At 44.2% G+C, this 57671-nt stretch carries 49 protein-coding genes and 2 pseudogenes (1 of these 51 running past the window's edge); 39 read left to right on the top strand and 12 right to left on the bottom strand.

What is annotated here, in order from left to right; translation table 11 throughout:
- The 9 genes and pseudogenes from GC096_RS16110 to GC096_RS16070 form a co-directional block, all read left to right on the top strand.
- A protein-coding gene (locus GC096_RS16110; RefSeq protein WP_171631568.1) for an S-layer homology domain-containing protein crosses the window boundary here: on the top strand, positions 1–3485 show its 3' portion. 1024 nt of this gene lie to the left of the window's left edge; only the last 3485 of its 4509 coding nucleotides appear in the window; its start codon lies off the left edge, out of view; the stop codon is at positions 3483–3485.
- Positions 3486–4125: 640 nt separating this feature from the next.
- A complete protein-coding gene (locus tag GC096_RS39340) occupies positions 4126–6159 on the top strand; it encodes a sensor histidine kinase (RefSeq protein ID WP_171631567.1) in 2034 nt (677 codons plus the stop codon).
- A 145-nt stretch (positions 6160–6304) separates the two neighbouring features.
- Entirely contained in the window at positions 6305–7006 is a 702-nt protein-coding gene (locus GC096_RS16100; protein WP_171631566.1) for a response regulator transcription factor, read from the top strand.
- 4 nt (positions 7007–7010) lie between these two features.
- A pseudogene (locus GC096_RS16095) lies at positions 7011–7211 on the top strand (HAMP domain-containing protein); the annotation flags it as partial.
- Positions 7212–7415: 204 nt separating this feature from the next.
- Positions 7416–8852, top strand: a complete 1437-nt coding sequence (locus GC096_RS16090; protein ID WP_171631565.1) for an AcpB/EbpR/MafR family transcriptional regulator — start codon at positions 7416–7418, stop codon at positions 8850–8852.
- 208 nt (positions 8853–9060) lie between these two features.
- Positions 9061–9774 carry a purine-nucleoside phosphorylase gene (gene deoD / locus GC096_RS16085; RefSeq protein ID WP_171631564.1) on the top strand — a complete coding sequence of 238 codons (714 nt, stop codon included), beginning with the start codon at positions 9061–9063 and terminating at the stop codon, positions 9772–9774.
- Between the two features lie 122 nt (positions 9775–9896).
- Entirely contained in the window at positions 9897–11078 is a 1182-nt protein-coding gene (locus GC096_RS16080; RefSeq protein ID WP_171631563.1) for a NupC/NupG family nucleoside CNT transporter, read from the top strand.
- A gap of 32 nt (positions 11079–11110) precedes the next feature.
- Complete coding sequence (deoB, locus tag GC096_RS16075; RefSeq protein WP_171631562.1) at positions 11111–12301, top strand: phosphopentomutase; 1191 nt, start codon at positions 11111–11113, stop codon at positions 12299–12301.
- Between the two features lie 634 nt (positions 12302–12935).
- Positions 12936–13259: a hypothetical protein gene (locus GC096_RS16070; protein ID WP_171631561.1), complete on the top strand. Its 324-nt coding sequence runs from the start codon at positions 12936–12938 to the stop codon at positions 13257–13259.
- 87 nt (positions 13260–13346) lie between these two features.
- On the opposite strand, the gene GC096_RS16065 is transcribed toward GC096_RS16070, so the two are convergent.
- Positions 13347–14069, bottom strand: a complete 723-nt coding sequence (locus tag GC096_RS16065) for a YheC/YheD family protein (protein WP_171631560.1) — start codon at positions 14067–14069, stop codon at positions 13347–13349.
- Positions 14070–14291: 222 nt separating this feature from the next.
- On the opposite strand from GC096_RS16065, the gene GC096_RS16060 reads away from it, so the two are divergent.
- Positions 14292–16031 (top strand): ABC-F family ATP-binding cassette domain-containing protein, encoded by a 1740-nt coding sequence (locus GC096_RS16060; RefSeq protein ID WP_171631559.1) that lies wholly within the window; start codon positions 14292–14294, stop codon positions 16029–16031.
- A 66-nt stretch (positions 16032–16097) separates the two neighbouring features.
- On the opposite strand, the gene GC096_RS16055 is transcribed toward GC096_RS16060, so the two are convergent.
- Complete coding sequence (locus tag GC096_RS16055; protein WP_171631558.1) at positions 16098–16673, bottom strand: TetR/AcrR family transcriptional regulator; 576 nt, start codon at positions 16671–16673, stop codon at positions 16098–16100.
- 260 nt (positions 16674–16933) lie between these two features.
- Between GC096_RS16055 and GC096_RS16050 the strand changes: the two genes are divergently transcribed.
- Together GC096_RS16050 and GC096_RS16045 are read left to right on the top strand one after the other, a co-directional pair.
- Positions 16934–18127 (top strand): MFS transporter, encoded by a 1194-nt coding sequence (locus GC096_RS16050; protein ID WP_171631557.1) that lies wholly within the window; start codon positions 16934–16936, stop codon positions 18125–18127.
- Between the two features lie 120 nt (positions 18128–18247).
- Positions 18248–19348 carry an FAD-dependent monooxygenase gene (locus tag GC096_RS16045; RefSeq protein WP_216626146.1) on the top strand — a complete coding sequence of 367 codons (1101 nt, stop codon included), beginning with the start codon at positions 18248–18250 and terminating at the stop codon, positions 19346–19348.
- A 69-nt stretch (positions 19349–19417) separates the two neighbouring features.
- Here the strand turns inward: GC096_RS16045 and GC096_RS16040 are convergent, their stop codons facing one another.
- Entirely contained in the window at positions 19418–20056 is a 639-nt protein-coding gene (locus tag GC096_RS16040; protein ID WP_171631555.1) for a nitroreductase family protein, read from the bottom strand.
- 133 nt (positions 20057–20189) lie between these two features.
- Here GC096_RS16040 and GC096_RS16035 point away from each other — a divergent pair, with 133 nt between their 5' ends.
- From GC096_RS16035 to GC096_RS16015, 5 genes are all read left to right on the top strand, one after another.
- Entirely contained in the window at positions 20190–20552 is a 363-nt protein-coding gene (locus GC096_RS16035) for a helix-turn-helix domain-containing protein (RefSeq protein ID WP_171631554.1), read from the top strand.
- 60 nt (positions 20553–20612) lie between these two features.
- Complete coding sequence (locus tag GC096_RS16030; RefSeq protein WP_171631553.1) at positions 20613–21554, top strand: hypothetical protein; 942 nt, start codon at positions 20613–20615, stop codon at positions 21552–21554.
- A 76-nt stretch (positions 21555–21630) separates the two neighbouring features.
- Positions 21631–21882, top strand: a complete 252-nt coding sequence (locus GC096_RS16025) for an NHLP leader peptide family RiPP precursor (RefSeq protein WP_171631551.1) — start codon at positions 21631–21633, stop codon at positions 21880–21882.
- 113 nt (positions 21883–21995) lie between these two features.
- Complete coding sequence (locus GC096_RS16020; protein ID WP_171631550.1) at positions 21996–22247, top strand: NHLP leader peptide family RiPP precursor; 252 nt, start codon at positions 21996–21998, stop codon at positions 22245–22247.
- Between the two features lie 278 nt (positions 22248–22525).
- A complete protein-coding gene (locus GC096_RS16015) occupies positions 22526–22774 on the top strand; it encodes an NHLP leader peptide family RiPP precursor (RefSeq protein WP_171631549.1) in 249 nt (82 codons plus the stop codon).
- On the opposite strand, the gene GC096_RS16010 is transcribed toward GC096_RS16015, so the two are convergent.
- The 4 genes from GC096_RS16010 to GC096_RS15995 form a co-directional block, all read right to left on the bottom strand.
- On the bottom strand, positions 22761–24659 hold the full coding sequence (locus GC096_RS16010; RefSeq protein WP_171631548.1) for an ATP-binding protein: 1899 nt from the start codon (positions 24657–24659) through the stop codon (positions 22761–22763). The two genes, GC096_RS16015 and GC096_RS16010, sit on opposite strands and share 14 nt — an antisense overlap.
- Before the next feature lie 183 nt (positions 24660–24842).
- The gene (locus GC096_RS16005) at positions 24843–25829 is read right to left on the bottom strand and encodes an ABC transporter substrate-binding protein (protein ID WP_171631547.1); all 987 of its coding nucleotides are present in this window, start codon (positions 25827–25829) and stop codon (positions 24843–24845) included.
- Between the two features lie 76 nt (positions 25830–25905).
- Entirely contained in the window at positions 25906–27552 is a 1647-nt protein-coding gene (locus GC096_RS16000) for a helix-turn-helix domain-containing protein (protein WP_171631546.1), read from the bottom strand.
- A gap of 95 nt (positions 27553–27647) precedes the next feature.
- A complete protein-coding gene (locus GC096_RS15995; RefSeq protein ID WP_171631545.1) occupies positions 27648–28610 on the bottom strand; it encodes a helix-turn-helix transcriptional regulator in 963 nt (320 codons plus the stop codon).
- Between the two features lie 114 nt (positions 28611–28724).
- On the opposite strand from GC096_RS15995, the pseudogene GC096_RS15990 reads away from it, so the two are divergent.
- From GC096_RS15990 to GC096_RS15970, 5 genes and pseudogenes are all read left to right on the top strand, one after another.
- Positions 28725–29042, top strand: a pseudogene (locus tag GC096_RS15990) (effector binding domain-containing protein); the annotation flags it as partial.
- Positions 29043–29064: 22 nt separating this feature from the next.
- Complete coding sequence (locus GC096_RS15985; protein WP_171631543.1) at positions 29065–29487, top strand: DoxX family protein; 423 nt, start codon at positions 29065–29067, stop codon at positions 29485–29487.
- Positions 29488–29547: 60 nt separating this feature from the next.
- Positions 29548–30027 (top strand): GyrI-like domain-containing protein, encoded by a 480-nt coding sequence (locus GC096_RS15980; RefSeq protein ID WP_171631542.1) that lies wholly within the window; start codon positions 29548–29550, stop codon positions 30025–30027.
- 23 nt (positions 30028–30050) lie between these two features.
- A complete protein-coding gene (locus tag GC096_RS15975) occupies positions 30051–30518 on the top strand; it encodes a DUF8821 family protein (protein ID WP_171631541.1) in 468 nt (155 codons plus the stop codon).
- A 484-nt stretch (positions 30519–31002) separates the two neighbouring features.
- Complete coding sequence (locus GC096_RS15970) at positions 31003–32223, top strand: Fic family protein (protein WP_171631540.1); 1221 nt, start codon at positions 31003–31005, stop codon at positions 32221–32223.
- 101 nt (positions 32224–32324) lie between these two features.
- On the opposite strand, the gene GC096_RS15965 is transcribed toward GC096_RS15970, so the two are convergent.
- Positions 32325–33746, bottom strand: a complete 1422-nt coding sequence (locus GC096_RS15965) for an MDR family MFS transporter (protein WP_171631539.1) — start codon at positions 33744–33746, stop codon at positions 32325–32327.
- A gap of 145 nt (positions 33747–33891) precedes the next feature.
- On the opposite strand from GC096_RS15965, the gene GC096_RS15960 reads away from it, so the two are divergent.
- On the top strand, positions 33892–34515 hold the full coding sequence (locus tag GC096_RS15960; protein ID WP_171631538.1) for a TetR/AcrR family transcriptional regulator: 624 nt from the start codon (positions 33892–33894) through the stop codon (positions 34513–34515).
- A gap of 264 nt (positions 34516–34779) precedes the next feature.
- Positions 34780–35613, top strand: coding sequence for a LamG-like jellyroll fold domain-containing protein (locus tag GC096_RS15955; protein WP_171631537.1), 834 nt, complete (start codon positions 34780–34782; stop codon positions 35611–35613).
- A gap of 77 nt (positions 35614–35690) precedes the next feature.
- On the opposite strand, the gene GC096_RS15950 is transcribed toward GC096_RS15955, so the two are convergent.
- The gene (locus GC096_RS15950; protein ID WP_171631536.1) at positions 35691–37958 is read right to left on the bottom strand and encodes a helix-turn-helix domain-containing protein; all 2268 of its coding nucleotides are present in this window, start codon (positions 37956–37958) and stop codon (positions 35691–35693) included.
- Positions 37959–38292: 334 nt separating this feature from the next.
- Between GC096_RS15950 and GC096_RS15945 the strand changes: the two genes are divergently transcribed.
- From GC096_RS15945 to GC096_RS15935, 3 genes are read left to right on the top strand one after another with little or no spacing between them, the layout of a single operon-like run.
- Positions 38293–39186: an ABC transporter permease gene (locus tag GC096_RS15945; RefSeq protein WP_246302780.1), complete on the top strand. Its 894-nt coding sequence runs from the start codon at positions 38293–38295 to the stop codon at positions 39184–39186.
- A gap of 16 nt (positions 39187–39202) precedes the next feature.
- The gene (locus tag GC096_RS15940) at positions 39203–40069 is read left to right on the top strand and encodes a carbohydrate ABC transporter permease (RefSeq protein WP_171631534.1); all 867 of its coding nucleotides are present in this window, start codon (positions 39203–39205) and stop codon (positions 40067–40069) included.
- A 59-nt stretch (positions 40070–40128) separates the two neighbouring features.
- Positions 40129–41673: an extracellular solute-binding protein gene (locus GC096_RS15935; RefSeq protein ID WP_171631533.1), complete on the top strand. Its 1545-nt coding sequence runs from the start codon at positions 40129–40131 to the stop codon at positions 41671–41673.
- An 86-nt stretch (positions 41674–41759) separates the two neighbouring features.
- Here the strand turns inward: GC096_RS15935 and GC096_RS15930 are convergent, their stop codons facing one another.
- Positions 41760–42710 carry a ketopantoate reductase family protein gene (locus tag GC096_RS15930; RefSeq protein ID WP_171631532.1) on the bottom strand — a complete coding sequence of 317 codons (951 nt, stop codon included), beginning with the start codon at positions 42708–42710 and terminating at the stop codon, positions 41760–41762.
- 166 nt (positions 42711–42876) lie between these two features.
- Between GC096_RS15930 and GC096_RS15925 the strand changes: the two genes are divergently transcribed.
- The 6 genes from GC096_RS15925 (at position 42877) to GC096_RS15900 (ending at position 50329) form a co-directional block, all read left to right on the top strand.
- The gene (locus GC096_RS15925) at positions 42877–43455 is read left to right on the top strand and encodes a TetR/AcrR family transcriptional regulator (RefSeq protein ID WP_171631531.1); all 579 of its coding nucleotides are present in this window, start codon (positions 42877–42879) and stop codon (positions 43453–43455) included.
- A 97-nt stretch (positions 43456–43552) separates the two neighbouring features.
- A complete protein-coding gene (locus tag GC096_RS15920) occupies positions 43553–44215 on the top strand; it encodes a serine/threonine protein kinase (RefSeq protein ID WP_312886282.1) in 663 nt (220 codons plus the stop codon).
- 74 nt (positions 44216–44289) lie between these two features.
- Positions 44290–44892, top strand: a complete 603-nt coding sequence (locus GC096_RS15915) for a class I SAM-dependent methyltransferase (RefSeq protein WP_171631530.1) — start codon at positions 44290–44292, stop codon at positions 44890–44892.
- A 200-nt stretch (positions 44893–45092) separates the two neighbouring features.
- Positions 45093–46172, top strand: a complete 1080-nt coding sequence (locus GC096_RS15910) for a bifunctional glycosyltransferase family 2/GtrA family protein (protein WP_171631529.1) — start codon at positions 45093–45095, stop codon at positions 46170–46172.
- A 7-nt stretch (positions 46173–46179) separates the two neighbouring features.
- The gene (locus tag GC096_RS15905) at positions 46180–48438 is read left to right on the top strand and encodes a glycosyltransferase family 2 protein (RefSeq protein WP_171631528.1); all 2259 of its coding nucleotides are present in this window, start codon (positions 46180–46182) and stop codon (positions 48436–48438) included.
- 25 nt (positions 48439–48463) lie between these two features.
- A complete protein-coding gene (locus tag GC096_RS15900) occupies positions 48464–50329 on the top strand; it encodes a hypothetical protein (protein WP_171631527.1) in 1866 nt (621 codons plus the stop codon).
- A 45-nt stretch (positions 50330–50374) separates the two neighbouring features.
- On the opposite strand, the gene GC096_RS15895 is transcribed toward GC096_RS15900, so the two are convergent.
- On the bottom strand, positions 50375–50818 hold the full coding sequence (locus GC096_RS15895) for a MarR family winged helix-turn-helix transcriptional regulator (RefSeq protein ID WP_312886281.1): 444 nt from the start codon (positions 50816–50818) through the stop codon (positions 50375–50377).
- A gap of 165 nt (positions 50819–50983) precedes the next feature.
- Here GC096_RS15895 and GC096_RS15890 point away from each other — a divergent pair, with 165 nt between their 5' ends.
- From GC096_RS15890 to GC096_RS15875, 4 genes are all read left to right on the top strand, one after another.
- Complete coding sequence (locus tag GC096_RS15890; protein WP_171631526.1) at positions 50984–51604, top strand: NADPH-dependent FMN reductase; 621 nt, start codon at positions 50984–50986, stop codon at positions 51602–51604.
- 136 nt (positions 51605–51740) lie between these two features.
- Entirely contained in the window at positions 51741–52202 is a 462-nt protein-coding gene (locus GC096_RS15885; protein WP_171631525.1) for a DUF8821 family protein, read from the top strand.
- Between the two features lie 144 nt (positions 52203–52346).
- A complete protein-coding gene (locus GC096_RS15880; protein ID WP_171631524.1) occupies positions 52347–53996 on the top strand; it encodes a stalk domain-containing protein in 1650 nt (549 codons plus the stop codon).
- A gap of 450 nt (positions 53997–54446) precedes the next feature.
- Entirely contained in the window at positions 54447–55697 is a 1251-nt protein-coding gene (locus tag GC096_RS15875) for a lytic polysaccharide monooxygenase (RefSeq protein ID WP_171631523.1), read from the top strand.
- Positions 55698–55760: 63 nt separating this feature from the next.
- Here the strand turns inward: GC096_RS15875 and GC096_RS15870 are convergent, their stop codons facing one another.
- Positions 55761–56114 carry a DoxX family protein gene (locus GC096_RS15870; RefSeq protein ID WP_171631522.1) on the bottom strand — a complete coding sequence of 118 codons (354 nt, stop codon included), beginning with the start codon at positions 56112–56114 and terminating at the stop codon, positions 55761–55763.
- Between the two features lie 135 nt (positions 56115–56249).
- Here GC096_RS15870 and GC096_RS15865 point away from each other — a divergent pair, with 135 nt between their 5' ends.
- Entirely contained in the window at positions 56250–56591 is a 342-nt protein-coding gene (locus tag GC096_RS15865) for a winged helix-turn-helix transcriptional regulator (RefSeq protein WP_171631521.1), read from the top strand.
- A 111-nt stretch (positions 56592–56702) separates the two neighbouring features.
- A partial coding sequence (locus GC096_RS15860; protein ID WP_171631520.1) for a discoidin domain-containing protein occupies positions 56703–57671 on the top strand: 969 nt, incomplete at its 3' end.

Raw genomic sequence — 57671 nt, 5'->3', positions numbered from 1 at the left:
TGAGCAGCTATGGCCAAGGATGGTTACCGATTGGGGGTTCTAGCGGCCGATTTCAGGGGCATATGGACGGCAATGGACACAAGATCACAGGCTTGACGATTAATAGACCTAATGATAATTTTTCAGGGTTGTTTGGTTATATAGACTATGATGCAAGTGTTTCCAATATGATTCTGGAAAATGTAAATGTTACAGGCAAACAATATGTAGGCGGCTTGGTAGGCCGTATCGATGGCGGTGAGATAAGCAACAGCTATGTATCAGGAAGTGTAACAGGAACAAGCGCCAGTGTAGGCGGTTTGATTGGCTACAATTACTATGGAACGGTTAGTAACAGCTTCTCAAAAGCAATTGTAACAGGAAGCAGTACCAATGTAGGCGGTTTGGTTGGAGCCAATTTCGGAGAGATCAGCTACGGCTATGCAGCAGGAAACGTAAAAGGAACCGGCACCAATGTAGGTGGCTTGATTGGTACCAACAGCGGAACGATCAGCTACAGCTATGCAGCAGGAAGTGTAACGGGAAGCGGCACCAAAGTAGGCGGTTTGATTGGCAACAATAGTAGTGGAACGATCAGCTACAGCTTCTACGACTCGGGTACAACAGGTCAATCAGATACAGGCAAAGGCGTTGGCCGATCGACCACGGAGATGAAGACGCAAAGCACTTATGCAGATTCAAACTGGGACTTCACAAGCATTTGGGGGATAAGTCCATCGCGCAATAACGGTTATCCCTACTTGCAGGCGATACAAAAATATGTGACTTACGATGGGAACGGAAACACAGGCGGGAGTGCGCCGACTGACAACAATTCGTACTCGCAAGGCGTAACAGTCAACGTTTATAGCAATGCAGTAAATGTAGTCAAGGCGCACTACACGTTTGCAAGTTGGAATACACAAGCGGATGGAACCGGTACAGATTATGCGCCAGGCGCTGCGTTCAACATGGGTTCTACCGATGTCACATTGTATGTGAAGTGGATTTTGAACCCGAAATTCACGGTAACGTATAGCGGTAACGGCAGTACGGGAGGAAGTGTACCGACCGACAGTGGCTCGTATGAGCAAGGCGTTGCGGTGTCCGTATCCGGCAACAATGGGAATCTGGTGAAGACGCACTATACGTTTGCAGGTTGGAATACGCAAGCGGATGGAAGTGGGACAGATTATGCGGCAGACGCCGTATTCAATATGGGTTCGTCGGCTGTGACGCTGTATGCGAAGTGGATATTGAATCCGACATACACGGTGACGTATAACGGCAACAGCAGTACGGGAGGAAGCGTGCCAACCAATAGCGGCTCTTATGAGCAGGGAGTTACGGTGGCGGTATCAGGCAACAACGGAAATCTGGTGAAGACAGACTATACATTTGCAGGTTGGAATACAGCGGCAGACGGTAGCGGCATAAGCTACACCGATGGTGTAAATCTCCTTATAGGCACGCAGAATGTCACTTTGTATGCACAATGGCTGTCAGCGAACACCTTATTATCCGGCTTGTCATTGGATCAAGAGACGCTCGATTTTTCACCAACACAAACGAAATATGTGGTAAATGTGGTGAATTCAGTTTCGAACCTCAACCTTTTCGTGAGCAAAGGGGATCCTACTCAATCCCTAACAGTAACAGGAGCAAATTATAATTCGGTAACGGGTAATGTGTATACGTACAATGCTTCAAGCTTAGTTGTAGGACCTAACCCTATTCAGATTACAGTGACATCGCAAGACGGCTCACACACGACATACGTGGTCACAATTACCCGACTCGGTATCATGGGAGAGCCAATGCAATTAAACCCTTCGGTCCGTACGCTTACGTACCCGGGTGGGCTCGTAATTAAGCTGCCGGACGGACTGGTGATTCCCGAAGGAGCGACATTGACAGTACTAGATTCGAACGCCGCGCCATCCGAGGAGGTTAAACTCACTAGATCCGGACAAGTGATTGATTTCCAATTTGAAGGCATGACGATCACTCAACCTGTACAGATTACACTCGGGTATGACCAAAGTTCAGATCGGAGTAAAATTGCTGTTTATTATTACAACGTGTCTACTGGCAAGTGGGAATATAATCCTTCCCAAGTAACGGACAACGGCATCGAGACGACAGTCAGCCATTTCTCCACATACGGAGTGCTGGCGGACACGACCGCACCGGACCAGGTAACAATCACATCGGGCGCAAAAACGACAAACTCGATTACACTTCATCTTGCTGCGAACGATGATTCGGGTGTGGCCAAATATATGATTTACCGTGACGGGACGCTCATTGTGGAAACGGCTGAAAGTACGTATGTCGATACCGGACTTTCTGCTTCGAAGCAGTATATTTATACGGCTAAGGCTGTTGATATGTTGGGAAACATTTCGAATGCCAGCGAAAGCATGTCAGTTGCAACGAACGGTAATGGCGGCTCAAACACACCTACTGGTGGCTCAAACACACCTACTGGTGGCTCATACACGCCAACTCCGCCAACGAGTGACCCCAAGGTCACCTCTACAGATGGTCATTTAACGCTTCCCGCAGGCAAAGCGGGAGAGGTTAGCCAAGGCGATGAGATCAAGATCGTCATTCCTGCTAACGCTACAGGCAAAGAGTTAAAATTAACGATCGATAAAGTCTCGGATGTACAGACGTTGATTACAAATAAGGATATTCTGCTTAGCTCGATATTCGAAATTCTAAAAAGCTTCGTGGAGAACTTCGACAAATCTGTCACGCTCTCTTTCAAATTTGATCTAAATAGCTTGAAGGGCAATGAGAAGGCGGTCGTCTTCTATTATGACGAAGTGAAGAAGGAATGGGTGAAGGTCGGCGGCACTGTGAGCGGCAATAACATTACCGTAGAGGTTAATCACTTCACCAAATACGCTGTATTTGCGGTAGCCAATGCTGCCCCTCCGACAACGGACGGATTAACGAAAGTGAGCTTCAGCGATATTGCCGCACATTGGGCGGAAGCCAGTATTAAGCAAGCGGTAAGCGCGGGCATCGTTATGGGCTATCTGGATAATACGTTCAAGCCGGGTCGCACCGTGACGCGCGCGGAATTTGCGGTCATGCTGATGAATGCGCTCAAACCGCAAGGAGATGGAGCGGCGCTGACGTTCACCGACAAGGAGAAGATTGGCTCCTGGGCGCAGAAATCCATCGCGCAGGCAGTGTACGCGGGTATTATTAGTGGTTATGAGGACGGCTCCTTCCGCCCGAATGCGGAAATCACTCGTGCAGAAATGGCTGCGATGATTGCAAAGGCCTTGGGCCTGACTGGCGGAACAACTGAGACACCTGGCTTTGCAGATGATAAAGACATTCCGGACTGGGCGAAAGGCGCTGTGGCCACTATAAAAAATCTGGGTATTATTGAAGGCAAAGGCGCGACACAATTCGCTCCTGGAGATAAAATGACAAGAGCAGAGGCGGTAACGGTGCTCTTAAAAATGCTGGAACAAAAAAGCAAGTAAAGAATCTAGACCAAGGCTGTTTTGAAGTCAAATTCAAAGCAGCCTTGTTTTGTAGAACCGATAACCCGGATTCCCCGCAGCCGAGAGGGATAACCCGGACTGCCTTGGCAATCGACAGCGATGTTGCCTGCTCGGGAGCCTCCTCCAAGGTAAAATCATGAGGTCGGAATCGGTAGAAAGACGCTGTAGTGGACTATTTATTTTGGAAAATAATGTAAAACAAATGTACAGGCAAAACGCTATGCCGACCACAACATGGTTACTGTACAGATTGTTTGGGAGCTAGCGGCAAGTTTTTTTGGAAAATCTCGCAGCAGGCTTGGAAAGTCGCTTTGCCGGGCATAGGTTCAGGATGGGCCACGCTTGAAGGAAAAGTTGGCGCAAACAGGCTTCTGCGGCTTTTTTGAGGTTACAAACCGATGCGGTATCCGGAGGGGGATTTCTGCCTGCGGAAAGTAAAAGCTCCCTCCTCCGTTTTGACTGTAGGAGCCAGTCTAAAAAATGCCAATTGCAAAATCCATTCTTCAACTGTATCAATATGATCATAATGAACCTCCCAGCTATGTGGATTTGAATGCAGAGACAGGTTAAACTGAGGACAACAAGCCTAGGATGTGCCAAAGGAGACAAGATCAATATTGTGAGCCAATCGAATAGATTACACATCATAAGGCTTATCCTTGTGCTGCTTACCGCTGGCCTCATTCTTCAAGCTAACCCGGTGCAGGCAAGCTCGCATGAGGATCAAAATCAGGCATCGAGGATCGCTTGGGAAGCCTACTATTTCGGAAATATGACTAAGGGACAGTTGCCTTCCGAATGGCAACCATTCTCCCAGATGGATTCGGATCGGAATGGCGCTCATCCAGGCAACGAGCTTTGGCTAAAAGCTAATCTTTCAAAAAAAGGGATTTCACCGGGGCAGCTTCTGGTTTATTCCTATCTAGTTAAGGATTTTGAGATTACCTTATTTCTGGACGGCCAGCCTGTCTTCAAGTCAGAGAAGCTCCTACCATCGGGATTTATTTCTTGGAGAATCATTTCGTATGAGAATATAACGGGTCATGAAGATCAAGTACTGGTGGCTCGCATTTCCCCTCATCAAAATTTGGAAGGTTTCGAGGTATGGTCGGGAACCTCATCGTCTTTAGCGCTTAAGCTGCTGCGAACGGAAGCGCCGATGTGGGCTGGGGCAATTGTGCTATCGCTGTTAAGCGCGGTATCTTTACTATTGTATTTTTTTAATCGCAGCCAAACGCTTTTTATTTATTTTGCCGTTTTTTTCGCGAGTTTTGCTATAGATTTAACCGTCATGTGGGGAGGCTGGCAGTTTGCTTTTCGATCAGAAGCTCTATGGGTCTGGGGATCGCTCATTCACTTTAATTGGTATATCGGATATGCCAGCGGGATTTTGATCACGTATGCGATTGTTGGTGGTAAAGGCAGCAAGTGGATTCGTAATCTTGGTTACGCGGTGTTAGTCTATGCCTTTGTTGCGGTTGCGGGTTGGCTGTTGTTCGGTGAACAAGCGCAGCTGCTATTTTATCGGCTTTTTTACGATTATGTTTCGACATGTCTGTTACTTGTATTAATAGTTGTCCTTTTTCTTGCTCTTAAACGGCGAAGAAATTCGGAAATCATGGTGTTTGCAATCGGAAATGCCTTTTTTGTTGGAGGGCTTGTACTTGGTCGGGCGGTGAGCGGGCAATTCGGACTCTTTCCTACGACGCGGACCTTGTTGACGTCGCATCACGCGCTTGCCCAGATCAGCTGGACCTTTCTTGGCTTCGGCGGGGTAGTCATCTGTTTTGGGATAATCATGGGCATGCGGCTTATGCGTATGGCACAGTTACGTTCAACGAACAAGGAGCTGGCGAAGGTAAATGGCGAGCTCATAATAGCCAATGAAAAACTATCCCACATCGATCAGATTCGCAGCAATATGTATTCCGAAGTGAGTCATGAGCTCAACACGCCGATTACAGCAATTAAAGGGTATGTCCAGTTAATGCTGAATGGTACGATTCCGGCGGGAGAAACCCGCTATCTTCAGGTCATTCGTGATAAATCGCTGGTGATGGAGCGGATGATCGACGATATGCTGGAAATCGTCCGGCTTGAAAATAAACATATTCAGTTCGAATACGAGCTTGTTCCGTTTGGGGCTTTATTCGCAAGGCTGTGTTCGAAGGTGCAGATGGACATGCTGGAGCAGGGCTTTACCTTCTCCTGGGTTCCGATGCCGGAGCCTTATTGGCCTGATCGATTTACGGCCATTTACGCCGATCCGATGCGCGTGGAGCAAGTGTTTGCTAACTTGCTGTCGAATGCGCGGAAGTTTACAGCTCCGGGAGGTACGATTCGCGTCGAGGCGACAATGGAGGAACTCGGGGCTCAGCCTTCAGCCATTACCATTCGGATAATCGACAGTGGGAGCGGGATAGAAGAGGGGGAGCGGGAGTCTATTTTCGAGCGCTATTACCGGGGGAAAGGCGCTAAGACAGGAGCGATTACGGGAACGGGGCTGGGACTGCCGATATGTCGAGAAATTATGAACGCTCATGGCGGCGCGGTCGGACTTGAACGTTCATCTACTCAAGGAAGCACGTTTTATATCCGTTTTCCGTTGCGTTATGCACATGTAAGGGAGATGGAGCCGGAGGAGACCACGTAAGGGCAGGAGCCTCCTTTTTTCATTTTCTTTATCTACTCTTAAACTGGTGTAGCTAGGATGTAAATTGTGCTGCGTCATTTTCAGAGGGAATACCACAATAAAAGTCGGATGAAGTCGATATCGGAATGAAAGGTAGGTGCTTAAAATGTCTGACGGGCACATCATGATCGTTGAGGATGAACGGGATATTCGGGAGCTGCTGCGGTTGTGCGTGGAGAGCAGCGGATTTCGCGTGACGACAGCTGGAAGCGTGAGAGAAGCACAAGCTTTACTGGGCAATGAATTGCCAAATCTGGCTCTGCTGGATATTAACCTTCCGGACGGAGACGGGATGAGCCTGTGCGCTGAAATTCGCAACCGTTCGGATATTCCCGTCATTCTAATTACTTGCAGGAAGGAAGGCGGCGATATTGTAGCCGGCTTGGAGGGTGGGGCGAACGATTATATCGTGAAGCCATTTGATATCGATGTCGTAATCGCACGTATTCGGACACAGTTGCGCAGCTACGCTTATTGGAAGCAGTCAAATTATAAAAATAGATTGCGTAATCAGGAATTGAGCATCGATCTGGATAGCTGCGAAGTGATGGTTGGCGGAAAGACGGTAGGACTATCGGCTAAGGAACGGCAGCTTCTCTTATTTTTGGCCGATCACCCAAATCAAGTGTTCAGCGCAAGCTTGCTATACGACAGAATTTGGGGGCTGGAAGGAACAAGCGAGGAGAACACGGTAAGCGTTCATATTCGCTATTTACGTAAAAAAATCGAGGTCAATCCTTCGGAACCGAAATATATTCAAACGGTTCGCGGCTTTGGCTACAAGTTTTGTTGGGTGGAAGATTACTAATCTGAGGCGCATCGCAGCTGGGGATTTTGACGTCAAACTGAATATTAAGCAAAAGGTTGAGATAGGTACCTTGGCTCGGAGCTTCGAAGAAATGATGCACGATCTGTAGCGCCTTGAGCAGTTGCGCAGGGATTTCGTAACGAACGTGCCGGACGAAGTCCAGTCCCCGCTTACCTAGATATCCGGTTATGCTATCGCGCTCAAGTAGGTAGGCATCACAGATAACGAGCGCAGCCGTTATCTCGATATTTTCATGATGTTATTGAATAAAAGAAGGTTTGCAGTTTATGTAACAGGCTGCAAGCCTTTTTCCTGCAGGGACTAAAAGCAGTTTGCGTTCGAAAGGGTAAAAAAGAACTATCTTTGAACATACTATAACATCAAAATTAAGTTGAAACAGGGTGGGAACATGGATAAAGGATATACATTAGCTAGTCAACTATTGACACTGCTGGATACGGAACAAAGATGGTTTACCTTAGCCGAAGTTGAGGAAAGTCTAGGAATCTCAGATAAAACAATACGTAAGATGGTTGAAGAGATAAGCAAGCAACTGCCACTTGATATCACCATTGAGGTGTCTAGAGGAAAGGGAGTATTTCTTCGACGTGATGGACGAGGTAAGACGATTAGTGAAGTGGTTTCTTCTATATTCAGTCAAACGACATTTTATCGGCTGATGCATCTATTGTTTACTACGGATGGGCGGTTCTCCGTGGAGGAGCTTGCTGGAGAAATGTATATGAGCACCTCGTCTTTGAAGAAGCTGATTGTACACTTAAATAATAATGATCTGAAATCTTATAAGCTACACATTACTTATTCCACCCCTAAGATCAAAGGGAATGAAATGAATATTCGATATTTTTATTGGAAGCTATATTGTGATGCCTATGACTTTACAGGATGGCCTTTTACGAACATTGACTTTGCTAATATGAATCAGTTAATCACACATATAGAGAATGAGAAAAACATCGTTTATTTTATCAATTCCAAAAGGAAATTATCCTTTTTACTAGCAATTGTCGTAGATAGGGTTACGAAAGGGAAATATGTAAAAGTCGACGAGAGTACATATCCCTGGGAAAAAGGGATGTTTTATTTGCCGGTGAAAACTCTTGCAAAGAGTCTAGAAGAACAGTTCACTATAGAATTTCCCGAAAGTGAAATATTTTTTATGCAATCGCGGGTGAGTCTCAGCCAATATCATTATTACGAAGGATCGGAAATGACACCGATGAAAGAAGTCGAATTATACAAGGATAAAGAAGAATATCCAATGGGTAATTTGCTTTTTACATTACTGGCAAAGGTATATCCGAATATGGATATGGAAGAACGATTTATATTGGAGATATATAACTTCATAGACAAGCTTTTAATGGATAATGCAATTCCGGAATGGATGATGATTTCAAAAAGCAATTTATCGACATATGTTCAAAAGGAGTGCCAGCAAATCTATCAAGAATTGCAAGACTGCATGAAAACGTGGAATGAAGCTTACCCTTCTGTCCTGTATAATGATTACCATTTAACAAAACTAACCTTAATTGTGCGTTCAAGCTTACGTTATAAAAGGAAAAAGGCTTTTTTAGTGATCGGTGAAGAATTTTCGATTCGTCATTACATAGCGGATTTGATTAAAAAGGAAATCGGGGATCAGTTGATCGTTAATACGTCCATTATGAAAGGGCTAACCGATGAAATGGTGCAGCAGCATCAAATCGATTTCGTCATTAGTAATTTCCCGGTTGCATTAAAGACGGTGCCTGTTGTTACGATTTCTACGATTCCATCCAAAAGAGATCTGGACAATATTCGTAAAGAATTACTTTTATAATTTGATCAAATATTTTCCGCATCCTGCGTAAGATTTTGGTCTAGTTTGTGATGATAAAAAACCTTATGCTCAAAGCAGGTTCTAAACGATTAAAGCTGATCTTCCTTCCTTAAGGAAAGTCGTTTGGAAATGCTAAAGCATCTATTTTCCAGTCGGTAAATGGAAGCGATTTCGAAAAATCTGAATTCAGTTTATTGGAGGAAATCATATGAGCAGGCATTTAGGCGCAAAAAAAGGAGAAATAGCGGACCGTGTATTACTACCAGGAGATCCTTTGCGGGCAAAATTTGTAGCGGAGAATTTTTTAGAGGAAGCTTATTGTTATAACGAAGTAAGAGGCATGTATGGATACACGGGGTTATACAAGGGCGTGCCGGTATCGGTTCAGGGGACAGGGATGGGTAATCCATCGATGAGTATTTATGCAACGGAACTGATCGTCGATTATGAAGTGAAGAAATTGATTCGGATTGGTACATGTGGTGCGATGCAAAAAGAAGTGAGTATCCGCGATATTGTATTAGCACAAGCGGTGTCTTCAGACAGCAATATGACAGAGAAGATTTTCCATGGTTGCAATTATGCGCCTACGGCGGATTTTTCATTGCTAATGAAAGCATATCAACAAGCACAAAGTAAAAAAGTGAAAGTCTTTGTTGGCAATATTTATAACTCTGATGAGTTTTACCGAGAAACGTTGGATCGACTTCACAAATTTATGGACTTTGGTGTACTAGCGGTAGAAATGGAAAGCACATCGCTCTATACGTTGGCTGCTAAATATGGTGTAAAAGCACTGTCCATTTTGACGGCGGGTAGCCAATTATTAACCCAGGAGCACTTAACTCATCAAGAAAGTGAACAGTCCTTTTATGAAATGGTAGAAATTGCTCTTCATACAGTCATTGATGATTCCATATAACTTAACACTTATTGAGACTGCGGGACGGTTCACAAACAAAAACCAAGTTAACTTATTGGGAAATAGTGGATTAATGCACGGAAGTCTGTTGGCACAATAAATAAAAATTTGGAGGGGTCAAGATGCATTATTTCATCTCTGTTGCTGGTCTGATTATTGTTCTAATACTGGCATGGCTTGCAAGTAGCGATAAGAAAAAGATTAAATACCGACCAGTCCTTATCATGATTGTGGTCCAGATTGTTTTAGGATTACTTCTATTAAAGACAAGTATAGGGGAATTCTTAATCAAGGGCTTTGCCAATAGTTTTGCGAAATTACTGGGATATGCAAATGAAGGTACTAACTTTATTTTTGGTGGCATGGCCAATGAAGGGGCACATACATTCTTCCTCTTTGTATTGATGCCTATCGTATTTATGTCAGCGATCATCGGGATTCTGCAATATTATAAAATACTTCCTTTTATTATCAAGTATATTGGACTGGTCCTAAGTAAAGTAAATGGTATGGGGAAATTAGAATCCTATAATGCGGTCGCCGCGGCTATTGTCGGACAAAATGAAGTGTTTATTTCGGTGAAAAACCAACTCGGATTATTGTCTAAACAACGTCTGTACACACTGTGCGCATCAGCCATGTCTACGGTATCCATGTCGATCGTTGGTTCCTATATGACGATGCTAGAGCCTAGATATGTTGTGGCTGCATTAATACTAAACCTTTTTGGCGGCTTTATAATTGCATCCATCATCAACCCCTATGAGGTTAAACCTGAAGAGGATATTGTTGAAGTTCAGGAACAAGAAAAACTGACGTTTTTCGAAATGTTGGGCGAGTATATCATGGATGGCTTTAAGGTAGCCGTCGTGGTTGGGGTCATGTTGATTGGTTTCGTTGGTTTAATTGCTTTAATTAACGGCGTCTTCGCGGGCATATTCGGTATCTCGTTCCAACAAACATTGGGTTATGGTTTTGCACCGATCGCCTTTGTTATGGGTGTGCCATGGAATGAAGCTGTTCGTGCAGGCAGTATCATGGCAACCAAATTAGTGGCGAATGAATTCGTGGCTATGCTTGACTTTGTAAAGATTAAGGACGGTTTTAGTGATCGTACGACAGCTATCGTTTCTGTATTTCTAATCTCATTTGCTAACTTTGGGTCTATTGGGACAATCGTGGGTGCCGTAAAAGGCTTGAATGAAAAACAAGGGAATGTGGTTGCTCGTTTTGGATTAAAATTGCTATATGGAGCTACGCTTGTAAGCGTTTTATCAGCCATCGTTATCGGGATCGTATTTTAGTAGCGTACAACTAACATAGAAGGGGCTTCGACATGAAACAAACACCTCGGTTTAAGCGGATCTTCGTCATCGTTATGGATTCTGTAGGCATCGGTGAAGCTCCGGATGCTGAAAAGTACGGTGATACAGGATCACATACATTACGGCATATCGCAGAAAGAATGAATGGGCTGCATGTTCCTGTTTTATCTAAGTTAGGGTTAAGCCATATTGACCAAATACCCGGAGTACCCAAGGTAGAGCAGCCTTTAGCTTATTTCACCAAAATGCAAGAGGCTTCGAATGGGAAGGATACAATGACAGGACACTGGGAGATTATGGGCCTGCGAGTCAATGTTCCTTTCAAAGTGTTCCCTGATGGATTTCCAAATGAATTAATGAATGAATTAGAACGAAGAACGGAACGAAAGATTATTGGGAATAAGCCAGCAAGTGGTACAGCTATTCTGGATGAACTTGGCCAAGAGCATATAGACACTGGTGCACTCATCGTCTATACCTCAGCAGATTCCGTGATTCAGATTGCGGCTCATGAAGCGGTTGTTCCGTTGGAAGAACTATATCAAATCTGCGAGATAGCCAGAGAGATTACGCTGCGTGAGGAATACATGTTAGGCAGAGTGATCGCGAGGCCATTCCTGGGAGAGTCTGTTGGGAATTTCAAGAGAACGTCGAACCGACATGATTATGCCTTGAAACCTTATGGAAGAACCGTGATGAATGAGCTTAAGGATGCAGGGTTCGATGTAGTAGCGATTGGCAAGATCTCAGATATATATGATGGTGAAGGTGTTACCAAATCTTTGCGCACAGTGTCAAACATGGATGGCATGGATAAACTCATGGAGATCATTCATACTGATTTTACAGGACTTAGCTTCTTGAATCTTGTTGATTTTGATGCACTTTATGGACATCGAAGAGATCCGATTGGGTATGGGAAAGCACTAGAAGAATTTGATGATCGCTTAAATGAAGTTCTTGCCAAGCTGAGTGAAAATGATCTTCTCATCATTACAGCAGACCATGGTAATGATCCTATTCATATGGGCACAGATCATACCCGTGAATATGTTCCTTTACTCATCTACAGTAAGGGATTCACTGGGCAAAGTAAGCTGCCCGTAAGTAAGACATTTTCGGATATTGGGGCAACGGTTGCAGATAACTTTGATGTAAAAGGGCCACAATTTGGACAGAGTCTCTTACAGCAACTTAAATAAACTTGTACTGACTATTGCTAATACTTTACTCGACGCTTTCAGAAGAGCTCGCACAAGTTGCTAAGCGCCGAGCTTCGGTCTATGGCATGGGTTTTCTAAGAGTTCTCTATGCCGTGTTTGATTGCAATTTGCTCGCTTTGGTTGGGTTGGCCCTTACCCTTGGTGATCAAGTCGCGAAGGCTACCGCTTATGTAGATGCCCCAGGAGTCCGTACAGACGGCGTAGCACTCATACGCAGGTCGTGTTTGCCATTATGCACTGGGGCCTGAAATACAACCCCAATACCGATATGACGATTCCGATCATGCAAGAACTAACAACAAACGAACAAGGGCTGGAGCTGCGCCTTTTGCAAAATTTCGACGATATTACATCATAAAAAATCTCGTCACAATTCCTACTTTCGTAACAGTGGGTTTTAGCCAGGGGCACTCTAGAGAGTGCCCTTTGTTTTATTTCAAAAACTTGTGCATAACCTCTCGAGGAAATACTCTCTATTGCGCACGTCATAAGCTGCCGTATCCTCGCGACCACCGGACAAACGTACTTTTTTTCCTTGTCCACATTTATACCTTACCAAAACGATATCAATTGCATCTACTGAACTATATCAATAAAAAAGGAGGTTTTGAGGATGGGAAATAGAGGACCTGGGGGTTATGACCCCGTTCAGATATTTAACTCCACTTCGTTTAATGCGTCTGGGACAGTTGAATATGCATCCATCTTTTGTAGTGACGACAATTATAGTGTTCAGCGTGACGAGACTTGGAGAGCATCTAGCCGTGGAGTCTGTTTGGTAACTAAAATCTCCGCAACGGTTAAAACGCCGAGTGGAAATATTGAAGCGGAACCTTATACTTCTTCCGGCACTTCTTTCAGCCAGTTTGCCATTATACAGGTAGGGGTAAATAGGTTCCAAGTGACGCGCGTTGTAAGTGCTCCAAGACGCAAGTGAATTCCCAAGTGGGTATTTATCAAGAATAAGTACCAAACATGAAAAGACGACAGGCCAAAGATAAAAGGCTGGTCGTCTTTTTTTGCTTTAATGTTTCTTATACCATAATATTCTGCGATACATCGAGGAATCTTTCAAGAGCCGGAAAGGGCGCACGTCCGGTTTGTAATTGCCTTCGATGATCCAAATCCGATGTTTCCTGTCGATGCCGATATCGAACCCGACTTGTCTAAGCTTGGGGTAACGCTCACCCAGTCGTTTGGCAGCCAATAGAGCGATGCGTTCCGCTTTGATAAGCAAGCTCCGATCTCCGATTCGGGCTAATTTTAGCGCCTCAAGCACTGGGATGGTGCGGCTGGTCACATTCGTGACTAGATAACCTTGCGCCGCAACTTTCGCGTATGAGCCTGTCACGTTCCAAGTGAATGAAGAGCCTTTTTTTCGCTGAGCCATTATCCGAATGTCGAACGGCCTGTTCCCAATTTGAGCAAGCTGTAGACGCCTTTGGACAATATATCCTCGACCTCTGTTTTTTTTGCGGAGCCATTTGAGTAGCTTATCAGTGTCTCTCATGGTGACAGCATTATTCTCGTTTTGAACACGATAGGCGTTTGCACCGTTTCGTTTAATGAACACGATATCCCTTCCGTAACTCCCGTTGCGAGGTTTCAGTACGACGCTCTGATAGTGATGCAGCATCTTGGATAACACGTTCTTTTTAAGCAACTGTGTTTTTGGCAACCGTCCGGCGAGAGAGGACCCATTGCGAAGGATGCGATATTGCAACCATTTGTCTCTTTTGATTAACATGGCAATCCCAGCCTTTTTCAATCTTCTACGTTAATTCTAAGTCAAATTAGTGATCAGCATAAGTGACTATTCGTCTATATTTATGAACCGAACCGCGTGACTCCGATCGTTTCTGTTTTCTCCACTATGTGTGGTAGAATGGTGGGCATATGGAATTCTAAATCTATATTTTGCAATACTTCTAAAATAGTCACAAATTTAGTTATAAAGAAAGGTAACACTATGATAAAAGTTGAAAACTTATCCTTCTCATTTCCGCAAAAAGAACTATATAACAACATTTCATTTACGCTTGAAGAGGCACAACATTGCGCTTTTATAGGAACAAGCGGCAGCGGGAAAAGTACATTGATCGATATACTGATGGATCCAGAAAGATATTTGTTCGAGGGCAAGTTAGAAATAGACCCGACTTGTAATATTCGGCATGTAAGTCAATTCCCACAATTCGACAAAACGAAAGAAACAACCGTTTTTGAATATATAGGGGAAGAATTTATTAAGATACAAAATGAAATAACAGCGATTTGTACGGAAATGGAAACATCATCGGATATGGATGCGTTATTAGAAAAGTATCAATTAGCTTTAGACACATTTGATACAATCGGTGGGGCTGATTTCGAAAGCAACATTCATAAAAAACTAAATCTAGCAAACCTCATGAAGCTAAAAGATCTTAAGGTATCTGACCTGAGTGGCGGGGAATTCAAACTTATTCAAGTGATGAAGGAAATGCTTAGTCGTCCAGACTTAATGATTATGGACGAACCAGATGTATTTTTAGACTTTGAAAATCTAAATGCGCTTAAAAATCTGATTAATTCTCACAAAGGAATGCTGCTAGTTGTTACGCACAACCGATATCTATTGAATCATTGTTTCAACAAAATTCTACACCTTGAAAACATGGAGATCCAAGAGTTTGATGGGCGGTACATTGAGTATAATTTCTCATTACTTCAGACAAAAATTGAGTTGCAAGAAATCGCAGTCGCTGAACAAGAAGAAATTGAGAGATACGATAACATTATTGATAATCTTAGAGCTATTGCAACGTATAATTCAGAAGCCTCTAGAGGGAGAGCATTAAAAGCTAGAGTTAGGTTTCAAGAAAGATTGGAAGCGCGTAGAATTAAAGCGCCCTTTGTTGATATTAAGCAACCGAAGATCAGTTTCGGTATTGAGAATGAAATTGAAGACAGCATTGTTGTAAATGTCACTAATTATAGTGTTACGTTTGATGAATTGCTTTTAGACAATGTGAATTTTGAGATAAAATCTACGGATAAAGTAGCCATTATTGGTTCAAACGGTACCGGGAAAACGACTTTACTCCGAGATATCTTTACAAATAATCATGCGTCAATTGAAATACATGCTGATGTTAAAGTGGCTTATTTATCTCAGAATCAAGGCGAAGTGCTAAAGGATTCTAATACAATACTAGAGGAATTCATCGATGCTGGGTTTAAAACGTATGATGAGGTTAGATCGTTTCTTTCAAACTATGGCTTTGAAGGAGAAATCGTTAATCAAAAGATAGCATCTTTATCTGGTGGAGAAAAAAATATTCTTCAATTGGCTAAGGTTTCTGCCAGTAAAGCAAACGTATTGCTTCTTGATGAACCGACAAGCCATTTAGACACCTATACGCAAATAGCACTGGACAAAGCCATTGAAGACTATAAAGGTGCGATTCTCATGATTTCTCATGATTTCTACTCTGTTGTAAATGGTATGGATTATGTTCTGATCATTGAAGATAAGACGATTAGAAAAATGAGTATGCGTAAATTTAGACAGATGATTTATGCGAGTCATTTTAATAGAGACTACCTAGAAAATGAACAGAATAAAAAATCAGTTGAAATGAAAATAGAATTGGCTTTAAAAGAAACTAATTTTGAACTTGCAAAAGTATTGGTTGAAGAGCTAGAAGAGCTGATTAAGTTGCTTTAAATGACAACACCGTGTTAGGTGGTAAGAAAAGCCCTTTGCTCGATGAGCAAGGGCTTTTTGGTTCGATTAATAACGGATTCCTTCAAATGCGTTTTTTACTAAACTCTCCACATAAGGTTTGTCCAAGGTTTCGCCTGTCACAAGCAAACGATAGAATATCGGCCCGTAAATGAGATCGATACATATGCCAATGTCGAGATTGTTTTTCAATTCCCCGCGTTGAACCCCTTTTTCCAAAAGACCCCTGGCTTCCAGTCGACGGGGATGGAAAAACCGAGAACGATAGGCCTCAGCCAATCCTAAATCAAACTGCCCTTCGCCTAATAACTCTGTAATGATGGTCCCCTCTCGGCTTGTCAAAAATCCGGTTAAATTCGTGGCGTGTATTAGAATGTCATTAAATGTTGTACCTGTATCAGGGATAGGTAATCTGTCCGTGGCAGCATGCATGAAACCATCCATGACCACGGCGGCCTTGTTAGGCCACCATTTATATATCGTGGCTTTGCTAACTTGGGCACGATCAGCGATTTTATCCACTGTGACGGCTTGGAAGCCATTTTCCAGCAATAACTCGTAAGATGCGGAAAGGATAGACTTGTGAGATTCAATATTCCGCGGCCTGCCTCTTTTTCCATTCATCGTCATCATCCTCTTTCATCCATACATATCTGATCCGATACAAATAAACTATACGTTCAGTATACCAATTATTAATAAGAAATAAAGTTGCAATTACCCATTTACAAAACTATACGTTCAGTATATTATTTGTTATATATTTAATAAACTATACGTTCAGTATTTAAAAATAAATGAGGAAGGATAGAATTGGAGTTGACATGAAAACATGAATGTATTGTCTGTAGAACATTATATTTCTATATAAGGAGCTGTCTAAAATGACTACTTTTAAAAAACAAACTAAAGAGAAAAATGTCCCCTCATGGCTGATCCTGCTTCTGGCTGCCGCATGCGGCGTCATTGTAGCTAATCTTTACTATGCGCAGCCCTTGGTAGGGGTCATCAGCTCTGCCATCGGGTTGTCCGCAAATAGCTCCGGCTTGATCGTGACGTTAACACAGATAGGCTATGTAGTCGGCTTGTTATTTATAGTACCTATGGGAGATATCGTTGAAAATCGAAGGTTGGTTGTCGCATCTTTAGTTCTTACAAGTGTTGCTCTTGCAGTTACGGCAGTATCGAAGCAAGCTGTGCCATTCTTGGCGGCATCGTTTGTCATCGGAGTAGGGTCAGTCGCGGCGCAGGTACTCGTGCCTTTTGCGTCATACCTTGCATCGGATTCTTCACGCGGTCGCGTTGTCGGCAACGTTATGAGCGGTTTGTTGCTTGGCATTATGCTCTCGCGCCCGTTGTCGAGTCTAGTGGCCGAATTCCTGGGCTGGCATGCCGTATTCGCATTGTCATCCGCAGCGATAATTATTTTGGCGATCGTACTGTTAAAGGTGTTACCCCAAAGAAAGCCCACGGCAGACACACGCTATGCCGCTCTACTCGGTTCGATGTGGCACTTGCTGCGCACAACCCCGATCTTACGCCGTCGGGCAGCTTATCATGCATTTGTGTTTGCATCTTTTAGCTTATTTTGGACAACAGTTCCGTTACTGTTATCCGGCCCGATGTTTCATTTTTCACAGATAGATATTGCGTTGTTCGCGCTTGTAGGAGTTGCGGGGGCTATAGCTGCGCCTGTAGCCGGAAGGTTGGCGGACCGTGGCTGGACTAAACCCGCAACAGGGATTGCACTCGGCACTGTCATCATTTCGATGTTGATACCGCTTATGATCCGAACGGGTTCAATTACCGGAATCGTTGTTCTCGTCGTTGCAGCTATTTTATTGGACGCCGGTGTATCCGCAAATCTTGTGCTTGGACAACGTGCGCTCTTCTCGCTGAGTCCAGAAATTCGCAGTCGGCTGAATGGCCTTTTTATGGCAATCTTCTTTTTTGGCGGTGCTATCGGATCCGCAATTGGTGGATGGGCATATGCGACAGGAGGTTGGAGTGCCGTGTTATGGATTGGCATTGCCTTTCCGGTCGCAGCCGTCCTTTATTTTGCGACAGAGAAGAAGTAATGCTATTCCACTGATTAATGCAGGTGGACCATTGGTGTAATTGTTTATATTCAGTTTATAAGGCTATTTTATTCTGTAATCACACCATTAAACATGGAATGGATTACAGGGGGAACGCATATGAAGAAAAATGTTCTAGTGAGTGGAGCGAGTTTCGCCGGTATCTCAACTGCCTATTGGATGAATCAGTTGGGCTATAATGTGACAGTTGTTGAGATCGCCGAAGGTCTCAAAAAAGGCGGAACACCTGTAAATATCCGCGAAAATACCGTCGATATTGTGAAACGTATGGGGCTGCTCGACCAAATTAAGTCTAACAAAATAAATATGGAATCTACGGAATTCAAGAATTCAGATGATGTCACCGAAAAAGTGGAATTACGCGTGGATCTCGCAGAAGATGAATATGAAATCGAGCGAGATGTATTGCTCAATCTCATGTTCGATGCGGTTAAGGATGATGTCCAGTTTATTTTCGGCGAGAGCATCATTTCATTGAAGGAAGAAAGTAACGGCGTCGACGTAGCACTCAAAGGGGGCCAAAAGGGCTCGTATGACCTGGTGTTCGGTTGTGATGGTATTCATTCGGTCGTCAGGAAATTATGTTTCGGGGAGGAAGCTGAATACTCGCATTTTCTTGAAACTTATTTCTCTATCACGATCGTGGATAAGTTGTTGATCCGGGAGAATACGACACAGATGTACAATGAGCCAGGCAAAGCGGTCATGTTGAACACCTACAACAATAAAACTGATATTGTCCTCTGCTTCTCATCGGTGAAGGAAATTCCTTACGACTACCGAAACGAAGAAGGGCAGCGGACTATCATTAGGAATCAGTTTGCCGGACTAGGCTGGCGGACACCGGAATTGCTGGAAGAAGTGATGAACTCGAAGACTTTTTACTTTGACAAGCTGTGCCAAATGAAAATGCCATCATGGACAAAAGGCAGGGTAGCACTTGTCGGTGATGCTGGATACTGCGCCTCTCCGGCTGCTGGCATGGGTGGATCACTCGCCATAGATGGTGCGGCCGCGTTGGCGGATGCTTTCCAAAAATGCGATGGTGATTATGAACTTGCATTCCAAGCATACAACAAGAGTTTCCGTCCTTTCATCGAGGAAGTGCAAGCAAACGCGGCACTATTTGTAGATTTTCTTGTTCCACGAACAGAAGAAGCCATTCGCGCAAGAAATTCGCAATCAGGGTACGAGTTGTAAAGCTTTTGAGGAAAGTCGGGCCGGTTAGCGGTCCGACTTTCTCTGTTCAATGGGGAATGTGAATTGTTATTACCGCCAAAAGGTAATTCGCTCACTAGGCAAACGCACAGATTGATGACCCTCTTCTTTTGCTTTCCCGATGGAGAGGATCATGACTGGTACATAGCGTTCGTCGTCCAGATCAAATGTACGAATAACCTGATCACGTTCAAAGCCTGCCATAGGATTGGTGTCATACCCATGCGCACGGGCTACTAGCATCAGTTGCATGGCAAATAAACTTGCATCAATTTTGGCAATTTCGATCTTTAAATCCCTAGGTATGTGAGGAAACATGCTCATAATTTGTGTGACCTGCTTGTCGCGTACATCTTTAGGCATTTTTCCTTGTTCCACAGCAGTATTATAGATCTCTTCTACATATAATTCACTCTGAGTATCGCCCACAATAACGAGCATCGCTGCTGATGTATCATTTTGTTGTGTATTGAATTGCACAAGAGGCCGAAGTTTGCTTTTCCCTTCAGGGGAGTGAACGACGATGACACGCCAAGGCTGTATATTCGCAGATGAAGGTGCTAAACTTGCTTCTTGAATGATAGCTTGCAATTCTTCTTTGGGAATGGGGATGTTCTCATCATATAGTCGTACGGAACGACGACCTGTAATAATGTTGATGAAATCGTTATTTTGGATATGTTCCAGCATGTTCTCTCCTTTGGATGTCACCAATTATTTTGACAGTTGTGATGTCATTGGTTATCATGTTGTTTAGTATGAACTATGAACCTTAGTTCATAGCAAGTATAAATTATTTGTAAGTATATGAAGGGGAACGGTTATGAAAGCGAATGAGGTTTCTAAGCTGACAGGGCTGCCCATATCCACCTTGCGATTCTATGAACGCAAAAAATTGATTCCGGAGCAATTGTTGACGAGGGATGAAAATAATTATCGCGTATATGATGAAGACGTAGTTGAATATTTGCAGGATGTGAGAATGCTGCTTACGTTAGGTTTTACCATTCAGGAATTAATTTTACTCATTAATGAGAGTTCCGATATCGAGAAGAAAGTATTGGTTACAGAGAAAATTACCTATATCCAGGAGCTAGAAGCAAAATTGGAAGCATCCAAAACATTCTTAACGGATGTGTTAGAGGGTAAGGCTAATTTTCAGACCCGATGCAACTATGAGCATTAACTGTGGCATGAAATGCTTTGTTATTGATTTTCACAATAAGAGAGGAACTGATTCCTAGCCATGAACCAATTAATAGATCAATATAGCGATGAGATTGTCCAGATCTTCGGGGAAGCCTCGGCTCAATTGCAGACGCTTCCGGAGGAACTGAAGGAGCAAGCTTTGGCGCTTCTGGGCAAGTGCTATCCTTTGAATAGGAAGGACAACGAGGGACCTAATATGATCAGCTACCTTCTCCCGTATTGGGTTGGAGAGACCTTGGGGAGTCCAATCGAGCTGTGTCGCGAATTAGCGGTGGGGAATTTGTACGGGATGGTATCCTTCTTTCTCTTGGACGATGTCATGGATGAGAAGAGGGAGGTTCGGCGTTCACTGGCTTTAAGCACGCTTTTGAATCAACGGTTCTTGGAAGCTTATCAGCGGTGTTTCTCAGTAGACTCTCAACTGTGGGCTTGTTATAATCGCTATTTAGCGGAATGGGCAGATGCTATGTACCGTGAGGTGGACGAGCCTATGGACCCGCGGGATCCTGGCCGGTTGGCACGTAAGGCTGCCCCGGTAAAACTGTGCGCCGCAGCATTGTTGCTTCAAGCCGGACGGGCCCCAGAGATTCGGGTTATGGAGACAGCCATCGATTTGGCTCTTGCGGTACTCCAACTCTCCGATGACTGGACAGATTGGCTGGAGGATTTGCCGACGGCCTCCTGTAACGCATTCCTAGTGTTGTTGGGGGAGAACCTTCAGTTAGAGGCAGGCGAAATTTTGGATGAGAGTATGGTGAAACGCAGCATTTATCGTGAGCAGGCCCTAGGAGGGCTTGCGATCCTTGCAAGCGATTATGCGGATCAGTTGAGCGCTATGAAGAATGCTCCCGCATCCCTCCAGATTTTCTCATCCTCGATCGCTCAAAGCTTGCAGAGCAAGGCAAACGAGATCAGAGATCGTTACGATAGTTTGTTAAATGATGGGGGATTTTCTGTTTATCTGACGATAAATGGTTAATAATGGTACAACGAGTCTAGTTCTATGGTATTATGAAGATGCAAATTATCCTAATATTTGGGAAGGTTGTGTTATCATGTCCATGGATACGTTGAAAGTGAATATCATCAAGAAAGCTTGGGAGGACGCGGATTTCAAAGCACGTTTGCTGGCAGATCCACGTAGTGCGTTGGAGCAGGACTTCGGACACAGTATTCCTGAAGGTATTGAGCTGCATGTGATGGCGGTAACACCCACTAAGTATGCGCTGATCATTCCCCCGAAACCGGAGGAATTAGATGAATTGACAGGTACTGGGGTACAACCACAGATGCTTTCTTGGAACTAGAGTTGGAAACGAGAGGGAACCGGACAATAGATTCGGTTCCTTGGTACAAAGTGTCTAGTCCTAAGGTATTATGAAGATGCATTATATTCTAATATTTGGAAGGTTGTGTTGTCATGTCCATGGATACGTTGAAAGTGAATATCATCAAGAAAGCTTGGGAGGATGAGGATTTCAAGGCACGTTTGCTGGCAGATCCCCGTAGTGCGTTGGAGCAGGACTTTGGACACAGCATTCCTGAAGGTATTGAGCTGCAAGTGATGGCGGTAACACCCACTAAGTATGCTCTGATCATTCCCCCGAAACCAGAGGAATTAGATGAATTGACAGGTACTGGGGTACAACCACAGATGGCTTCTTGGAATTAGGGTAGGAAAACGAGAGGGAACCGGACGATGGCTTCGGTTCCTTTTCCTTTTTCACTATGGAATTGCAGAGTGGCATCCAACTCGCCTGGTTCGCATCCGCGATCGCTCAAAGCCTGCAGCGCAAGTCTAACAAGATCAGAGAGCATTACAATGATTTGTTGAATGGTGGCGGATTTAAAATTTATTTGTCGAAAAATGGTTAATGATGGTACAAACGATCTAGTTCCATGGTATTATGAAAATGCAGATATCCTAATATTTTGAAGGGTTGTGTTGTCATGTCCATGGATACGTTGAAAGTGAAGATTATTAAGAAAGCTTGGGAGGACGCGGATTTCAAGGCACGCTTGTTGGCAGATCCCCGTAGTGCGCTGAAACAGGATTTCGGAATTGAAGTTCCTGAAGATATTGAGTTGAGTGTGTTGGCAGAAACACCAGCTCATTATGCGTTGGTCATTCCCCCGCAACCGGAGGAATTGGATCAATTGAAAGCTACTGGGGTAGCACCGCAGGTTACTTGGTCCTAGGATTGGAAATGAGAGGGAACCGGATGATGGCTTCGGTTCCTTTTCCTTTTTCACTATGGAATTCCAAGGTGCCCTCCATCACTTCGATAATACGGAAGGTAACCATCAGGCCGAGGCCGGTTCCTTTGGTTTTCGTTGAGAAGTAAGGCTCTCCTAGTTTCGTGATCTGCTCCGCTTCCATCCCTTCCCCGTTATCTGCAATGCGGATGACAGCGTTTCCTCCCTCGGCCCTGGCGTTGATGGTAATGAGGCCTTCTTCGTGAAGGGACTCTATGCTATTCTTGATAATGTTGATCAATGCTTGCTTAAACTTGGACGAGTTGCCCAGAATGATTTGAGGTTCGGGCACATGGACCTCCATCTCGCCCTTGTTCAGCAAGACCAGCGGTGTCATCATGGTTTCGATCTGTGCGAGCTCATGCTTCAAATCCAGCTCTACCAGGGTATCCAGTTCCGGTTTCGCAAAGGTCAGGAAGTCCGTTATGATACCTGACGCCCGATCCAACTCCTGAATGGCCAAGTTAAAGTAGGACTTGTCGTGTGCTACTGATTTTCCCGAGAGTAGCTGCAAAAAGCCTCTTGTGACTTGAAGCGGGTTGCGCACCTCATGAGCAATGGATGCGGCCAGTTCGCTGATGATCTGCATTTTCTCCGTCCGCTGCAGTTGGTGATTGTAAAGCTCCAGCTCCTTGGAGTAGGATAGGAGCCGGGCATAGTCAGATGCGATGCGGCGGTTGAGAATCATCACCAGGGAAGCGATTAGAATAATGATGCCAAACTTCCAAAAATTAAAAATATAGGATGTATCGATCGTATACAACAGCAAGATATCCGTCATACCGGAAAGGGCTAGCATTAGAATGCCCAATGAGAGGATGAGGGAATTGGGATTCTGCATGGCGTTCCGAAAGGCGAGGACGCTAATGAGAATCAGTTGGCCGATAATAAGCGGTCCACCCAACCACAGGGTCAGGAACATATAAGGAGAATACAATGGCGTTCCGATGATTTTATAACCTACCATAGCGCAGAAGCTAATCGAATAATACACAACAAGCCAACGAAGCACCCGCTTAATCCATGGATACTGGCCTTCGAATATGTGGGAGACGAAGTACAGCAGGGCAGGAAACACAATATAAATAGACGTATCAAATAAAAATAAAAAAAGATGTCCAAGCTCAGGGTAATAGTAGCAAGGCATAGCCGAGTAGGTCATAATCAGAATGCCGCTGCACATGACGAATAGGGCTAACGCCAGAGCGATGCTGCGTTGGGCCCGGTTCAGGTACCAAGAGCAGAGGAGCATCAGGAGCGACAGGAAAGCAAGGCCTCCGCCTAACAACAGGTCAGGCAGTTCCTTGCGGACGGCTTGCTGGGAGATCTCAGGAAGCTCGCCAAGCTGGACATTACTTTTGATGCCTGCCCGTTCCTTCCCCGTTAGTCGTAGGTAGAGATCATTAGCTATCTCCGTATGGTCGAGCGGAAGTTGGAGAAGGGTGCGCTCGAAGTCAAAACTGCGATCGACCTGGTAGACGGGCTTACTGTTCTCATAAATCATTACGTTCATGGCATACAGGAGTTCGATATACAGTCCAGGTTTGGATAGGTTGGACGTCGGGGGGACCGTCAGGTGAATCCATGCGCCGACCTTCCCTTTGGGAAGGGTAACAAACGGGTGCTCAACCGTGGCAGATAGCCACTCCCCATTTATGTCAGGCGGGGCGTCTTCTGGAGTTCCAACAGGAATCCATTGCACTTTCCAGGTGGTTATTGGAAGACTGGTGGAATCCTCCGATGAACTTATATAGGGATACAGGAGCAATGCCAAGAAGGCAGCGCCGCCAAATATGAGTAGTAACAAGATCAAGTGGAAACGTTTCATATGTGCACCTCGTGGGGAACAACCCAGTATTTTCATGCATAATCATAAATTCGACAAAATTGTGTATAAATCCTTTCGTCGCCGACAAATTTTTACAAATCTCTCGACATGCCAAAAGACCCGCTTCACAACCGTAAATGAACGGATAGAAGCGGGTCTGTATTCAGATTAGGGCATTAATTTCTATCTGCCAGCCAGAATGGCATCAGCCAAGATATCGATCTGATTCTCGACGGCAATAGGATCATCGTTATACAAGTAATTATAGTTAACTACGTGGACATTTCCATTTTTGACTGCTTTTAGATTTTTCCAGAGAGGGCTGCTCTCCAGTTCTTTGAGAACAGTCGAAGTACCATCAGGGTCATAGGTCGTTAATATAATGTGATCGCCTGCAAATTCGGGTAGAACTTCGTAAGAGATCTCACGATACCACTCTTTGGCATTCCGGAATTCTTTATCTACATTAGGCGCAGGTGTCACTTGCAGACCTTCATACAACGCGTAGCCGCCCATATTGACAAACCCATATACGCGAAGTTTATTTTTCCAAATATTGAAGATGGTGAATGTTTCATCCTTGTTAACTTTACTAGAAACCTTTTTCCGAGCCGCTTCTACTTTCGTATCAAATTGCGTAATCCATTGTTCCGCTTCAGCTTTCCGCCCCAGAATGTCTCCAAAGATGCGTACAGAATCCTTAGGTCCACCACTTAGTTCCAACGGAACGGTTGGAGCGATCTTGGAGAAATTATCGTATTTCGAAGCTCCCCAGGAAATGATAAGATCGGGCTGCAACTCAACGATCTTCTCCAGCGATTGTCCAATGCTCTCCGTGCCATCTTTCTTAATGAAGGGATGATTCTTGAGTACGTAATCATCTGTACCAATAGGCTTAAGCCCAAGGGCAACGAGTTGGCCATAGTACCAGTCGGTGACTACACGTTCTGCTTTGACAGGAATTTCGGAAGTACCTGACATATGTTTATAGGATCGAGTTTTCGCTTCTGTACTCGGCTTACCCGTTTCCTTAGTAGCGTCTACTGACTGGTTATTGGCCGTTGGTGTTCCCGCGGTACTGCCGGATTCCTTCGCATTACTGCAAGCGACAGTCCCCCCAACCATCATGATGATAATGAAACAAATTAGCAATATTCTCTTTCTACCCATTACCTAGTGCCCTCCCGTATATAATGATTCTCATTCTCATTGATAATGATAACAAGATCATTCTTCCATGTACATGTCAGATTATTCTCTGATCCTTTGGATAATTGGGCAAAAGGTAATGGATGACATCATTCAGTTGAGCATCTAGGGCAGCTGGTCCGTAACCGTACCATTTGGTCATATCCACCGGATATACATATTGTTGCTTCCTGGCAGTTAAGGCAAGCCACTCTGGGCTTCTCATCATGGTCACGGCACGTTGTTTGGCTGCTTGATTATTCTCAATGGATACAAAGTAATGATCGGCATCATAACGGGTTAATTCAGGGATAGAAAACTCAGGGTGCTCTAACCCTTGAGCGTACATAGAAGCAACAATACAAGGGCGTGTCAGCTGCAAAATGTCATAGAGTAAATCAGCCCCCATGTACCCGTAAGCATAAATCAGTGAACGATTGCTGCGTACATTGATGATGGCAACTGTCGCGTGCGGACCTAGTAGTCGACATAAAGCTTCCCGTACTTGTCCTGCACGATGATCGAAAGAATCCAACCAGTCGCGTGCATGCTGCTCCGTACCCGTTATCTGGGCAACATTCATAAAGTGTTGTTTCCAAGTCACACCGCGCCAAGGAATCTGAATGACCAGTCCCGCCTGCTGATAGCGTTCAATGTGTTGGTATTCATCACCTTCTACTAGAGGAAGCAAAATGATATCAGGCTTGACGTTCTGGAGTAGCTGCAGCCGTCTCGCATGCTCGGTTTCCCAATAGAGTGGTTGAAACGAACGTGAACCTTGTAAGAGTTGAAACTGATCATTCATCCAAGTATCTGTAATGGCTGCACTAGGCTTAACGCCAAGCGAGAGCAGGTCCAGTGTAAAGGCATGGTCCAAGGATGCGATTGTATGGGGTTTACGTACATATATCGTTGGGGCCACCCCTGTGACTTGCTTGAACTTACGGCTTAAATAGAACTCATCGGCATAGCCTACCTGGTGGGCAACTTCGTTTAACGATTGTCGGGATTGCAGCAAAATAGTTTTCACCTTGTCAATGCGTAAACGATTCAGATATTCGGTAAAGGTAGAGCCAGTCCGCTGCTTAAAACTTAACGTGAATTGCCGCAGGCTTAAACCAGATAAGCGTACAACATCATTTCGTTTGATTTTGCGTTCATAATGGGTATGCACATAAGAAATGACCTGGTCAATACCGTCCAGCGGCTGAGTAAAAGAAAGGCAATCGGGCTGTTCAAGTGCCCAGCATGCATCAGCGAATAGAGTAAGGAATTGAGCCTGTAAAGGGAGGCGCTGAGACAAGCTGTTATACAGCCGATTTTCGTATGAATCGTATAGGGAGGACACTTGATCAAGCAGAACTGCATGGCTTAGTTTAGCCAGCATCGGCATGAACGGAGAGTCCGTGGACGATTCCTCACCTATCCATTCGTAGTTGCAGGCATAGAAACGAAGCTGCTCTGTAGATGATTGAAGGTTCTCTATCAGAGCCTCATTTTGAATATGAATGGATGTATGGGGCGGTAGGTATATACAACCGATGCCTTCAAGCTTGTGTGTGTGGTTGTTAATCGTAAGTATAACGGAACGCGCATCTATAAATAATAAACTATAGGCATCCCGATAATAATGAAAGCCCTCGGTGTGCAAAGCCTCTGTGTACATCGACATGTTTTTAAGAACAGGAAGTCCTGAATGCTTCATAACGAGTGCCAGCTCCTTCTATGATGCCTCTTCTTCATTATTAGTATAAATGATGGATGGGTTGACGCAAAGAGCACCCAGCGAGATCATTTTATTTATTCTTTATAAACGGACAGTCGCTCCTGTAAACCTTCAACAACCTCTTTCGGTATTTCTCTAATCCTCATATCTCCACCTAAGAAAAGCAGCCAATTTGTGATTTCGCTCAATTCATCTGAATGATGAGTATGGATGAACGTTTTTAAAATAGCCGTACTCTGATAAGGATTCGTATATGAAATTGAAATGTCTAACGGATGATACTTTTTGTACTGAGCTATCGCCTTTGGACCTAGTTCAAGGACAAGATTAATGGCTTTTTCCTGCTTGCTTAATAGTTCTATAATCTTCTTCTTGCTGAATCTTTTTTTCTCAGAGTACGGTGTAACATCAGTGAGATTGTCGACAGGAATAATCCGCCGCTTCTCTTCCTCTAGGTCAAAGCCTTCAATTTGCCAAGAACTTTTCTCCCGATATAAGTGCAATACATAAATGGAATAAGACCTTATTACGCTGCCTTCCTCGACGGAAACGACTAAGTAGCTGTCCGATAGAATGAGTTGGATGAGCTGTTCTAACATAGGAAGAGGGATATCTGACAGATCGAGCAAGTCGGGATTATGAGGGTTGGTTCCTTCAAACAGCAAGATTTGATTTAACAATACAAGATCATCTTGTTGATTTGCCGAGATAAGTCCAAGTAGTTTTTCAGCTAAAGATTGACGACTCTTGAGATAGGGGAGCTGCAGATTTCTTGTGGCCATGAAGGCGATAAAAAGGGCTTTAATCTCATTATCGGTAAAGCGGACAGTCGGAAGAACGGAATTTTTCATAACAAAATAGCCCCCGTCTCTCCCAACTTCAGCGACAAGCGGCATTCCCATGGTCTCAATTTCTCTGATATCGCGGATAGCTGTAGAACGAGAGATATTAAATTCCTGCATGATTTCAGAAATGGTAAAATGGGCGCGGTTGTTAATATACCGCATGATGATATTAATGCGTTCGACTTTTCGCATCGGGCCCCCTAAACAGTATCATATTTTGACATGATTAATAGTTATTATAAACGTATGAAGTGAAAACACAAATATGCAATCAATAGAAAAGGAGCTTAGACGCTTTAAAGGCAGTCTACGAACAATTATATCTTTGCTGTGAACGAGGCGGTAAATCACAAGCGGATGTATTATGCAGGCGTTATGACAGGTGCATCGACATCGCAAGAACACAGGATGATTCAATTCCCTAAGGGACAATACCTCGTTATTACAGGTGAAGGGAAGACGGCGAATGAGTTGAGCAGTATGCTTACGGGCATTGCTTTTGGTCAAGTGTTGCCGGCAGCGGACGATTTTGCCTATGTAGGCGGTCCTAATGCAACGGTGGAGATGGGCCATCATAACGGCTTTGTATCTGGGGAAATATGGATTCCAGTTATTAAGAAATAACAAGAATAGAGGAGGAATCAATATGAGTACGATCCTAGGTAATGAGAAAATTGCGAAAGTAGAATCCCGCCCTATTGGAAGGATAACCGCTTATTGGACCGTCACCATTATCCTAGCATTCTCGATTGCATTAAGTGGTATTGGGCAACTAATGCGCTATGGGGGGAATGTTGATTTAGTGACGGATATTGGTTTCCCGTTGTATATCACGAATATTCTCGGAGCTTGGAAACTACTTGGCGTCATTGCGATCGTAATGCCAGGTTTCCCGCGGCTGAAGGAATGGGCGTATAGCGGTATCTTTTTTCTAATGACGGGTGCGGCTTTATCTCATGCGTTCGCTAACGATTACGGGGATTACGGATTTCATATTATTCTTCCGCTTTTCTATGCTGCGCTTGGCATCGCTTCTTGGGCACTGCGCCCGAATAGCCGCAAACTTTAATGAGTGTAGGATCTAGTGTAAAATAAAGGTAAAATTCATTTATAAAAAGGAGATTTGATCATGGCAACGTATACCCTTGAGGAAAAAGACAGTTTTATCGTTCTAGGTATTGGCACGGAGTTGAAGAGCAATTACACGGATTATGCCGGTATAAATAAGGAGAAGGAAAGTTTTTGGCGGGAAGTGGAGCAAGACGGAAGGCTTGATGCATTGAAGGCCATTGCCACGAACGACTACATTTTTGCCGTGAATGAAGCGGTCAACTATAAGATGATGTATTACGCTGGCGTTATGACTGGAGCATCGGTTCCGGAAGAACATAGAGTTATTCAATTCCCTAAGGGAGAATACCTCATCGTTAAAGGTGAAGGAAAGACAGCGGATGAGTTGAGTAATAAACTTACTGGGATTGCCTTTGGTCAAGTCTTGCCAGAAGCCCAGAATTTCGCCTACGTTGGCGGGCCTAATGCAACAGTTGAGATGGGACAGCGAGACGGCCTCGTCTATGGCGAAGTATGGATTCCTGTTGTTCGGAAATAAGCGAAATTCTAGGAGGGATGAGCGTGTCTCAGATCGTTGATTTTAAAAATGTATCTACAGCTGGTTTAGAATCTTCCCCAGTTGCAGAGTCGCTTGCAGGTCTACGAGCTAATGAAGCCCGTTACTTTATGAATAAATACAAGCATGAATTTACGGTTGTACCCGCTGGTGAAAGCCAGGAGGCCCTGGAGTATGCAAACCGAGTTCTAAAAGAAGAACGTGGTATTGAGTTTGCAGCCAAACCGTTAGAAACGGCGCGTTTCCAAGTGGAAAATATCCAATTTACCTACATCTTCTATGAGGACGGTCTTGGGATCAATGTCATGTATACAGTTGATGATCCTAAGAAGCGGGCCGTTGGTTTTAAGCTTTCTGAGGGGATGGAAGTGCCTAAAGAGTTGGAAGAGAAGAAGTTTAAATTTGCTAGACAGAAGTCCAAACTTGCGGGGACGATTCGAGGTTCGTTCTTCGTGATTAAAGGACAATATTAAGGTTTCAAGTGTGATGAGATATGGACAAATTGTGGTTTTGAATAAATATAACCGTGTAAAGGACTGCCGATAGGCAGTCCTTTTGTACTTTTATTGAAACTTTTACATGTTTGGGAACTAATCCGCAAGTAGCTTCTTATAAATAATTTCCACAATCATGCATATGTATAAAGTAAATTCCCCTATGTGGGGAGAGCTATTATTTGGGGTATATAGATTTCTTCTTATGTTAAGACTAATAACACTTTTAATACAGAGGTGTTAAAGATGAAGGTTGTATGTCCTTCGTGCAAGAGAGATGTGAAAGTTAAGATGAATGGGAATGGACGTTGTATTTGTGGTGCAAATATAAAAGTATTGGATTAATTCTATCTAATAAGTAGAATCTATATATAAAAAATAACATATTTTTATACATAGGACTAGACAGCACCGATTTAGTGTGTAAATATTACTTGTAAATAGTAAATCGGCGGTGAATTAGATGAGACATGTACATAAGGTCTTCCATGAAACTAGTGCTAGTGAATTTAATAAAGTTTATGAGGAGAGATTTAACTATCATTCTACCGTGAGGTTTGGAATGCATATCAAACCTATGGATCAGTCTACTTATTATGAATTATATTATGTACCGACAAACAAAATGATTAGGATGATTAGTGACCTTTGCATAATTTCGAGAGATTTTAACACTACCTTTGGAAATCTGCCGAAAGTAGCACAGAAACAATTTATTATCGAGTGCATCTCGGAGGAATTGTATAATACAAACCAGTTAGAGGGAATAAGAAGTAGTAGAGAACAAATCGTTAGAAGCACTAAGGACGTAATATTTAACAAAAAGTCAAAGAAGAGATTCGAGAGTATGATAAAATCATACTTCCATCTGCTCGATGATTTTGAGTTTCCTCAAACCTCAAAAGATATTAGAAAAATACATGATGATATTACTCAAGGAGAAATTGACTCGCAGGAACTTCCTGATGGGGAGATTTTTAGAAAAGAAACTACTTATATTTTGAAAAAATCAGGTAGTGGTAAGGTTGTTCATCAAGGAATTACACCAGAATCAGAAATAATTAGTCTGACCGAGAGATTATTAAACTTCATAAATAATGATTCTGACATACCTAATTTAATAAAAGTGGCAGTTAGCCATTATTATTTTGGTTACATACATCCTTTTTATGACGGAAACGGAAGGACTTCTAGATTTATTAGTAGTATGTACTTGTCAAAGGATCTAGGAAATATCTCTACATTATCGTTATCGAGAGGGTGTAATAAGTATAAAACTAAATACCTTGAGGCTTTTGAAATTTCTAATAGTATTAGAAGCAGAGGGGAAATGAATAGTTTTATTGAAACGTTTCTAGAAATTATTATTGAAGCTCTTAAGCAGATGAATACAGAATTGAAAGAAAAAAGTCTGTTGCTAAATTTGGCATTGAAGAAGTTAGACGGTGAGCCAAAGTTACAGGGTTTAACGAAAAATCATAAAGATATTATGTTTGTTTTGGCCCAAAATCATTTCTTTGATTCTAGTAGTGGCCTGACAGTGAGTGACTTAACTGAAATATTTGAAAAGTCGGCAGTAACAATAAGGAAAATAGTTAAAGAGTTACTCGACTTCTCACTAGTGGAACAAGAAGGAGAAAGGCCGGCATATTTCTGTATTAGACATAAATACTTCGAGGAATGAACGGCTGCTTACTGAATACAGGGCCATCATATGGCGTACGATCCCAGAAATGAGGTCGTACGCCATTTTCTTTTGAGACAACCGTGATTAGATTAGTTACTTTACTGCTTCGCAGCGACCTTGAAGGCCACCTTATTAGTTAAAAATAGGGAAGGAACGATCATGATGACCATGAGGATGCTCGCTGTTAAGAAACCGGCTTGATAGGCAGATGCCAAATGGGAAACATCCGGAGTCGCAACTTTCAACTGATTGACGACAATGGTTGCTAATACGGCTGAACCGAAGGCGCCGCCGATATTTTGAACAATGCGGGTGGCGATACTGGCTTGTGGAATTTGCGTCTTGGCTAAACCTGTATAGGCATCACTCATTAATGGGATTGCTACGCCGCCAACGCCGATGCCGCGAATAAGGAGTACAATCGCAATCATCCAATAACTCGTATTTTGATCGAACCCAATAAAAGGAATTGTTCCTACTAAAGAAATTACGATCGAGATGATGACAACAATCTTGGCACCGATGCGATCAATCATTTTCCCGATTAGGGGCCTTACAAGCAACATGCCGACCCCCTGAGGGATTAAAGATAATGAAGCTACGATGATGGAATCATTGCGCACATTCTGAAATAATAGCGGCAGCAGAAGCATTGGACCCATTGTGCCGATCCCAGCCAGGAATAAACCGCAAAAGGATGCGCTAAAGCTTCTAAACTTAAATAAGTTTAAGGGCATAATGACTGTTTTCTCATTCCGAAGTGCGTACATGACGTAAATGACAGTTAATACAGCGCCAATTAGGATGAACGTTATGGTTTTCGTATTATTAAAACCCGCCATCTCCGCTGCTGCAGTGATACCGTAAATAAAACTAACCGAAATACCACCGAGCAATAAGATCCCTAGCCAATCAAGCTTTGCTTGTTGGTTGGCGGGGGGGAAGCTGGGCAGCTTTTTATGAATAAAGTATAGCGTTATGAACACGACTGGAACATTGATAAAGAAGATCCAATGCCATGAAAGATAATCGACAAGGACTCCGCCAATGACGGGTCCCAGAATTGGCCCTAGAACCATGGGGAGACCTACAATAGACATTAATCGACCGAGTATTTTTTGGCCGGCTGCTTGTATTAGAAGCGTTGTTAACAGTGGCATGATCAAACCTGCGCTAAAGCCTTGAATAAGCCGGAAAACAATCATACTAGCTAAATTCCATGATAGTCCTGAGGTAACCGAACCAATCAGAAAAACGATCTGAGCGGCGATATACACCTTTTTTCCATCAAATCGCTGAATAAGCCATCCCGAAAAGGGAACGGCTATTCCTGTAGCTAATACATAGCCTGTCACGATCCATTGAATGTTATCAAGTGAGGCACCGAAAGCCTTGGCAAAATCATTCAGTGCGATGTTCACCATAGTTCCATCCAACATGGGGGCAATCGCACCAAGGACAAGTACAAATGCCATAGTTAACAAGGGCCGGGGTATTTTTTCATCTTCTTTTGTAGCCATGATACGAGCTCCTCTCTATATAAGATACAATTTGAACCTTATTTACATATTGAACTATACATCGCTTTGGAAGAAGTTGCAAGGTACAAAATGTATCTTAAATTCATGCTATACTGATTACATAGAATTGATGAGGAGTTTTGAAATGCCAAGTATAAGAAAACGAGGGAAAGAGCTTGAAAGCGCCATATTGGAAGCAGCATTTGAGATTTTTCAAACGACTGGCTATCCAGAAATGACATTCCAAAATGTCGCAAAAAAGGCGCAAACAAGTCGCACGGTCTTATATCGTCAGTATGAAAGCCAAATGCATCTACTACATGCCATGGCGCATTATCGCATATCACAAGTATTCGGGGAGTCTACGTTACTTGATCTCATTGAAGATCATGGAAGCTTGCGCGCAGATTTACTCGCGGCTGTACATGTGTATCAACGTTTCTTGGATGCGATTGGCCCCGAACTGTTCGGTACTGTCTTGTTGGAACTGAGTCGAAACCAGGAAAGTTGGAAGGAAGTCTTGCTTCATGCGCACGAAAAAAATGTGCAAATCATTCAAAAGATTCAAGAATTCGCACAGAAGCGTGGAGAAATAACGGATGATTTCACGCCTATGCAGTTACAGATACCTTTTAACATGATGAGATATGAATTTATGATTCAAGGTGGCAAGTTGACCGATTCCTACTTGCGTTTATTGGTTGATGAGGTGTTGCTGCCGATTTACTTGAATACCGAGGGTCCATCTCATTCAACAAGTAGGAAGTAGGATAAAGCGCAGAGTTAGTGTTTAACATGAGCACCCATGCTTCGCATTTTTATCGATTATGACGAATTGTTTGGCTGGATTAAGATTTCATCATCATCCCAAAACGAGGCCATTTTGAAGTAAGTCTCATCCCGCTAAGATAAAGATATCGAGGGTGAAAGGAGGGAATTGGAACGGCAGACGACCAAGTTAAGCGAAACGGGTATAACTAGCGCAGGTGCAACCAAGCAAGTGATTTGCCAATAGGAGAGGAGACGATTGACAATGAGTAATGCTTTTTCAATTCGTATGTCCAAGCTTGCGGTTTCTTTGATGACAGCTGTCCTACTTTCTGCCTGTTTCAATGTATCTTCATTCGTACATGCAACCTCCACCTACGACACGGCAGTACTGGCTGACAATCCCGTTGGATATTGGCCCTTATCTTCCACGGTAACGGCGGATCAATCGGGGAACGGTTTGAACGGCACGTTTACTGGAAGCCCGACTGACACGACGATGCCGAATGGGGATGCAGCTCCGGTATTCAACGGAACGAATCAATATTTTACAATCCCTGACGACGATTATCTGGAGGTTACGCGCACAGGAATCTTGACCGTCGAAGCCTGGATGCGGCCGGATACGCTGCAATTTACGAACTATGAGAGCAGCGGGTATGTGCATTGGATGGGCAAAGGGACGTCCGGACAGCATTCTTGGGTGGCTAGAATGTACAATTTAACCAACACCGAAAACCGTCCAAATCGTATCAGCGGCTATTCGTTTAATTTAAGCGGTGGCTTAGGCGCAGGCTCCTACTTCCAGGATACGGTGACCGCCGGTCAATGGATTCACTACACCTTGGTTATCAACACGGTGAATACGAGCACGACGTACCCGACAGGCTACACGAAGGTGTTTAAAAACGGCGTCCTGCGTGATCAAGACAAGCTGTCCGACTACAGCATCGTACCTGGAAACGGCACGGCTCCGATGCGGATCGCCACGCGAGATCTCGCATCGTACTTCCAAGGCGCAATCGGCAAAGTTGCCGTGTACGATTATGAGCTGACGCCTACCAAACTGGCTGCGCATTACAGCACGATGACGAATTAAGCGTAGCTGAGGGCTAACGCAGCACCAAAGTGAAAAGGACGATCCCCGAAAATATTTCGGTCAAGATCGTCCTTTTTTTAGTTCATACGAGCTCGCCTGAACTCGCTCGGCGTAATGCCCGTATGCTTTTTAAACATGCGGTTGAAGGAAGCAATCGTGTAATAGCCGACAAGCGTAGAGACGTCCTGAATTTTGAGATCCGTCTTCTCCAGCAGCTCCATTGCTTTATTCATGCGCACCGTATTGACATAATCGCTAAAATTGATCTCCGTCTTTTCTTTAAAATAGGTCGACAAATAAGCGCCTGTAATGTTGAGCTTATCCGCTAACAAGTCCAGCGATAGATCGCTGCCGAAATGCTCATTGACGTAGTTCGTTACGAAACTGGTAATATGGTCGGTCGCTTCTTTCTTCTGACGAATATCGGAGGCGGACTGTGTCAGGATTTCCTTGAAAAACTGCTGAAATTGTTCTAGCGTACGGCAATTCTTGAGAATATCCGCCGGGCTCCTCTTATCATCCAGTAAGGAGATTGGATTATGGCTCGAATAGAGCGTTTTGATAATCAAATTGACGATTTCCTTGGCAAGGTCATGGATTTGCGCGTAGGAAGCGCCGCGTTTGACTGCGAGCTCTAACGTTTTCGACACGATAGGAATTGTGATCGTGGGGTTACCGGAAGTCAAATTTGCGGTAAATTCTTTCATGTTAGCCGGTGTGAGCCAGAGATCCGGGGGTAGAATCTCTTTTTCCCGAATGATTTGGACACCTTCCCCAAGCTTCCGTTGTTTGGCTAACAGCAGCGTGTTTTCAAAAGCCTCGTTGAAAATAAATGCATTGTCATGGACAGGACTCACGGCAATGGTGACGGAACAATAGGAAGCATCCAGCTCAAATATTTTTTTAATATCGAGCAGTAGACTGTCTAATACGGAAAGCTCGGAATCGTTTGTAAAAATAATCGTCAGAATTTGATCCTTCTCAATTTGGAAGGTCAAGGCGTCTTTATAGGCCTGAATAAACTGCGATTGCACGAATTCCTTAATGTAATAGGAAGCGCGATTCGGATCCATGTCCATAGCGGCTAACTGGTTGTCGATATACATGAGCTGGTATAACACGATGACATAGGGTTTATCGGAATCGATGGAAATTTTCGCGTCCTCAATATCGGTGTGAATCATTTTTACCTTATTTAAGTAGGCGTAGTGCTTGAGCAGGGAATTTTTGCTTAGTAAGTCCCGGTTAATCGTTTCATTGGTCAAAAATAAATCATGCAGCTTCTGGCTAATAACATTGAACTCGCGAATCGGACTTACAAAGGGGACGCTCTGGGGGCGATCCATTTGTTGAATGGAGCTGATGATCGTGTTGAGCGGATTATTGAACCGTTTGGCAAAGAGAATTGAAATGCCGACTCCGATGATAACGGAAAGGAATATCAGCCCAATCATAAACACATTCAGCTTAAAGAACTGTTCAGAAATCGTAGCGAAAGGCACGATCAGCACATAGGTGTTTCCGGTCACTGCACCTTGTTTGTAGAAATAATAATTGGTGCCTTCCAAATAATAGCCGGAGCTGTCAGTATGCGGCTTCAATTGCAGTGGAATTTGCCGACTGGTTACGGCATACGTTTCGCCCCCGGCGTCATCCAGAATGTAGAAGTTGGAATCTGCTTGAAAATGGCTGTAGGCCTCAAACATTTGATCGCTGTCTAGCAACGCTATGATGGCGAAGCCGTCCGTTGCGGCGCTTTTGAAAAGAACAGGATTAAACTTCCCAAAGCTTCTAGTAGAGAAGCTTGTACTTTCTTGAAATTCTGCAGAAGGGTACACCCGGAAGGAGAGCGAAGATTTTCCGGTTTCCGTCGACCAGAACTGCTCTGGATACGTGGGGGACGTATAAAATTTGCTGAACATCATTTGCGCATCTCGGGACCCATCTTTATCGATAACAAAATCACGGTTCGGAAAGTAATAGATGATGTTGTACAAAGAAAGCTGATTGTTCGCTAACACATTTTGCAGCTCGCGTTGAACCTGACTTGAAATATAAAAGTCGAGCTTCTGCGGGTTATTTTTGAGCGCTTCGGTATGGGTGTTGAAGTATGAGCTGACGAGCAGACTTTTAATTAACGAAATGTTTTTTTCATAGCTGGCGACAGTCGTCTCGAGATTCAGAGAGCTGTTCTTAATAATTTCTTCACGAATACTGCTTCGAAAGAAGGTAAAGGAGGCCACATTAAAGGATACGAGCAGCAAAATGATGATAATGAAACTGATCAATAGTCGGTAGAACAAGGAAGTGCTGTATCTTTTTCTAGGGACATAGGTGGTTTGCATTGTCGTCTCCTTTCGCTAGCCTGTAGTATGTGGAAATTATAGCATGGTCAAATTCATGGTGTGAGAAAATATTTACAATTTCCTTATATGAATTTTTACGATTCTTATTATTATTCTCGATTTAGAGAAATTTGCGAATGAGTCGATGAGGAAGTGGATAGTCGGCATGGTATTTTTCGGATACGATGGGCTTGTCGATACAGAGCCTCAATAACCAGAGGGGGCAACCCACATTGAGAAGAAGGAGAGATGACTATTGCGTACGAACCCATCGGCCGCCACGACACAGACGTCTGTTTCGCAAGCGAATCTCCGGTCGAAAAGAAGTGCCTATCTGAAGCAGTGGAAACGAGGGAAATACTTATTTCTCCTCTTCCTGCCTACCTTGCTATTTTATTTACTTTTCAAGTACGTTCCTATGTTCGGTTTGATCATTTCTTTAAAAAATTACAATTTGTTTAAGGGTGTCTGGGCAAGTGAATGGGTCGGATTTAAGTATTATAAGCTGTTCTGGGAAAATCCCGATTTCTTTAAGCTCATCTACAACACGTTTATGCTTGGGATCTACAGACTAATCTTCGGCTTTCTTGCACCGATTCTGTTGGCGTTGCTCCTGAATGAAGCGAGGCACGCGTTCTTCAAACGATTCGTACAAACGGTCAGTTATTTGCCCCATTTTATATCCAATGTGGTGGCGGCGAGTATGGTGCTGATGTTCCTTTCGCCATCTAGTGGTATCGTTAACCACCTGATTCAAGTTTTCGGCTTTGAGCCGATTAACTTCATGGTGATGCCCGGGATGTTCCGCTCGGTCTATGTCATTTCGGAAATCTGGCAGCATGTGGGCTGGGAGACCATCATTTATTTGGCGGCTTTGACGTCGATTGATCCTCAGCTGTATGAAGCGGCGGAAATGGATGGTGCGAGCAGGTGGAGGAAAATAGCGAATGTCACGCTGCCGGGGATTGCGCCTGCCATTGTTATTGTCTTTATTCTGAATGTTGGGCACGTCCTCGATATCGGTTTCGAAAAAGTGTTTCTACTCTATAATCCCGCCATTTATGAAACGGCTGATATTATTAGCACTTATGTGTACCGGACAGGGATCGGTCAAGGGAATTATAGCTACGCAACGGCTATCGACTTCTTTACTGGGATCGTCAGTTTAGTCTTCATATACTCGGCCAACTGGATCAGTCGTAAAGTCGGCGAGACCAGCTTGTGGTAGAAAGGAGGTACGCATAATGAAAACGAAATTTGGTTTGGCTGACATCCTGATCATCCTTGTGCTCCTTGGTGTCGTCGCCGCAACGCTGTACCCCTTTGTATATATGATGGCGGTCTCGTTCAGCGATAGTACGCACATTTTAAAAGGCGAGGTTACGCTTTGGCCAAAAGGATTCAACGTGGAAATGTACAAAATCGTCTTACACGATCCGCGTATTTCCTCCGCCTATATCAATACCATTCGATATGTACTAGTCGGGACCTTGGTCTCGCTAATTATGACAGCCATGGGTGCGTTCGCGATATCTAAAAAAGAGTTGCCTCATCACAAGCTGTTTACACTGCTCATTGTGTTTACGATGTTTTTCAGCGGTGGTATGATTCCGACCTTCCTGGTTGTCAAAAGCTATGGCTTGGTAGATAGCCTGTGGGCTATGGTGCTGCCTACGGCCGTCAGTACGTGGAATCTCATCGTAATGCGAACTTTTTTCTCCGCAATGCCCAAAGAGTTAGAGGAATCGGGTAAAATTGACGGATTGACCGATATTGGTATTTTCTTTCGGCTCGTGCTGCCGCTTTCCAAAGCGGTGCTTGCCACCATCGGACTTTTCTATGCCGTTGGCATCTGGAATAACTTTTATTCCGCCTTACTCTACCTGCGCAACCAGGATATGTTCCCGCTGCAAGTTGTTCTACGCAATATCGTCTTGCAGGGGCAGATTAACTCAGCTAACGTATCCAGCGTAGGCGGCGATAATTTGGTCGTGGATGATGCCTTGAAATTTACAACGATCCTAGTTTCTACCGTACCGATCCTCCTTGTCTATCCGTTTCTGCAAAAATACTTCGTCAAGGGGGTGATGATCGGTTCGGTGAAAGGTTAGTTCATGTTCAGTAATAACAAGGCTGCGGGTCTAAACAAATGAAAAGGGAGATGGGTTCTATGAATAAAACAGTAAGAGGGTTGTCAATTTGTTTAGCTTTGGGACTATCTATGACGGCAATCGCCGGTTGTTCGACGAGTACGAACGAGACATCTACAGCAGCGCCTTCTGCTAGTGCAGGGACAACAGCTTCAGCTCCTGCACAAGTGGTCAAACAAACCTTTAACGTGCTCAATTATTCGAATCCAAGCTGGCCTTATAATAAAGATAATATTTCCTGGAAATTAATCGAAGAGAAAACAGGCGTCTCCCTGAATGTGCAGCTGCCGTCCGGGAAGCTGGATGACGCGCTAAGCGTTACAATTGCTTCGGGCAATTTGCCGGATATGATGATGACGCAGGATAAAAAGCTGGCAGATAAATATGGACAGCAAGGTGCGCTGGTCAATATTCTGGATTATATAAACGAGATGCCGAACTTGAAAAAATGGATGGAAAAGTATCCGGTTGATGCGCAAAACACGATTTCGTCGGATGGCAAAATGTATATGTTCCCAAATGCGGGAATCGGGGAAACGAATCGCATGATTTGGATGTATCGTGATGATATATTTAAGAAGCTTGGGCTTTCCGAGCCAAAAACGTGGGATGAATTGTATACAGCGCTTAAGAAAATAAAAGAGGCTTATCCGAAGAGCTATCCACTTTCATTCCGGAACGGCTTGCAGCGGCTCTTGAATTTTGCTCCAGCCTTTGGCACCGGTTCTGATGTGTACTATGATTTTGACAAAAAAGAATGGCGCTATGGACCGCTGGAAGACAATTACAAGCAAATGATTGTGTATTTAAATAAATTTTATAAAGAAGGCCTCATTCCTCCTGATTTCTTGTCTGCAGATACGAAGTTATGGCAGGACCTGATGTCTACGGAGCGAGCCTTCGTTACAGTCGATTACATCGGACGGATTGACTTCTTCAACTCGGCATTGCGCAAGGATAAACCGGACTTTAATCTGGCTTTCATGGGAGCGCCGATTGGATTTGCAGGAGCGCCAGCCAAAAATGCGTACACGCAATATTTGGACGAAGGTTTCATGATTGCGACAACTTCGAAAAAAATCAAAGAGATTATGAAGTTCATGGATTTCTTCTACAGTGAGGAAGGTAAAACGCTGGCCAGCTGGGGGAAAGAAGGCGTCACTTACAAAACGGAAAATGGGAAGAAGCAGTTTATTGAGAAATATGCGGATGTAGCGGACATGAGAAAGAAAACCGGTATTTCTACGGACGGCACCTATGCGTGGTTCGATTATGATGCTCATCTTTCCCTGTCTTCGCCTGAGCTGCAGAAGGCTTATCAGGAAGCGCCGAAATATGATAGTCAGCAGCAGCCTCGTCCTGCTTTCACAAGTGCTGAGATGGAAAACCTCTCTCTGAGCGGGGATACGATTATGAAGAAGCGCGATGAGAATATTTCCAAGTTTATTGTTGGTGAACGCAGTCTGGAAGATTGGCCGAAATATGTGAGCGACATGAAAGCATTAGGCGTTGATAAAATTGTGGACATTTACAAAAAAGCGTATGATCGGGCTTTGAAAAAATAAGGTTGGAGAGACCCTAAGTTGGGTCTCTTTTTTGACTTTTCGAAGTGCCGTGGCACCGAATCGTCAGCCTATTGTGTAGAGCTAGTTTATTTGAAATGCCCCTCCATAGCCTCAAGCCGCGGAAGCGATACACCGAGCTTGCGGGCTTCAGCTAGAACATCGTTGGGGAAGTGGGCAAAAGATTCACGGGAGATGTAGGCTGTGCGTTCCATCCTTTCCATGATGGCCGCGGGCACGGAGTTGCCTTTCAATAATTTGAAAGCGGCATAACCGATCAAGCCGGCGGGGAGTCGCATCGCGAGTGCAGTGCCTAGACCGATTTTACCTCCTTTAGCTGTGATTAGTGGAAGCATCTCACGCATGAGCAATATCGCATTTGCGACCTTTTTCGGAGATTGATACAGGTTGCTATAACTGCCTTCTTTCAACGCCTGAGCTGCCATGCCTGCATTCAAAATGAAGTGGAACCAATACCAGACGCGTATATCTTTTTGCCAGGAAAACGAAAATCCCGCCTGCCGGAAAAGCTCCACTACACGTTGATGCCTCGATGGAGAAGCTGCCGTCGCTTCGGTTTGCAAATAGATCGATTTCATAAACCCTCCTTCTAGCTTACTATTACTGCTAAATCCCCCGCCGCCACCAGGGAAGCCCCATATGATCTGCTCCATAGGCAGTCCCTCTACGAAGATAGGAAGATCCTGCCAGACATTATTGAAAAGCAAAATGGTCGCCTTCCCTACATATGGGCCAATGACTTTCACGACATCCTCAAACTGATTATGATTGACGCTCAGTACGATTAGGTCATAGTCATGATTTGGGCTAAGCTCCTCACGCATCTGAATCGGCCATCTTTCCTTAACGGGAACGCCTTTGAAGCTTGTGCGGCCATCCAATATATCTAAATCGATAAAAGGACCGAATTGATCTTTACGCCCTGGTCGGACATAAAATTCCACCTCGTGTCCCGCTTTTTCAAATGCCCATCCGTACTGTGCAGAAATGACGCCTCGACCAAACATTAATATTTTCATAGGTAGGCTCCTCGAATAGTTTTTAAATTTTAATACATATATTTAAAAACTAATATATCTTGAGGTGCCACAGTAAGTCAATAAGTTTTTAAATAGGTTTCATTAAGTTTAAAAACTTAACGATTTGTGAGATAATACATGTATCATTATTAAAAGGGGTATCCGTGTGAACAAATACGAAATCAGAACAAATCAGAAGAAAGAGGCGATTATCCAATCGGCGCTCGAGCTTTTCCGAGAGAAAGGTTATACGAATGTCAGCATTAATGAGTTGGCAGCTACCTCGGGAGTGTCTTCTGTGTCGATTTACAATTATTTTGGAAGCAAAGAAGGATTGGTTAAGGAATGCGCGCGGATTCTATTGCGGGAAACGACACAAGCCGTGGAGCGGCTGCTGAACGAGGGTATTGGCTTCAAAGAAAAGTTGATGCAGGCTGTGGCGCTTTGTGCCGAGATGCCGAATAAACTAATGGAGCACTATTTCACCAAGGAAGCGATAGACGATCAGGTGTTTGTCGAACTATTCAGCAAAAGCGCGGGCGAGATTCGGATGGATATACTAGGCGCATTCATAGATAGCGGCAGGGAGGAAGGAGCAATCGATGCTTCCATTTCTACAGAGACCGTGTTGGTGTTTCTACAGGCCGTAGGTAGCATACAAAATCAATGGGGAACTGCTTCCGAATATAAGTCGAAAGTCGGTGAGTTGTATAAGCTTATGCTATACGGTTTGATCGGTCGTTGATAATCGATTATGTCATGTAACCATATTATTTTTTTCTAGCATATTGCTTCATATTTTTATATAATACCACCAAATAATAGATGGGGGTGACAGGTGCGTGCAGAAACACTGGATCGAAGTAATTGAAGGACAATTGCTTCCGAATTTGCAGATTGCCAGTGAGCGGCCTTATGACCCGATCGTCGTTTACAGTGTCCCTAAGCCGTGGCAGCTAGTCGGTGCGGGTAATTATGCGGCTGTGCTGATGCATCCAAGCTATCCGGATATGGTGGTCAAAGTGTACGCACCTGGACGGCCGGGGATAGAGGATGAGAAAGAAATATATCGACGGCTGGGCAAGCACCCAGCTTATTCCGAATGTTTGCATGCGGGTGATACTTATCTTGTGCTGCGTCGATTAACGGGCGTAACGCTGTATCAAAGTTTGTTGCGCGGCATCCCGATTAAGCGTCAAGTACTGAACGATATCGATGAAGCGCTGACGTACGCGGTAAGCCGAGGACTGACACCGCATGATGTGCATGGCAAGAATGTCATGCAGCACAATGGCAGAGGATTGGTCGTCGACGTGTCGGACTTCTTGAAAGAAGACAATTGTTCGATGTGGGACGATTTGAAGCGCGCCTACGATCGCTTTTATTTCCCATGGCTGCGCAGGATACCGCTCCCAGAGTTCTTGCTGCACTTAGTTCGGCGAGGCTACCGGAAATATCGCCGATGGGCGCGACCTTCGGGTGAGTTACACAAGAAGGGTATGTAAAATGGTATAATTGCAGGAGCTTGCCGCGGCTAGCTCCTTTTTGTATTTATGCCTTGTGGATAGGAGAGATAATTATGGGAAATACAGATAAGTTTGAAATGATAGCTAATGTATACGACACCCCTGAAAGAATTCAAATTGCCAAGGTATCCTCAGATGCCATCCGTGAATATGTCGTTGACGCTAATCGTAAGAACGCGATTGATTTTGGGTGTGGAACCGGTCTTGTCGGGATGAGTTTGTTAAACGAGTTTAATTCGATGTTGTTTCTAGATACTTCACCAAACATGATTACGCAGCTAAAGCAGAAAATTTCCGATTTACATATTCAGCATGCAGATACCTTATGCTTTGATTTTGAAAAGGAAGGTCTATCGGAACTGCATGTGGATTATATTTTTATGGCACAGGTTCTCCTCCATATTCCGGATGTTGAATTCGTTTTATCCAGATTATTTGAGGTTCTCAATGAAGGCGGACATTTACTAATCGTGGATTTTGATAAGAATGAAAAAGTAGTTTCCGATATGGTTCATAACGGATTTAATCAAGAGAAGCTAACTGACGTTATGGCTAAGATAGGTTACAAGAATATTCAATCGAAAACGTTTTATCAGGGAAGCAACATATTCATGGGACAAGATGCATCTATGTTTATTCTTGATTCTCAAAAGTAAATCGTTACAGCGGCAGAAAGCTTTATCATAAATGTGAGTAAGACGGAGATGACTCAGTCCCAAACGGGATTGAGTTTATTTGTATTTAATAGGTATAAATACCTATTAAATTTCAAAATTTTAAGATATTATATTAAAGTATAAGTACAAAGAACTATATTAAAACAGAAAAAATAGATTAGATGATGGCGGGGATGATTATGGGGAAGCGGAAGGGCGAAACAATTATCCTTATTCCATCGCTTGAACCGGATGAGAGGCTGTTAGTCTATGTGCGGCAATTGCAATCCTACGGATTCATGACGATTATTGTCGTGGACGACGGCTCTGGTGAGGAATACCAGCCTATCTTTCGGGAACTCGACGAAAATGGCTGCGTTATGCTGCGGCATAGCAAGAATCAGGGCAAAGGGGCTGCGCTCAAGACCGGCTTTCAACATATAGAACGACAGTATGAAGAGGTTGCCTGCGTAATAACCGCAGATTCGGACGGCCAGCACGCGGCAGAGGACGTATATCGACTTGCTGAAGAAGCGGAACGCCATCCTGAGGCGCTGGTTCTCGGAGTAAGAAACTTTAGCGGGGGAGGAATTCCGCCCAAGTCTTTGCTCGGGAACCGGATTACATCCTTTATGTTTTCCATGCTGTACGGCAAGCGGTTATCGGATACACAGACGGGGCTACGTGCCTTCGGGCCGCGCTTGCTTGCATTTATGCAGGGGGTTCGGGGCTCGCGTTTCGAATATGAATTGCAAATGCTCATTTCTTGTATCCGGTCGGGCATACCGATCGTTACCCTGCCGATTCAAACCATTTATGAGAACGGGAATGCAGGGACTCATTTTAAAGCAGTCCGAGACAGCATTAGGGTGATGACGGTTCTGTTATCGAACTTCCTTCAATTTATTTTCTCTTCGATCGCCAGTTCCGTGGTCGATTTAGGGATCGCTTGGCTACTGCTTGATGTATTAAGGCCTCTGCTCGGGCAACAGGACTTTATACGAATAGTAGTAGCGACCGTTATCGCTAGGATCGTTTCCATTATGGTCAACTATTTGCTGAATAGGCACGTCGTATTCCGTAAGGAGAACAGCCTGGGCAGCCTGTGGCGCTATTTAACGCTGTGCGCAGCTGTGATCGTGCTTTCTAGTACCGGGGTCTATGTCATCCATACAACGTTCTTTATGAGTGAAAAAATAGCGAAACTCATCTGTGATGCCTTGCTGTTCCTGCTGAGTTTTCAGGTGCAGCGGCGGTGGGTGTTCGTAGCGAGGAGGTAGCGGCTTCGTGCAAAACGAGAAGCGGCAACATGTTATATTCGTCGTCACGATGATCCTGATGACCATCTATTTATTATGGCGCATGATTTTTACGCTGCCTTGGGATCAAGGCTTTGTGAGTATCATATTCGGCATTCTTCTGTTTGTGGCGGAGACCGTAACGGTGCTGACCACCTTTGAATTATTTCTTCAGAAAATGCAGAAAAAACGTATGCAGCTTGAACTCCCTACGATTCCACCGGATGAATATCCGCACGTAGACGTGTTCATTGCCACTCACAATGAGCCTGTCGATCTGTTATATAAAACCGTCAATGCCTGTACATTTATGGATTATCCGGATAAGCAGAAGGTGCACATTTATTTGTGCGACGATGGAGGGCGACCTGAGGTCGAGGAGTTGGCCAGACAGTTTGACATTGGTTATCTGGGTTTTCCGGGGAACAAGGACGCCAAGTCCGGCAACTTGAATAATGCACTGAGTAAAACGTCCTCCCCACTCATTGCGACCTTCGATGCGGATATGATTCCCCAGCATACTTTTCTGATGAAGACGGTTCCGTATTTCCATCTTCCTGAGTTTACCGACGATGGCACGCTTCGCAGAAGCAGAAAAAAGCTCGGACTTGTCCAAACGCCACAGAGCTTCTACAATCCGGATTTGTTTCAATTTAATCTCTTTGCGGAACAGCAGATTCCTAATGAACAGGATTTTTTCTCTAGAGAGGTTAACATATTGCGCAATAGCTCCAATGCGGTGGCGTATACCGGGAGCAACACGATCATTTCCCGCAAAGCCATGGAGGACATCGGCGGTTTTCCGCTGAATACGATCACCGAGGATTTCGAGACGAGTGTCCGCATGCAACAAGCGGGCTATATCACGTATGCAACCCAAGAAGTTCAGGCCGCGGGCCTGACGACTACGACGGTCCCTAGCATGATTAAGCAGCGTATCCGCTGGGCTAGAGGCATACTCCAAAGCTTACAGAATACACGCGCTATCTTTTCAGAAAAGCTTGGCTTCTGGACAAGAATTACGTATTTGAGCACGTTCTTATACTGGTGGTCTTTTTTTAACCGGTTGATCTTCCTACTGGCACCTATTTTATTTGCGTTGTTCGGTTTCCAAATCGTAAACTCCGCATTTTGGCAAGTACTGGTGTTCTGGTTGCCATCTTATTTTTTCTACAGTATGTCCATGCGCTATTTATCGGGAAATATTCGGAATCAGCGTTGGAGCCAAATCATCGATACGATATTCATGCCTTACTTGATCCTGCCTGTCCTCTTGGAGACCTTGCATATCCATGAGAAAAAATTCAAGGTTACGAGCAAAAAGAAAGGCGCCGCCCGAAGATGGATGACCTCCCTGTTATACGCATTACCGCATATCGTCCTATTTGTACTCTCTGTTGCAGCGATCTTCAAATTCGTATATGGCAAATACGGCTTGGCGCTCTTCTACGGCAGTATCATCGTTTTCTGGCTGATTCACAATTTAATTTCGATAGGTTATGCGATTTTCTTCATGATTGGCCGCAGCGTGTATCGAGAGTCAGAGCGTATTCGGGCGCAAGAACATGTAACGATCTACCACGAAGCTAGCAACTTGCATTATCAAGCTAGAACCGTTGACGTGTCGGAACAGGGTATAGCCCTGTACATGGTTCATCCTGTTTATTTGCCTCCACAGACAACGATCTCTATGGTCGTGAAGACCGAACGCTACGAGGCGAATCTGGACGCCGTCATCGTCTATGTGAAGAAAGATGGAGAGGGCTGGCGTTACGCGGCATCGGTCAAGCCAGTCAGCGAGACGGATAAGCGACTCTATATGCAAATCATTTATGATCGGAAACATTCCTTACCTGAGCAGATGAATCTGTGGGATACGGCGTATGACGATATGGTTCGTAACGTGCAACGGCGCGTCGCCCAACCGTCGGCGGACAAGAGGAAAATGCCAAGGATTCCGCTTGACCGTACCATCCTATTTTCGAATGGTGTCGCGTGTACGCTGCGCAGCTTTAATTATCTTTTCTTTTCCGCAACCAACTTCCAGGGAGAAATTTCGGAAGGGGATGTCGTTACCTTCTATACGGAGAGTAATCTTGAAGTCGTCTTATTGTATACGGGGAAAAAGACCGCCAATCAGCAAGAGATTCTTCTCAAGGTCGAGAACATTGAAGATATGACGAGGCGTGGTTTTATAGATAAGATGCTAGTCGATTTAAAATCGATGCCTACCGCAAGTTCCGCTTAGCGCATTAGGGGAGATAGAGATGTCGATGATGATTCAACTTTTGACGGGGATACTTTTGGTTTTCTCGTGTCTGGGATACATGCTATTGATTCGCAAAAGGCTTTCGCTGCAATGGGAGTTCATCCCGTTGTTTACGTTCTCGTCGATTGCCTGCCTTGTATTCTTCGGCGGTTTGGTGGGTCAACTCTTTACGATTAGCCTGGCCGTTCTGATCCTGGGTCTGCTTGCGTTTATATGGGGCGTCATCCTTTGGAAGCGTGAGGGAGCTTCAATTCGCTTTTCTTTTTCGATATTCCAGGCTTCTTTTTTAGTGGGAACTGTTATTTTTTTGCTTGTGCTGTTCCGGAACCCATTGACGCATTATGATAATTTTTCACACTGGGCGATCGTCTTGAAGTTGATGTTAAGTACAGATGCCTTTCCGACGGCTGGGTCCGCTCTCATCGATTTTAAGAATTATCCACTAGGTACTTCTTCTTTTATTTATTATGTCTGCCGTTTTGCGGGTCATTCCCAGACCACTATGCTATTCGCGCAAGTGTTGCTTATCTTTTCTTGCTTCTATGCCATGTTCGGCATCGTTTCCGAGAAGAGACGCTTTATGCTATACGCGTTTCTCGGAGCGGGACTTTCCATGCTGTCCTTTTTCAATATTACGATCCGCATCACCAATTTATTGGTGGACTTTTTACTTCCGATTTATGCGTTGGCCATCTTGGCTGTTCTCTATAGGTATCGGAATGATCTGAAGAACGCCTGTATGGTCATTCTCCCGATTGCGGGGCTGCTGACGATTATTAAGAGCACGGGTATTATCTTTGCGGCGATTGGATTCATGTATCTCATTTATATAACAGTGACTTATAAAAGAATGCTTGGCTGGACGTATACGCTTCTCGTTGTTGGAACAATCTGCGGTGCATTGCTTCCTTATTTCGGCTGGAGCTTGCGCATGGCGACCGTCTTCCAGGGGGTAGCGAACAAATTCGATGTTGCTTCTTCTGGTCTTCAAAGTACGGTGGGCGGCAAAACACCGGAACAAGTACATGAGATTATTTCATTGTTTCTAAAATCTAGTATCGATCTGGCGACACGGCCGGCGATGGGAATAGTCGTCTTTCATCTCGTAGCGATCGTTGCCTCCCTATTTGCGGCAGAGATATTAAGGAAGAAATGGAACCTGTGGAAAGTGCTGATTGCTCTTGATATCGTGATGTTGCTGTACTATGCAGGGATTCTGGGGTTGTACGTATATTCCATGCCACCCGATGAGGCGATTTGGCTGGCCGGGTTTGAGCGATATGCATCAAGCATTGTGGTGCTCTTTGTCGGCGGTCTCGTATTGTGTGCTACGGTCGATATAGAACGTTCATTTCATTATAAACACGGTGAGATGCCGGACGCTCGCGCGTTCAAGAATGTAAGAACAAAAGGGTTCTATCAGAATGGTATTTGGGCCTGTACGGTGTTTGCCGTCATCTTGCTCTTATCGGAGTATAACGGCATCTTATCCATTGCTAGCAGCTACAAAACGACGCTTCCGTACAAAATCGATCAGGTAACGGGTGATCGGTGGTATGCAAATGGCAAGGTGGATACTAGCAAATATCTGTTCTACGCCTCTGACACCAACCAGCAGGTGACCAACTACTACATGCAATATATTGGGAAGTATTACTTGTATGCCTCGAACGTGGACGGGATTTGTTTGTTCTATGAGGACAATATGGATAATCTCTTGAGCGGTTACGATTATTTGGTTGTGATAGAGAAGGACTCCGATGGGCAACGGTTGTTGAAGAAACATTATGGCGTTGACATGCAGGCGGGTATCTACCAAATTACTCGTTCTGGGGAGCAGGTTGTTCTTACTAGGCAAAATGATAAATAAAAATGGCAGCCGTTCTATCGGCTGCTGTTTCTATTTAAGGCCAAACTACTGTTGGCTAACAGGAAGCAACATTGTAGAGGCGAGAGCAATGAACTGTGAGCACTCCTTCGCATTAAGGGTACCCGTGATTGCTTTAATTTGTTGCTCGATCTTATTACTTACGACCTTAATGAGTTTATGTCCCTCGGCGGTTACTTTGACATGAATGACACGACCATCATGTGGCGAGTTACTGCGTTCAACTAGCCCGCGGCGCTCCGCGCGATTGATCAATCCGGTAATGCTGGATTTGTCGAGGTCAAGGTACTGTGCTAGTTGTAGCATTGTTAACTCTCGATCTCGTAAAATGCCGAACAATCGAATCTGTATGATGGAAACATCGTATTCGGCTCCAATTCGGTTAAGAATTCCTTGAACAAGAAAGGATAATTGGATCAAACTATCCATGATCGAGAGGTTTTCTTGAAGATCAGCGTTTTTTTCGTTCACTAGGATTCACTCCAGATAAGCTCAAATATTCGTGACAGCTTGTCTGTCACTTTATTTCTATTTTACCACAAAAGTGATTGACATAGTACGCGACACAAACTATATTGTTTGTATCGCGTACTAATTTCTATCTTGAATACCAATATAAGAAATGAAGGTGTAAAAATGGATCAAAAGAAGACGGTACTCCTAGTCATGGGTAGTATACGGGCGGGCCGGAATTGTCCGAAAATCACAGCATGGGTTGAGTCTATTGGCCGAGCAAATTCAAATTATGAATACGAGATCATCGATTTGGCGAAGTGGCCATTACCGATGGACGATGAACCAGGGATTCCAGCACTGGGAGGCTACAGCCAGCCACACACGCACGCGTGGAGCGAGAAGATCAAGAGTGCGAGTGCTGTGATTTTCGTCACGCCTCAGTTTAACTGGGGCTATCCAGCGGCGCTCAAGAACGCGATTGATCATCTTTACCACGAGTGGCGGGATAAGCCAGTCCTGATCGTTACCTACGGCGGCCATGGTGGTGGCCGATGCGGGAAGCAACTGAGGAGGGTCGCGGTGCGGCTGAGGATGCGCATCGTACCGACGTCTCCTGCACTCAGGTTGTCAGATGCGGTTATCCGCGAGGGAGCGGAGCTCCATCCAGATCGTGATTTTCGCACTTTTGTGCCACAGGTTCAGCGAGCATTATCGGAACTAGCAGACCAACTCGAGGGTCATGAAAGCATCGTGGCACGGATGCGACGCAAATGGAAGGTAGCTTTAGCTGTCCTTTCCTGATATAAGAGTAAGTCCATGCATAGTTACATTAGCTGAGTGGACGTTTATATTGAAGTATTTCTGGTATAATGTTTGATAGAGAAGAAGATTAAATTTCTGTATACTACGAAAAAATGAGAGAAAACGAGGGATGTAAATGTCGTATATCGTTGATTTTAAAAATGTGTCTACGGAAGGTTTAGAGTCTTCACCTGTTGTAGAAGCGCTTGCTGGTTTACGTGCGAATGAAGCCCGTTACTTTATGAACAAATACAAACATGAATTTACGGTTATACCCGCTAGCGAAAGTCAGGAGAACCTTGATTATGTGAACCAAATTTTGAAAGAACGTGATATTGCGTTCGCGGCTAAACCTCTAGAAACATCGCGTTTTCAAGTGGAAAACATTCAGTTTACCTACGTTTTTTATGAGGATGGTCTTAGCGTTAATGTCATGTATACAGTTGATGACCCTAAGAAGCGGGCCGTTGGCTTTAAGCTTTCTGAGGGGATGGAGATTCCCAAAGAACTAGAACCGAAGTTTAAGTTTGCTAGACAGAAGTCCAAACTAGCTGGAACGATTCGAGGTTCGTTTTTTGTAATTAAAGGACAATACTAGTCTTCGAAGATACGTGTAAATAAAAGCAGATATTTCACATCATATGTGAGATATCTGCTTTTTCATTGCAAGAAAGAAGGAAATGGGTCGAAAAACATAGAATGTTAATAATTGGTAGGTCTATAACGCAGGGGGAACACATCTATGGTATATCGAAATAAATTTCTAAAAGTGCTGCTGGGTCTCTTTATTGCAGTTTCGGGGTTGTTTATAGCTCAGCCACAAGTGGAAGCGGCATCTTATTCTTCCTATTGGTACCCGCAAGGAAAAGTCGGATTGATGAAGCCAACGATCGTGTTTGAATTTGTAAAAAGCGATATCACACCCGAGTTCAAAAGCTATACGATGAAAATCGACCAAGTCAAAGTAGACGCGCAATGGGACATTGGTAGAATGATCCTGTCCTATACGCCAACGGTGGATTTAAAGGCAGGAGAGCATACCGTTAATATTGTATTGGAGCTTAAAGAGGACGGCTACATGCCGATTGAGAAGAGTTGGACATTTCGTGTTGACGAAAAAGCCATTTCTGATCTGCCTGGGGCACCTACGGCCCAGCAATTAGAAGGCATTAAAGCGATTAACGATTACAGGGTTATGCATGGCTTGAATCCCCTTACCTTCAATAAGAACCTAACGTATGCAGCCAAACTGCATGCGCAATATTTAGAAACGAACAAGGCTAGTGAGTCTGGGGTATCCATGCACGAAGAAAATAGTAAGCTCCCCGGTTATATCGGAAGTAAGTTGTATGAGCGCGGTATGTACGCTTCGTATGCCGGTAATTTCTCAGAAGACGTATCTTATAATGGAAACTCGCAAGCAACGATTACACAAGCGATCGATGGACTTTTCGATGCCCCTTATCACCGTACGCCTTTCTTAACACTGGATGCCATCGAAATTGGTCTTGATAAACAAGGTGATTATACAGTCATTGAATTTGGATTAACGAATGAATGGAACTCGCGATTAGTCGTTTCTCCGGCTCCGGGTGATCCCTATGTACCGATTGATTTTGACGGTCATGAGACGCCAGACCCGATCCGAAATCATGCCGGTACCAAGTACCCTGTCGGTTATCCCATCATGGCGCAACTTTCAGGAAGATTTGTTAGAGATGTCAAATTAGTCGAATCCAAGCTGACGGATAGTACGGGCAAGGAGCTGGATCTATTGCTGAATACGCCGCTAGATGATGATCATCTGCAGAGTGAAGTTATGTTAATTCCGACTAAGCCACTCTCCCCGGATACGGTCTACACGGCCTACGTTAAATTGTCTGTCATTGAAGATAATCAACCCAAGATCTATGAAAAGAAGTGGGAGTTCCGTACGGAACCTATTGCGTATGTGGGGAAAAGTAAATTGCATAACGATTCTACCGCGTATGTGAAGCAAATGAACCAATCTGGCAAGTTGCAGCATGTCGTTTCTTTTGGACTAGCAGATAATAAATTCATCTTGGATGATGTTAAGGTGCCTATGAAGCAAAGGCCTATTATTAAAGATGGCAGCTCCTACCTTTGGATAAGAGATTTAGCAGGGGCACTCGGGGCATCCGTAGAATGGGACGACAAACAGAAGGCAGCTATCTACACGAAACAAGGCAGAACCATCACCCTCTTTACGACCAAAAATGCCTATGCGCTAAATGGTGTGGAAGTGGCGACGGATTCACCAGCTATTTTGGACAACGATTCTACGATTATTCCAGTTAGATTGCTGTCTGAAGTGCTTGGCGCTAAGGTAGATTATGAGGACCAAACACGAACGGTTAGAATTAGCTATTAGCGTAAGATTTTTAATGAATTCTAGAAAACCCATAGGAAAGAGATCGTCGATCGTTGACGGTCTCTTTTATTTTTCTAGTAGCAGAAAAGTAAAGAAAAAGAATGGTAGGAGTGACCATTGGCATAGATAAAGCTTGGACCGTGGAAGCATGTTGCTGGAAAGGATAGGATGGCGGACTCATTAAGCCTAACACCAACAGATGAATCCGGCCTATTTTACAGTTGGGAAAAAACGAAGATCATGTTAAACAAACAACGATAAACGTAGTTTCTTTTACTAAAAAGCAGATAAATATGGGTCAAGTGTCACGCTTTTGGTCCATGGACTTGTTCATAGATAACCTTAGCAAGATGAGATTACTCACCTAGGTCTTTGGAAACTGGCTAAACACTTAACAACTGGCTAACATTGGAAACTATAATCCGATTACAAAATGCGAGGAGAATCGACATGGTCATAACGCAACAATCCGTATGGGAGAAACTCACTGTAGATTCACGCCTATTAAAGCTGGTCGTTTTACTTGGATTCATGGTAGTTGGACTGGCTTGCGCAGTTGGCTTCTCAAGTAAAGCTTCTGCTCATGGCTACATGGAATCGCCTGCTAGCCGGTCGCTGCTGTGTCAACAAGGAGCAAACAAAGCCTGCGGCGCTATTCAGTACGAACCGCAAAGTGTGGAAGGCAAAGGGGGATTCCCAGCATCAGGGCCGACAGACGGTCAGATTGCAGGAGCGAGCAAGTATTTCGAATTGGATGCCCAGACAACCGATCGCTGGAAAAAGGTTGAGATGAAAGGCGGCCAAAATTCGTTCACTTGGAAGTTCACAGCGAATCATTTGACGAGTGAATGGAAGTATTACATAACGAAAATCGGTTGGGATCCTAATAAGCCACTTACCCGCGATCAACTGGAATCGAAGCCTTTCTGTACAGTTGACGGCGGCAATAAGAAACCAGACATGACCGTAACTCATACATGTAATGTGCCGACAGATCGGACCGGTTATTATATTATTCTAGGCGTGTGGGAGATCGGCGATACGGGTAATGCTTTCTATCAGGCGATTGACGTGAGTTTAACACAAGGCGGCGGCACGACGACGCCAGATCCAGATCCGGAGCCACCATTTGTGCTGCCAAACTTCCCAGCGAGTGCTTGGTGCTCTACGCATACGGAGAGCACGATAACGATGCAGTGGACGGCATCCACGGGTTCAGCGGGTATTAAGCAATATGAAATTAGCCGAAACGGCAATGTCATCGGTACAACGACGCGAACCGAATATACCGACACAGGTTTGCCGGCTAACACCACATTTACGTATACGTTGGTAGCGGTGGATAACAAAGGCAATCGTTCGGGTTCTAGCGCGCCTGTGTCGGCAAGCACATTGCCCGCAGTTGTAATACCAGTGCCAGGAACGGCTGCAGCTTGGGATAGCACTAAGATCTACTTGGCTGGTGACAAAGTCACGTTTAACGGCGTTGAATATACGGCGGGCTGGTGGACAAAAGGTGAACAGCCTGATACCTCCGATGTCTGGAAGGCTGTTGCCAAAGACGCTACGCCAACGTGGAACAATGCGAAAGCATACAATGGCGGCGATAAAGTCGTGTATGCAGGGCATACCTACCAAGCAAAATGGTGGACCAAAGGAGAGATACCTGGCAATGCTGGGGTGTGGACACTTATCAACTAAATAGAAGCAAGAAAAACCTCTATCCACATGTGGATAGAGGTTTTTCTTGTGTTGTACACAGGCTTAAAACCGACAGATCGCAATAAATGCAGCTAACGCGAAGAACACAATGTTCACGCCGATTTCTCGATATTCCTTTCGAGAAACATGGAAAAGGGCGCCGAGAAGTACGACTGCGGCAAGCCCAGTTGCAGCAATTGGGGTCCATATAGGAGCAATATTCGTCGCCTGAGGCAGAATAAGTCCAAGTGTGCCGATGAATTCAATGATCCCAATAAAGACAACGAACGATTTTGGAACATCTTTTACCCATCCCCAAGAGGCTTTGGCTTGTTCGTACTGAAAGGCCTTCAACCAACCAGAATAGACAAAACCTATTGCTGCAAGACCTTGAATGATCCATAGTGCGATATTCATGAAAGGTGTACACCTCCTCATTACTATTTGACAACTCTACAGGTATAATAAACGCAAGTATTCGATTAAGGAAGTAGGCACTTATTCTAAACATAGTAAATAAAAAGTTACCTAACAAAGGGGTGGGAGGCTTATATGAAAGAGTATTGTAAATTTGAATCGGCGCTGGATATTTTAGTAGGCAAATGGAAGCCTGTTATTCTGCTTCAGCTGATTTCAAACGGCACCATGAGATTCAGCGAGCTTCAAAAAGCGATACCGGATATTAATAAAAAGATGCTTACCCAACAACTAAGAGAACTTGCGTATAACGACATTGTACACCGTGAGGTGTATAGCCAGGTTCCTCCAAAGGTGGAATATTCGATTTCGGATTACGGCAAGGGCTTGAGTAGAGTTCTACAGCCTCTGAACGATTGGGGTGCAGCTCATATTGAGCATATGAATGCGTTATACGGAGAAGATCGCCCTAAGTAATTAAGAACTCATTTGTAGAGTTACAAATAAGATACATTGTATAGGAATAAAGACCTATTCGCCTACATGTCTTCATGTTATAATTTGGATAAATTCAAGGCAGGAAGTAAGGTGAGTAAGTTGAAGAAATATCTTGGTCAAGCCATGCTAGTTGCATGCTTAGTATTTGGTTTATTACTTACGATACCACACAGTTCCAACGCGAATACAGAAACGCAACCACCGACCGTACAAGCCAAAATAAAGGGAAGTGTACAAGCTACCTATTCAAATGTAGTTAAGCTGGAAATGATGGGCCAATCTTCAGATGTTACACATATGCAATTTTCAGATGACAATGAGACGTGGTCCGAATGGGAACCGTATAATTCGTTCAAACCATATACTTTACCCCTAGGCACGGGACTAAAGACCATCTATGTTAGGGTCAAAGATGCTGCAGGCAACCTCAGCGAAGCATATCCTGTATCGATTACCTTGCTATCCTCGACGGAGGAGATTAATCTGGCCTTATATTCGAGTATGACGGGTTATCCGCAGGTGACTGCTTCGTATACATGTTGTGGACATGGAGAAGATGATGGACAGAGAACGGTCAATGGTTTATTCGACTACTCAGATAATGCGCACGATAGATGGACAAACTACAGTGGCAATGCATCCGATTCGTTGATTTATGATTTAGGTGAGTCCAAAACATTTAACCAAATTAGGATATACCTCTTTAACGATGGGGGAGGTGTGCAGCTCCCATCCAGTTATGATGTGCAATATTGGATGAATAACCAGTGGATCGGCCTACCGAATCAAGCTAAAAACCCTGCAAATCCCCAGGCTACCAGTAATAAGGTGGGGGCTACAAAGGAAAACACTTTGAATACGGTCAACTTTAATCCCATCTCAACAAACCAAATCAAGGTAACTATGCATAGAGGAAGTACCTTTACTGGTTTTGTTGAGTTGGAAATTTTGCTCCATATCACAACAGCCGATACACAAGCCGCGGGTAGTGTGCAGGCAGCCATTGAAGCATTGCCTTCTGAGTTTAACGTAGGATTATCTGATGCTAGTGCCGTTCAG

The organism is Paenibacillus plantarum (genome assembly GCF_013141695.1).
Lineage (GTDB): Bacteria > Bacillota > Bacilli > Paenibacillales > NBRC-103111 > Paenibacillus_E > Paenibacillus_E plantarum.
The sequence above is the reverse complement of the archived record's forward strand: the minus strand, read 5'-3'. Positions and strand labels throughout refer to the sequence as shown.

Excerpts from the sequence above, each read along its gene's own strand:
- GC096_RS16015 (WP_171631549.1), top strand. The coding sequence starts at position 22,526 with ATGTCCATGGATACGTTGAAAGTGAAGATTATTAAGAAAGCTTGGGAG.
- GC096_RS15965 (WP_171631539.1), bottom strand. The coding sequence starts at position 33,746 with ATGGCTACAAAAGAAGATGAAAAAATACCCCGGCCCTTGTTAACTATG.
- GC096_RS15930 (WP_171631532.1), bottom strand. The coding sequence starts at position 42,710 with ATGAAAATATTAATGTTTGGTCGAGGCGTCATTTCTGCACAGTACGGA.
- deoD (WP_171631564.1), top strand. The coding sequence starts at position 9,061 with ATGAGCAGGCATTTAGGCGCAAAAAAAGGAGAAATAGCGGACCGTGTA.
- GC096_RS15980 (WP_171631542.1), top strand. The coding sequence starts at position 29,548 with ATGGCAACGTATACCCTTGAGGAAAAAGACAGTTTTATCGTTCTAGGT.
- GC096_RS15985 (WP_171631543.1), top strand. The coding sequence starts at position 29,065 with ATGAGTACGATCCTAGGTAATGAGAAAATTGCGAAAGTAGAATCCCGC.
- GC096_RS16065 (WP_171631560.1), bottom strand. The coding sequence starts at position 14,069 with ATGTTAATCAAAAGAGACAAATGGTTGCAATATCGCATCCTTCGCAAT.
- GC096_RS16040 (WP_171631555.1), bottom strand. The coding sequence starts at position 20,056 with ATGCTGGAACATATCCAAAATAACGATTTCATCAACATTATTACAGGT.
- GC096_RS15960 (WP_171631538.1), top strand. The coding sequence starts at position 33,892 with ATGCCAAGTATAAGAAAACGAGGGAAAGAGCTTGAAAGCGCCATATTG.
- GC096_RS16055 (WP_171631558.1), bottom strand. The coding sequence starts at position 16,673 with ATGAATGGAAAAAGAGGCAGGCCGCGGAATATTGAATCTCACAAGTCT.
- GC096_RS15890 (WP_171631526.1), top strand. The coding sequence starts at position 50,984 with ATGGATCAAAAGAAGACGGTACTCCTAGTCATGGGTAGTATACGGGCG.
- GC096_RS16035 (WP_171631554.1), top strand. The coding sequence starts at position 20,190 with ATGAAAGCGAATGAGGTTTCTAAGCTGACAGGGCTGCCCATATCCACC.
- GC096_RS16010 (WP_171631548.1), bottom strand. The coding sequence starts at position 24,659 with ATGAAACGTTTCCACTTGATCTTGTTACTACTCATATTTGGCGGCGCT.
- GC096_RS16070 (WP_171631561.1), top strand. The coding sequence starts at position 12,936 with ATGGGAAATAGAGGACCTGGGGGTTATGACCCCGTTCAGATATTTAAC.
- GC096_RS15950 (WP_171631536.1), bottom strand. The coding sequence starts at position 37,958 with ATGCAAACCACCTATGTCCCTAGAAAAAGATACAGCACTTCCTTGTTC.
- GC096_RS16005 (WP_171631547.1), bottom strand. The coding sequence starts at position 25,829 with ATGGGTAGAAAGAGAATATTGCTAATTTGTTTCATTATCATCATGATG.
- GC096_RS15915 (WP_171631530.1), top strand. The coding sequence starts at position 44,290 with ATGGGAAATACAGATAAGTTTGAAATGATAGCTAATGTATACGACACC.
- deoB (WP_171631562.1), top strand. The coding sequence starts at position 11,111 with ATGAAACAAACACCTCGGTTTAAGCGGATCTTCGTCATCGTTATGGAT.
- GC096_RS15910 (WP_171631529.1), top strand. The coding sequence starts at position 45,093 with ATGGGGAAGCGGAAGGGCGAAACAATTATCCTTATTCCATCGCTTGAA.
- GC096_RS16000 (WP_171631546.1), bottom strand. The coding sequence starts at position 27,552 with ATGAAGCATTCAGGACTTCCTGTTCTTAAAAACATGTCGATGTACACA.
- GC096_RS15995 (WP_171631545.1), bottom strand. The coding sequence starts at position 28,610 with ATGCGAAAAGTCGAACGCATTAATATCATCATGCGGTATATTAACAAC.
- GC096_RS16080 (WP_171631563.1), top strand. The coding sequence starts at position 9,897 with ATGCATTATTTCATCTCTGTTGCTGGTCTGATTATTGTTCTAATACTG.
- GC096_RS15935 (WP_171631533.1), top strand. The coding sequence starts at position 40,129 with ATGAATAAAACAGTAAGAGGGTTGTCAATTTGTTTAGCTTTGGGACTA.
- GC096_RS16050 (WP_171631557.1), top strand. The coding sequence starts at position 16,934 with ATGACTACTTTTAAAAAACAAACTAAAGAGAAAAATGTCCCCTCATGG.
- GC096_RS15880 (WP_171631524.1), top strand. The coding sequence starts at position 52,347 with ATGGTATATCGAAATAAATTTCTAAAAGTGCTGCTGGGTCTCTTTATT.
- GC096_RS15870 (WP_171631522.1), bottom strand. The coding sequence starts at position 56,114 with ATGAATATCGCACTATGGATCATTCAAGGTCTTGCAGCAATAGGTTTT.
- GC096_RS16060 (WP_171631559.1), top strand. The coding sequence starts at position 14,292 with ATGATAAAAGTTGAAAACTTATCCTTCTCATTTCCGCAAAAAGAACTA.
- GC096_RS15940 (WP_171631534.1), top strand. The coding sequence starts at position 39,203 with ATGAAAACGAAATTTGGTTTGGCTGACATCCTGATCATCCTTGTGCTC.
- GC096_RS15955 (WP_171631537.1), top strand. The coding sequence starts at position 34,780 with ATGAGTAATGCTTTTTCAATTCGTATGTCCAAGCTTGCGGTTTCTTTG.
- GC096_RS15970 (WP_171631540.1), top strand. The coding sequence starts at position 31,003 with ATGAGACATGTACATAAGGTCTTCCATGAAACTAGTGCTAGTGAATTT.
- GC096_RS16090 (WP_171631565.1), top strand. The coding sequence starts at position 7,416 with ATGGATAAAGGATATACATTAGCTAGTCAACTATTGACACTGCTGGAT.
- GC096_RS16045 (WP_216626146.1), top strand. The coding sequence starts at position 18,248 with ATGAAGAAAAATGTTCTAGTGAGTGGAGCGAGTTTCGCCGGTATCTCA.
- GC096_RS15865 (WP_171631521.1), top strand. The coding sequence starts at position 56,250 with ATGAAAGAGTATTGTAAATTTGAATCGGCGCTGGATATTTTAGTAGGC.
- GC096_RS16020 (WP_171631550.1), top strand. The coding sequence starts at position 21,996 with ATGTCCATGGATACGTTGAAAGTGAATATCATCAAGAAAGCTTGGGAG.
- GC096_RS15885 (WP_171631525.1), top strand. The coding sequence starts at position 51,741 with ATGTCGTATATCGTTGATTTTAAAAATGTGTCTACGGAAGGTTTAGAG.
- GC096_RS16100 (WP_171631566.1), top strand. The coding sequence starts at position 6,305 with ATGTCTGACGGGCACATCATGATCGTTGAGGATGAACGGGATATTCGG.
- GC096_RS15900 (WP_171631527.1), top strand. The coding sequence starts at position 48,464 with ATGATGATTCAACTTTTGACGGGGATACTTTTGGTTTTCTCGTGTCTG.
- GC096_RS16030 (WP_171631553.1), top strand. The coding sequence starts at position 20,613 with ATGAACCAATTAATAGATCAATATAGCGATGAGATTGTCCAGATCTTC.
- GC096_RS16025 (WP_171631551.1), top strand. The coding sequence starts at position 21,631 with ATGTCCATGGATACGTTGAAAGTGAATATCATCAAGAAAGCTTGGGAG.
- GC096_RS15875 (WP_171631523.1), top strand. The coding sequence starts at position 54,447 with ATGGTCATAACGCAACAATCCGTATGGGAGAAACTCACTGTAGATTCA.